The sequence below is a fragment of the Heliobacterium chlorum genome (assembly GCF_014502795.1).
GTDB classification, from domain to species: Bacteria; Bacillota; Desulfitobacteriia; order Heliobacteriales; family Heliobacteriaceae; genus Heliobacterium; species Heliobacterium chlorum.
Map to the genome: position 1 here is coordinate 1 of NZ_JACVHF010000005.1, position 57,671 is coordinate 57,671.

At 48.7% G+C, this 57,671-nt stretch carries 46 protein-coding genes and 1 rRNA gene (1 of these 47 running past the window's edge); 39 read left to right on the forward strand and 8 right to left on the reverse strand.

The annotated features are described in order from the left end of the window. A 23S ribosomal RNA gene (locus H1S01_RS07025) occupies window positions 1–208 on the forward strand; the annotation flags it as partial. Window positions 209–393: 185 nt separating this feature from the next. Here the strand turns inward: H1S01_RS07025 and H1S01_RS07030 are convergent. Beyond that, complete coding sequence (locus tag H1S01_RS07030) at window positions 394–3,027, reverse strand: S-layer homology domain-containing protein (protein ID WP_188039385.1); 2,634 nt, start codon at window positions 3,025–3,027, stop codon at window positions 394–396. Window positions 3,028–3,267: 240 nt separating this feature from the next. Here H1S01_RS07030 and H1S01_RS07035 point away from each other — a divergent pair, with 240 nt between their 5' ends. Further along, entirely contained in the window at window positions 3,268–3,540 is a 273-nt protein-coding gene (locus H1S01_RS07035) for a hypothetical protein (RefSeq protein ID WP_188039386.1), read from the forward strand. Between the two features lie 57 nt (window positions 3,541–3,597). Here the strand turns inward: H1S01_RS07035 and H1S01_RS07040 are convergent, their stop codons facing one another. Then, the gene (locus H1S01_RS07040) at window positions 3,598–3,804 is read right to left on the reverse strand and encodes a hypothetical protein (RefSeq protein WP_188039387.1); all 207 of its coding nucleotides are present in this window, start codon (window positions 3,802–3,804) and stop codon (window positions 3,598–3,600) included. A 216-nt stretch (window positions 3,805–4,020) separates the two neighbouring features. Here H1S01_RS07040 and H1S01_RS07045 point away from each other — a divergent pair, with 216 nt between their 5' ends. Continuing rightward, window positions 4,021–5,004 carry a DUF6612 family protein gene (locus tag H1S01_RS07045; protein WP_188039388.1) on the forward strand — a complete coding sequence of 328 codons (984 nt, stop codon included), beginning with the start codon at window positions 4,021–4,023 and terminating at the stop codon, window positions 5,002–5,004. A gap of 159 nt (window positions 5,005–5,163) precedes the next feature. Here H1S01_RS07045 and H1S01_RS07050 read toward each other — a convergent pair whose 3' ends face one another. After that, window positions 5,164–5,457 (reverse strand): hypothetical protein, encoded by a 294-nt coding sequence (locus H1S01_RS07050; protein WP_188039389.1) that lies wholly within the window; start codon window positions 5,455–5,457, stop codon window positions 5,164–5,166. 335 nt (window positions 5,458–5,792) lie between these two features. Here H1S01_RS07050 and uvrB point away from each other — a divergent pair, with 335 nt between their 5' ends. Then, entirely contained in the window at window positions 5,793–8,207 is a 2,415-nt protein-coding gene (uvrB, locus tag H1S01_RS07055; protein ID WP_188039390.1) for an excinuclease ABC subunit UvrB, read from the forward strand. Between the two features lie 137 nt (window positions 8,208–8,344). Here uvrB and H1S01_RS07060 read toward each other — a convergent pair whose 3' ends face one another. Beyond that, window positions 8,345–8,665 carry a YmaF family protein gene (locus H1S01_RS07060; RefSeq protein WP_188039391.1) on the reverse strand — a complete coding sequence of 107 codons (321 nt, stop codon included), beginning with the start codon at window positions 8,663–8,665 and terminating at the stop codon, window positions 8,345–8,347. A 267-nt stretch (window positions 8,666–8,932) separates the two neighbouring features. Here H1S01_RS07060 and uvrA point away from each other — a divergent pair, with 267 nt between their 5' ends. Then, on the forward strand, window positions 8,933–11,785 hold the full coding sequence (gene uvrA, locus H1S01_RS07065; RefSeq protein ID WP_188039392.1) for an excinuclease ABC subunit UvrA: 2,853 nt from the start codon (window positions 8,933–8,935) through the stop codon (window positions 11,783–11,785). A gap of 65 nt (window positions 11,786–11,850) precedes the next feature. Here the strand turns inward: uvrA and H1S01_RS07070 are convergent, their stop codons facing one another. From H1S01_RS07070 to H1S01_RS07085, 4 genes are all read right to left on the reverse strand, one after another. Beyond that, window positions 11,851–13,149, reverse strand: coding sequence for an FAD-dependent oxidoreductase (locus H1S01_RS07070; protein ID WP_188039393.1), 1,299 nt, complete (start codon window positions 13,147–13,149; stop codon window positions 11,851–11,853). Window positions 13,150–13,300: 151 nt separating this feature from the next. Then, window positions 13,301–13,582 (reverse strand): hypothetical protein, encoded by a 282-nt coding sequence (locus tag H1S01_RS07075; protein ID WP_188039394.1) that lies wholly within the window; start codon window positions 13,580–13,582, stop codon window positions 13,301–13,303. Between the two features lie 117 nt (window positions 13,583–13,699). Continuing rightward, window positions 13,700–14,122, reverse strand: a complete 423-nt coding sequence (locus tag H1S01_RS07080) for a divergent PAP2 family protein (protein WP_207732234.1) — start codon at window positions 14,120–14,122, stop codon at window positions 13,700–13,702. Window positions 14,123–14,260: 138 nt separating this feature from the next. Beyond that, window positions 14,261–15,601 carry a glucose-6-phosphate isomerase gene (locus H1S01_RS07085; RefSeq protein ID WP_188039395.1) on the reverse strand — a complete coding sequence of 447 codons (1,341 nt, stop codon included), beginning with the start codon at window positions 15,599–15,601 and terminating at the stop codon, window positions 14,261–14,263. Window positions 15,602–15,784: 183 nt separating this feature from the next. Between H1S01_RS07085 and uvrC the strand changes: the two genes are divergently transcribed. The 34 genes from uvrC to H1S01_RS07255 all read left to right on the forward strand — a co-directional run. Next, a complete protein-coding gene (uvrC, locus tag H1S01_RS07090; protein WP_188039527.1) occupies window positions 15,785–17,671 on the forward strand; it encodes an excinuclease ABC subunit UvrC in 1,887 nt (628 codons plus the stop codon). A gap of 30 nt (window positions 17,672–17,701) precedes the next feature. Then, the gene (locus H1S01_RS07095) at window positions 17,702–18,046 is read left to right on the forward strand and encodes a phage holin family protein (protein WP_155477405.1); all 345 of its coding nucleotides are present in this window, start codon (window positions 17,702–17,704) and stop codon (window positions 18,044–18,046) included. A 104-nt stretch (window positions 18,047–18,150) separates the two neighbouring features. After that, window positions 18,151–18,957 (forward strand): Cof-type HAD-IIB family hydrolase, encoded by an 807-nt coding sequence (locus H1S01_RS07100; protein WP_188039396.1) that lies wholly within the window; start codon window positions 18,151–18,153, stop codon window positions 18,955–18,957. A 219-nt stretch (window positions 18,958–19,176) separates the two neighbouring features. Continuing rightward, entirely contained in the window at window positions 19,177–20,670 is a 1,494-nt protein-coding gene (locus H1S01_RS07105; RefSeq protein ID WP_188039397.1) for an alpha-amylase family glycosyl hydrolase, read from the forward strand. After that, complete coding sequence (gene malQ / locus H1S01_RS07110) at window positions 20,667–22,157, forward strand: 4-alpha-glucanotransferase (protein ID WP_188039398.1); 1,491 nt, start codon at window positions 20,667–20,669, stop codon at window positions 22,155–22,157. The genes H1S01_RS07105 and malQ overlap by 4 nt, the downstream gene beginning before the upstream one ends. Before the next feature lie 113 nt (window positions 22,158–22,270). After that, window positions 22,271–23,176 carry an RNase adapter RapZ gene (gene rapZ, locus H1S01_RS07115; protein WP_188039399.1) on the forward strand — a complete coding sequence of 302 codons (906 nt, stop codon included), beginning with the start codon at window positions 22,271–22,273 and terminating at the stop codon, window positions 23,174–23,176. Then, complete coding sequence (locus tag H1S01_RS07120; protein WP_341479050.1) at window positions 23,173–24,561, forward strand: gluconeogenesis factor YvcK family protein; 1,389 nt, start codon at window positions 23,173–23,175, stop codon at window positions 24,559–24,561. Before rapZ ends, H1S01_RS07120 begins: the two co-directional genes overlap by 4 nt. Before the next feature lie 7 nt (window positions 24,562–24,568). Continuing rightward, the gene (whiA, locus tag H1S01_RS07125) at window positions 24,569–25,528 is read left to right on the forward strand and encodes a DNA-binding protein WhiA (protein WP_188039400.1); all 960 of its coding nucleotides are present in this window, start codon (window positions 24,569–24,571) and stop codon (window positions 25,526–25,528) included. 4 nt (window positions 25,529–25,532) lie between these two features. Further along, entirely contained in the window at window positions 25,533–26,057 is a 525-nt protein-coding gene (locus H1S01_RS07130; RefSeq protein ID WP_188039401.1) for an acyltransferase, read from the forward strand. A 26-nt stretch (window positions 26,058–26,083) separates the two neighbouring features. Continuing rightward, window positions 26,084–27,517, forward strand: coding sequence for an RNA polymerase factor sigma-54 (gene rpoN / locus H1S01_RS07135; RefSeq protein WP_188039402.1), 1,434 nt, complete (start codon window positions 26,084–26,086; stop codon window positions 27,515–27,517). 126 nt (window positions 27,518–27,643) lie between these two features. After that, window positions 27,644–28,651, forward strand: coding sequence for a type I glyceraldehyde-3-phosphate dehydrogenase (gene gap / locus H1S01_RS07140; RefSeq protein WP_188039403.1), 1,008 nt, complete (start codon window positions 27,644–27,646; stop codon window positions 28,649–28,651). 28 nt (window positions 28,652–28,679) lie between these two features. Then, the gene (locus H1S01_RS07145) at window positions 28,680–29,864 is read left to right on the forward strand and encodes a phosphoglycerate kinase (protein WP_188039404.1); all 1,185 of its coding nucleotides are present in this window, start codon (window positions 28,680–28,682) and stop codon (window positions 29,862–29,864) included. Window positions 29,865–30,067: 203 nt separating this feature from the next. Beyond that, on the forward strand, window positions 30,068–30,823 hold the full coding sequence (gene tpiA / locus H1S01_RS07150; protein ID WP_188039405.1) for a triose-phosphate isomerase: 756 nt from the start codon (window positions 30,068–30,070) through the stop codon (window positions 30,821–30,823). 37 nt (window positions 30,824–30,860) lie between these two features. Beyond that, complete coding sequence (gene gpmI / locus H1S01_RS07155) at window positions 30,861–32,387, forward strand: 2,3-bisphosphoglycerate-independent phosphoglycerate mutase (RefSeq protein ID WP_243237137.1); 1,527 nt, start codon at window positions 30,861–30,863, stop codon at window positions 32,385–32,387. A 154-nt stretch (window positions 32,388–32,541) separates the two neighbouring features. Further along, window positions 32,542–33,831, forward strand: coding sequence for a phosphopyruvate hydratase (eno, locus tag H1S01_RS07160; RefSeq protein WP_188039407.1), 1,290 nt, complete (start codon window positions 32,542–32,544; stop codon window positions 33,829–33,831). Between the two features lie 256 nt (window positions 33,832–34,087). Next, a complete protein-coding gene (secG, locus tag H1S01_RS07165; RefSeq protein WP_341479051.1) occupies window positions 34,088–34,321 on the forward strand; it encodes a preprotein translocase subunit SecG in 234 nt (77 codons plus the stop codon). Between the two features lie 78 nt (window positions 34,322–34,399). Continuing rightward, a complete protein-coding gene (locus tag H1S01_RS07170) occupies window positions 34,400–36,454 on the forward strand; it encodes a sodium-translocating pyrophosphatase (protein ID WP_188039408.1) in 2,055 nt (684 codons plus the stop codon). A 292-nt stretch (window positions 36,455–36,746) separates the two neighbouring features. Then, window positions 36,747–37,121: a Sec-independent protein translocase subunit TatA/TatB gene (locus H1S01_RS21905; protein WP_188039409.1), complete on the forward strand. Its 375-nt coding sequence runs from the start codon at window positions 36,747–36,749 to the stop codon at window positions 37,119–37,121. Between the two features lie 11 nt (window positions 37,122–37,132). Continuing rightward, the gene (locus H1S01_RS07180) at window positions 37,133–37,561 is read left to right on the forward strand and encodes a PaaI family thioesterase (protein WP_188039410.1); all 429 of its coding nucleotides are present in this window, start codon (window positions 37,133–37,135) and stop codon (window positions 37,559–37,561) included. Then, the gene (smpB, locus tag H1S01_RS07185) at window positions 37,558–38,025 is read left to right on the forward strand and encodes an SsrA-binding protein SmpB (protein WP_188039411.1); all 468 of its coding nucleotides are present in this window, start codon (window positions 37,558–37,560) and stop codon (window positions 38,023–38,025) included. The genes H1S01_RS07180 and smpB overlap by 4 nt, the downstream gene beginning before the upstream one ends. Window positions 38,026–38,825: 800 nt before the next feature. Beyond that, window positions 38,826–39,683, forward strand: coding sequence for a TnsA endonuclease N-terminal domain-containing protein (locus H1S01_RS07190; protein ID WP_188039412.1), 858 nt, complete (start codon window positions 38,826–38,828; stop codon window positions 39,681–39,683). Continuing rightward, window positions 39,670–41,856: a Mu transposase C-terminal domain-containing protein gene (locus H1S01_RS07195; protein WP_188039413.1), complete on the forward strand. Its 2,187-nt coding sequence runs from the start codon at window positions 39,670–39,672 to the stop codon at window positions 41,854–41,856. Before H1S01_RS07190 ends, H1S01_RS07195 begins: the two co-directional genes overlap by 14 nt. After that, window positions 41,840–43,513 (forward strand): ATP-binding protein, encoded by a 1,674-nt coding sequence (locus tag H1S01_RS07200; protein ID WP_243237129.1) that lies wholly within the window; start codon window positions 41,840–41,842, stop codon window positions 43,511–43,513. The genes H1S01_RS07195 and H1S01_RS07200 overlap by 17 nt, the downstream gene beginning before the upstream one ends. A gap of 12 nt (window positions 43,514–43,525) precedes the next feature. Further along, on the forward strand, window positions 43,526–45,418 hold the full coding sequence (locus H1S01_RS07205; protein WP_188039414.1) for a TnsD family Tn7-like transposition protein: 1,893 nt from the start codon (window positions 43,526–43,528) through the stop codon (window positions 45,416–45,418). Window positions 45,419–46,161: 743 nt separating this feature from the next. Further along, the gene (locus H1S01_RS07210) at window positions 46,162–47,088 is read left to right on the forward strand and encodes a hypothetical protein (protein WP_188039415.1); all 927 of its coding nucleotides are present in this window, start codon (window positions 46,162–46,164) and stop codon (window positions 47,086–47,088) included. A 698-nt stretch (window positions 47,089–47,786) separates the two neighbouring features. After that, on the forward strand, window positions 47,787–48,956 hold the full coding sequence (locus tag H1S01_RS07215) for an FkbM family methyltransferase (protein ID WP_188039416.1): 1,170 nt from the start codon (window positions 47,787–47,789) through the stop codon (window positions 48,954–48,956). Window positions 48,957–48,959: 3 nt separating this feature from the next. Beyond that, window positions 48,960–49,976 (forward strand): U32 family peptidase, encoded by a 1,017-nt coding sequence (locus tag H1S01_RS07220; RefSeq protein WP_188039417.1) that lies wholly within the window; start codon window positions 48,960–48,962, stop codon window positions 49,974–49,976. Window positions 49,977–50,072: 96 nt separating this feature from the next. Continuing rightward, window positions 50,073–50,261, forward strand: coding sequence for a hypothetical protein (locus H1S01_RS07225; RefSeq protein WP_188039418.1), 189 nt, complete (start codon window positions 50,073–50,075; stop codon window positions 50,259–50,261). Window positions 50,262–50,539: 278 nt separating this feature from the next. Next, window positions 50,540–51,640, forward strand: coding sequence for a radical SAM/SPASM domain-containing protein (locus tag H1S01_RS07230; RefSeq protein ID WP_188039419.1), 1,101 nt, complete (start codon window positions 50,540–50,542; stop codon window positions 51,638–51,640). Next, window positions 51,634–52,599: a radical SAM protein gene (locus H1S01_RS07235; protein WP_188039420.1), complete on the forward strand. Its 966-nt coding sequence runs from the start codon at window positions 51,634–51,636 to the stop codon at window positions 52,597–52,599. The genes H1S01_RS07230 and H1S01_RS07235 overlap by 7 nt, the downstream gene beginning before the upstream one ends. Window positions 52,600–52,653: 54 nt before the next feature. Continuing rightward, a complete protein-coding gene (locus H1S01_RS07240) occupies window positions 52,654–53,796 on the forward strand; it encodes a radical SAM protein (protein ID WP_188039421.1) in 1,143 nt (380 codons plus the stop codon). Next, on the forward strand, window positions 53,762–54,388 hold the full coding sequence (locus tag H1S01_RS07245; RefSeq protein WP_188039422.1) for a nucleoside/nucleotide kinase family protein: 627 nt from the start codon (window positions 53,762–53,764) through the stop codon (window positions 54,386–54,388). The genes H1S01_RS07240 and H1S01_RS07245 overlap by 35 nt, the downstream gene beginning before the upstream one ends. After that, entirely contained in the window at window positions 54,385–55,416 is a 1,032-nt protein-coding gene (locus H1S01_RS07250; RefSeq protein ID WP_188039423.1) for a radical SAM protein, read from the forward strand. Before H1S01_RS07245 ends, H1S01_RS07250 begins: the two co-directional genes overlap by 4 nt. Further along, window positions 55,397–57,671, forward strand: the 5' portion of a protein-coding gene (locus H1S01_RS07255; RefSeq protein ID WP_188039424.1) for an ATP-binding cassette domain-containing protein. Its footprint extends 1,037 nt past the window's final position; 2,275 of the gene's 3,312 nt are visible here — the first part of the coding sequence; its start codon is at window positions 55,397–55,399; its stop codon lies beyond the right edge, outside the window. The genes H1S01_RS07250 and H1S01_RS07255 overlap by 20 nt, the downstream gene beginning before the upstream one ends.

Genomic DNA, 57,671 nt, shown 5'->3' on the forward strand with positions numbered 1-57,671 from the left:
AGTTGTCGTGCCAACGGCAGCGCTGGGTAGCTATGTCGGGAGCGGATAAGCGCTGAAAGCATCTAAGCGCGAAACCGACCCAAAGATGAGACTTCCCACTACGATAAGTAGGTAAGACCCCAGGAAGATGACCTGGTCGATCGGCCCAAGATGTACACGCCGTGAGGCGTTTAGTCGACGGGTACGAATCGGTCGAGGACTTGACCTTAATTGCTTTACGATACTTCTGTTCAGTTTTGAAGGAATTAATGAGGTCTATCGAAATGAGATAGACCTCTTATGCTAAGAAAAAGCCTATTGCGAAAAAAAGCGGTAGGCTTTTTCTTATTCCTTAAAAAAGTAACCCCCTGACTTTTACTGTTGTCAGGGGGTTAAAGCTTAATCCTTAAGAGGCTATTTAGGCAATGTCACCTCAAGGGCCTTATAACTTGGCATATAGTAAATCGTAACATTTTGATTGTGGAGGATATCATCAAAGGACTTACGGACGCCGTTTTGCATCACATAACTCGAGCTATCGACCAAATAACCGACATTGGTTCCGATATAGATTTCTTTCGTAGAGCGGTTGATACCATCTACAGTACCGGTAACCTTCTTCGCCACATTGGCCCGGTATACTTTGTCGTCATCATCCATGATCGCTTGAATTCGGTCACCTACACTGATGGTATTGAGGCTGGATGAAGAAGTGTCGCCTTTTTGGGCTTTAAATCCACGAGCGATATTGTAAGTGCGGGATGTGCCATCATACTGATGGAGAGTCACCTGGTCACGACCAGTGTCCACACTCGTCACTTCACCGGAGACAGGGGTCTGGATAGTGACTTGATAAGCATCATCGCCCCAGTAAGATACGACCGCCCACTGGTGAAGGGAAACATCAGAGACTTTTGGTTTAGCTACACCAGGGAACACCAGCTTTGTATCACTGTCGATATAATAGGTCCTTTCATCCCCTTCCGAATCGGTAATTTCAATCCGGTCGCTAGAGGAGCTAAGGTCAGTAATTTCTCCCATGACTTGAGAGTGCACTTGAATTTCGGTGATGGTATCATCCGATGAAAGACGAACACGGACTTGATCGTCTACATCGACGTCGTTCAGGTCTTCCCTAGATTTATCGTAGATCGCTACGTCTACATCTCTAGATACACTATAAATTTTTTCCTTGCCGTACTTATCGAGGAGTGTTAAGAGATGACGGTCTGCGTCGACCCGTGTGACCGTACCTTCCAACTTGTCCTCAACCTTAATGTAGTTGATTTTCCCGTCCCGATCGAGTTCGAATTCAACACTCGCATCGACTTTCAAATCACTTAATTTGGGACTGGTTACGTCTTCAATATCGAGGACAACGGGATCTTTTATCTCATAGGACTTCAAATGATCTTGCTGATCTTTCAGAATCAGAATTCTTCGGGTAGTATCGACAGAAGCGATTTTTCCCCAGATGCCACTGTCTGTTCCGGAGCGATCAATCGTTAACTTTTGGACTGCGCCGCTCTCAACGCTGACAGTGACTGAATCAGAAGTGTTGATGTCGTCGATGATTGCCGAAGTACCGTTAGAAAAAGCTATCGTTGCCGAACTAGGTAATTCGTAGGCGTAAAGTTGACCATTATTACCTTTGATAGTGATGATGCGACTGTCTTTATCGAGCAGGGAAACGGTGCCTGAAACTGTGAGGTTGTCCTTTACTCCTTCAACAGTGATTTTAGAAATGACATAACTTCCGTCGACTTCGACGCTGATCAGGTCGCCTTTTTGCAGATCCGATAAAGCGGTGAATCGTTGACCTTTATACTCTACATAGGTGGTATCGGTAAAATAATAGGTGGAGTAGTGGTTGGAACCATCGGAAAGGATCAGGAACTTTTGTGGGAGATTGATATCGACGATAGTTCCTTTTAAGCTCTGCTGGCTCTCTTGTTCGAGAAGAACCTCTGCGGCTTTTCCATCGGCATTAAGACGAATTTGTACTTTACTTCCCAGTACGAGATTCGATGCGGAAACAGCTTGCCCTGAAAGAGAGAGAACCTTAAATCCAGAGGCAGCGGAGTAGGTAAGCGGTTTGCCCGTTTCGTCTTTGACGGTGATCAGACCTTGTTCGGCCAAATATGCAATGACTTCCCCTTTAACGACGTTGGCCGATTGTCCGCTTTCTTGGCTTACCTCCACATAGGTTACTTTATCGCCGTCTTTTATGTAGCGAATCCGATCTTGCGGATTGATATCGCTGACGGTGGCCACCCGGTCCTTCACAAAGATGAGCGCATTCGGGTCTAACGTCAGCGGGGTCAGTAAGTTGTTTTCGCCCAGGACGGATATCGTATTATCTTGGGTGCTGACAAAAGTTGCCTCAGAAAGCCTCGGCGGTAATTGGGACATTTTTTTCTCCACCCGATCGAGGAAGATGGCCATCTCGCCACGGGTCACTGTCCGGTTCGGTTCGAAAGCACCCGTATCGGTTCCTTTAATGAGTCCCAAGTCGGTTGCCACGGCGATGTGTCCTCGCGCCCATGCCGGAATTTGGTCGGCATCAGTAAAGGAAAGAGTCTCATTCATGCGGTTCTGGGCATCTTGTTCTTTGCCGAGCAGCCGGACTAACAGACGGGCGATCCAGGCGCGAGGAGCGCCTTTGTCCCAAGTAAACTGTTCGTTCACATCGATGAGGTTTTGTTGTGAGGCGGTAACTAGATAGCCTTTTCCCCAGCCGGGGACGTTACCGCCAAACTGTTTTTCCATGGGGGCTGTCAACAAAGAAGCCGACAAATTAGCCGTCGATTCCAAGCCAAAAAAACGTTGGGCCATGACGAGGGCTTCCAGGAATTTCACTGGATCTTTGGGGCCGAAATTCCCGTCTCCTCGTCCTTTGATGGTTCCCTGAGCCGACAGTTTCATTACAGGCTTATATTCGTACATCGTGCTATAGACATCAGTAAATGATTTCGGTGCGGCAAAAGCGGATAGTGGTGTGGCAACGATGGTCAAAGCCAGCACGCCGCTGACAACTTGTTTTCGCAAGGGATTGCCTCCTTCGTTGATGGTTTACTAAATAAATCCTATTCGACAAGCAAAAAACAAAATCCTGTGTTTAATATCGAATTCTGCGGTGCCTTTTCATTACTGAACATTATATTGACGAAAAAGAACGGTTTTTGGTTGCACGAAGGGATTCCATTTTGATGTTATGTACGCTTTATGACTAACCGGCATACAATAAATCGATCCAAATAATGGAATAACGAAGAAGGAGGGTCTGCAATGGTCATCCGTGACGTTTGCTACCGCAACGTATCTCCCCATTGTGGACGTCCGGCACGGATTCGCTTGCGGGACGGCACGTGGAAGACGGGTCGAATTCATCGGGTTACGCCCCAAGGGGTCGTCTTTTATTCCAATAACCCCGGCTTTGGCTTTTATCCTTTTTACGCGATCACCTTGTTGGCATTGACGTTGCCCTTTTTTGCCGGTTATGGATACGGTGGATTTGGTGGGTATGGGGGATACGGTTACCGTGGCGGTTTTCTCTGGTAAGCGGATTAATAGCATGCAAAAACCGGGTAGGCTCTATGGCTTACCCGGTTTTGCCTTTTAGACGAGGAAATCGTCTTTCCCATTTTTGTTCAATTCGTTTTGTAAGGCGAAATCGCCCCAGGATTGCATTTCACCGCCGCCGTTCACTTGAGTGATTTCCCCGGTCTCTTCCGTCGGCAACGATTGGGAGATTCCTTCCTGGCCGGGACGGCTGTAACGGGAAGGATGATGGGGTGTCGGAAAATTCTCTCTTCGGTTGGACATACTTTCACTCCTTTGTAGAGTGTAGTATGCTTCCAGTGAAAAGGCAGATGCAGATTTCCGAACGAAATATCATTTTTCAGGATGATCTTTTACTAAAAGTGAAACTATTTGCGAAGGGTCTGCGTCTATAAATATAGACCTGTACTTATGTAGGCGAGACAAAGAGTCTTTCGGGAGACTCGGGTGTATGCGTTCAAAAAAAGGAGAGGTTTTACGATGAAGAAGCGGGTACTCTCTGGTCTGTTAGGGTTGGGTTTGCTGATGGCGCCCATGGCGGCGATGGCCGATGAAGGAGAAAGTTTACCGGCACAGCAACCGGCCGTAGCGGTGCAGGAAAGTCAAGCAGACCAGGCAAAAGCGATGGAACTGCTCCGCAAAGCGACGGCTGAAACGGCGAAGCTGCAAGCCTATTCTTTTACTGGCACCATGGATGCGACTACCGTCGTACCTGAACTGCCGATCGGCATTACCATGAAGATAAACCTGAACGGTACCGTAAAAAAACCGGACCAAGTCTTGATGAGTATGGACATGGCGATGCCGTCTATGCCGGGATTACCGGCCCAGGCCGGGGCACCGAAAGGTATATCCATGCAGATGTATCTAAAGGGTAAAGAGCAATATATGAAGATGAACGTTCCTGGGGCTGCGGCACCTGGTTCCGATCAATGGATGAAGCAGGAGGTTCCCCTCCCCCAGTCGCTTCAGGATTTGATGGCACAAAGTCAAGATCCCGTGAAATCGGTGGAATGGCTCAATAAGATGGGGCTCACTCCTTCTGGTCTGCGAGTACAGATGGTCGACGGTAAAAAGTACTATGTGCTGGACATAAATCTAGATAACGCGAAGATGCAGGCCTTTATGAAAGAGTTTATGGCCGACACTTCTTTGCAAGGGCAGACTGCTGATGAGAAGGCCAACGAGAACTTGGCGGAGATGCTGAAGAACATTTCCGTTGATTTTCAATATGTATACTACATCAACGCTGACACCTATTTAACCGATATGACGGATTTGAAAGGCACAGAGACCATCCAGATGGAACCGAACAAGAAGATTACCGTCAACCTAGACGGTAAGATCCATATGGCCCCTGTACCAAAGGATTTCATCGACACATTGAAGTTCCCCGACGTCTCGAACGCTGTGGACATGAAAACGATGATGAATGATATAAAAACAGAGAAGACTAAAAAATAGGGGGACGAAAGGACCACCCCTCGATGGATGATTTAGATTTAGGATAGACGCAATGCAATGTTAAAAGGCAGGGGGACGTGTAGATCGTCTTACCTGCCTTTTTGCATCGCTAAGGTTATATCAAAAAACCGGGCAGAGCCAAAATGATTCGCCCTTGCTTTAGGTTTTCTTTTTCCAGGGTTTTAAGATAAAGAGGACGACGGCCAGCACAAAAGCGCCTGCCGAATAGAGGCCGATGTTCAGCTGTCCCGTCATTCCTTCTACGAGACGGCCGGCGATGAAGGCGATGATCGCGCCGAAACCGATCCCCAGATAGGTCGCGATAGGCTTGTCCACAAAACGTTGATCTTGCGGCAAGGCGGCAGTGGAGTCAGAGTCATGGACGAAGTCGGCGGCCTGCTTCTTTTTCATTTGCTTCTCTTTCGCACCGTGGCTCAGTTTGTGTTTTCTCAAGTGATTTCCTCCTTGGCCAAATTTTTAATCATGTTCCTAACCATGTAGTTCGGCCATTATGCAGATCTTGTTCACTTCATTTATAAATCTATTACAACATGTATTATATCATGCCGATTTTTCGGGCGACAGGGTCCAATACAATGGTGCGGTCATTCTTCGGGGGGAATAAGGGAGGGCTTGTTCATTTTATCTTGAAGAGACGAGAATGGAAGTTTACTGCTTGTGCCTGTTTTTTTATGGATGCCTTGCTGTTTGACCAATGTGTTATAATACTATTTGTACAGTATGTAAAGTGGCAGGCTCTAGCTCGCTTTATAAAAGGAGGTTGGCGCATGGAAGAAAGACGATTTACCTTAAAAACCGAATTTACCCCGAAAGGCGACCAGCCCCAAGCGATTTCCCGGTTGGTCGAGGGGATCCATAAAGGAATCAAGCACCAAACATTGCTCGGCGCCACCGGTACCGGAAAAACCTTTACCATGGCTGCTGTCATCGAAAAGGTCCAACGACCTACGCTGGTACTAGCCCACAACAAAACCTTGGCGGCCCAGCTCTGTGCAGAGTTTAAAGAGTTTTTTCCGGACAATGCTGTTGAATACTTTGTCAGCTACTATGACTATTATCAACCAGAGGCCTATGTTCCTCAGTCCGATACGTTTATTGAAAAAGACGCTTCCATCAACGATGAAATTGACAAACTGCGCCACGCCGCCACGGCAGCTCTGATCGAACGGCGCGACGTCATCATTGTTGCTTCTGTGTCATGTATTTACGGGTTAGGATCGCCGGAAGAATACTTAGACCAGATGATCTCTCTGCGACAGGGACAGAGTTACGACCGAGACGCGATTTTACGCCGCCTCGTCGATATCCAATACACCCGTAACAACATCAACTTCGCCCGGGGGACTTTCCGGGTCCGCGGCGACGTCGTCGAGGTCTACCCGGCTTCCTACTCGGAACGGGCTGTACGCCTGGAGTTCTTCGGTGATGAGTTGGAGCGGATCAGCGAGATCGATACGCTCACCGGTGTGATCTATGGCGAGCGTTATCATATCTCCATCTTTCCGAACACCCACTATGTGACCAACCGGGATAAGCTGGAACTGTCTATCGCGAACATCGAAGCGGAACTCGATCAGCGGCTCACCCACTTCAAAGAGCGGGACAAGTTGCTCGAAGCGCAGCGACTGGCTCAACGGACTCGCTACGACATTGAGATGCTGCGGGAGATGGGCTTTTGTACCGGCATCGAAAACTATTCCCGGCACTTGACCTTCCGCCAGCCCGGCGAACCGCCGTATACGTTGATGCACTTCTTTCCCAAAGACTTCTTGTTGATGGTGGACGAGTCGCACGTATCCATTCCCCAGGTGGGGGCTATGTACGAAGGGGACCGCTCCCGGAAATCAACGTTGATCGAACACGGTTTCCGCCTACCCTCGGCGGCAGACAACCGGCCGCTCAAGTTTAACGAGTTTGAGCAGATGTTGAACCAGGTCGTCTACGTCTCGGCCACGCCGGCCGATTATGAATTGAAGCGAAGCCAACAGGTGGTCGAGCAGATCATCCGGCCCACCGGTCTTATCGATCCGGTGATCGACGTACGTCCCGTCAAGGGACAGATCGATGACTTGCTTCATGAGATCCGTCAGCGTGTCCAAAAAGACCAGCGTATTCTCGTGACGACGCTGACCAAAAAGATGGCCGAAGATTTGACGGCTTATCTGCGGCAAGTCGGCGTCCGGGTGCGTTGGATGCACTCCGATGTAGATGCCATCGAACGGATGCAGATCATCCGGGACTTGCGCCTCGGCGAGTTTGACGTTCTCGTCGGCATCAACCTATTGCGAGAAGGCTTGGACCTGCCGGAAGTGGGGCTGGTGGCCATCCTGGATGCCGACAAGGAAGGGTTCCTCCGTTCCGACCGTTCGCTGATCCAGACGATTGGCCGGGCAGCCCGGAATGCCGAAGGCATGGTGATCATGTACGGCGATAGGATCACCAAGTCCATGAAAAAAGCGATCGACGAGACAAACCGTCGCCGGGAAATTCAGATCGCTCACAACCTGGAACATGGCATCACCCCGCAGACGGTCCGCAAAGCCGTGCGCAACGTCATCGAGATGACCATTTCCTCCGAGAAGAGTGGAGCAAATAGCGCCACACCGGGCGGTGGTGTCCTCGCTCGTGCTGCGTCTTATCTCAAACAGCGGCAAGGCAAAAAAGGCGGCAAAACGATCCAAGAGGCTGCCTATGCAGATACCCATTTGCCTCCAGATATGGGTGATGAAGCGATGTATGGTATCGCCGGTGGAGCAGGTGCTGAAGTGGTGGCTGAGACACCGTCCTTTGAGGAATACCTCGCAGGGGCTGGTACGCAGGACAACACTCCACAGTCCCCGACCGCTGATTCTTCCGTCGAAGGCATGTCTCCCGAAAATCTACAAGCTCTGATTCAAGATCTGGAGAATGAGATGAAGGAAGCAGCCAAAGCTCTCGAATTCGAACGGGCCGCCATGCTTCGCGATGTCATCATCGAATTGAAAGGAGCTCCGCCGCCCAAAGGGTCTGCAAAAGCGGGTAAAAGTGCGGGAAATGGTACAGGTGCCCCAGCGGACGGTGCAAAGGGCAGCCGGAAGGGAAGGGGTAAAGGTTCTTCCTCCTCGGCGATAACCGATCCCGGTTTGGAGATGCTCTTTACCACGACCCCGGCGAAACCGAAATCGCGCAAAAGAAAAGCGTAAGGAAAGAAGGCCTCACTTAAGCGTTTCTGAGAAGAAACGTTGCTAGTGAGGCCCTTTTCATCAAGGAGTCTAAATGCTTAGGTCGTAACAGGAGAAAGGGTAATTTGACCCAATAGAAAGCGGTAAGGCGATTAACTCTACTTTCCCCGGCCAGTATTGCCCTGATAGTCGTGACTGTGACCGTAGTCGCAAGTTGTCGTACCTTCCATACAGTGGGTATGAGATCCATCGGGAAGGTACACAGCAGGGCCTGTTGTTCCACAATAGTGGTGAACATGACCTTCGTCATAGGTAGTCATGCCGGCATAATCATGGACATGCCCTCGTTCACCGCCGGCGGCCGATGTTTTTCCCTCCATCAGATGGCAGTGGCCTTCACTTTTGTCCGTTTTGACGCAATAATCGTGGGTATGAGCGCCTCGGTCCCAATCATATAGCTTTTCAGGCTCGCAATGCATACTGGTTAATCTCCCCTTTTATTGTTTTGCTACAATTTATTCCAAAACGTAGCAGGGGTGCAATCGATTTACAAAAAATAACAGCTGAGCAGGGATGCACATGAGCTTGGGTTGATCCCGATGAATATGTTCCAGAAAGTGCTTACCATTCCTGTATCAGCAGATCCATCAACAAACAGCACTTTATATGTTATAATTTGTAGGATAATCGAGAACAGAGCGGGCCAAGGCCCGCTATTGTGATTTAAGGGGGACGCTGGACAAGCCATGCTCGAACAAATCCGGGTCCGCGGGGCCCGTGCTCATAACTTGAAAAATATCGATATCGATATTCCCAGAGACAAACTGGTCGTCGTCACCGGTCTATCCGGTTCAGGTAAATCGTCACTGGCTTTTGACACCATCTATGCCGAAGGGCAGCGCCGGTATGTAGAATCCCTGTCATCCTATGCCCGCCAATTTCTCGGCCAGATGGATAAGCCCGATGTAGATTATATCGAGGGGTTGTCTCCGGCCATATCGATCGACCAGAAGACGACCTCCAAAAACCCTCGCTCCACCGTAGGCACCGTCACAGAGATCTATGACTACTTGCGGCTTCTCTTTGCCCGGGTCGGCCGTCCTCACTGCCCCAAGTGTGGTCAACCGATCCAGCAGCAGACCGTCGAGCAGATGGTCGACCAGATTCTGACCTACCCCGAAGGGACCCGCCTGCAGATCCTCGCTCCGCTGGTGCGAGGCAAAAAAGGCGAACATGTCAAGGTGATTGAGGATATCCGCAAAAACGGCTATGTGCGCATGCGTGTCGACGGACAGGTCATGGACGCCACAGAAGAAGTGAAGCTGGAGAAAAATAAAAAGCATACCGTTGAGGTGGTCGTGGACCGCATCGTCGTCCGTCCTGACATCGCCCAGCGCTTGGCCGATTCCCTGGAGACGTCGCTGAACTTGTCCGAAGGGCTCGTCATCATCGATGTGATGGACAAAGAAGAAATCACCTTTTCTCAGAATTTCGCCTGCGCCGACTGTGGCATCTCCATCGGGGAGGTCGAACCGCGCATCTTTTCTTTCAATGCCCCCTATGGCGCTTGTCCCCATTGCACTGGCTTAGGTATGCAGATGGAGGTGGATCCGGACCTGGTCGTGCCTGATCCGTCGAAAAGCTTAGAAGAAGGTGCCCTCGTCCCTTGGGCACGGATGAATTCAGCCTATATCCCGCAGATGCTGCGGGCGTTGGCTGATGTGTACGGTTTTTCGACAGAGACACCCTTTCGGGAACTGCCTGAGGACACTCAGAAATTAATTCTCTATGGCGGCGGGAAGACGAAGATTCGCGTTGAATTCACTAACTTCGACGGTGCTAAGAAAAGCTTTGACACGACGTATGAAGGGGTCGTGTCGAACTTAGAGCGCCGCTACAAGGAGACCCAGTCTGATTGGTCTCGAGAAGAGATCGAAGAATATATGAGCCAAAAGCCTTGTCCCAAATGCAAAGGGGCACGGCTGAAACCGGAGAGTTTAGCGGTCCTGATCGGCGACAAGAACATCCATCATGTGACTGAGATGTCCATCGAACGGGCGCTGCATTTCTTCGAGCATCTCGAATTGAGTGAGCGAGAGCAGATCATCGCCCGGCAGATCCTCAAAGAGATCCGAGAGCGGCTCGGCTTCCTGGTGAATGTGGGCCTAAACTATCTGACGCTGGCTCGCTCGGCGGGAACATTATCGGGTGGGGAAGCGCAGCGCATCCGTTTGGCCACGCAGATCGGATCCGGCTTGATGGGGGTCCTCTACATCCTGGACGAGCCCTCCATCGGCTTGCACCAGCGTGATAACGAGCGCCTCTTGAGTACGTTGCAGCGGCTCCGCGATTTGGGCAACACGCTCATCGTGGTGGAACATGACGAAGACACCATGCTAGTGGCTGACCACATCATCGATATCGGGCCTGGTGCCGGTGCGCACGGCGGCCAAGTGGTGGCCCAAGGTAACTTGGCTGCCATCATGGAAGAACCCCGTTCGTTGACGGGACAGTATCTGTCAGGACGGAAATTCATCCCCTTACCGGAGCAGCGGCGAGAACCGAACGGCAAGTGGATCGAGGTGCTCGGTGCCCGGGAAAACAACTTGAAAGACATCAACGTGCGTTTTCCCCTAGGGGTCTTTACCTGCGTGACCGGCGTGTCGGGCTCGGGCAAGTCCACCCTGGTCAATGAAATCCTGCACAAGACGTTGGCAGCCGAGTTGAATGGCGCCCGGACGAAGCCAGGGGCGCATCAAGAGATCCGCGGGCTCGAACACCTGGAGAAAGTCATCGATATCGACCAATCGCCCATCGGGCGGACACCTCGATCCAACCCGGCTACCTATACAGGAGTCTTCGATGCCATCCGGGATCTCTTCTCACAAGTGCCCGAAGCGAAGATGCGCGGCTACCGGCCGGGACGCTTCTCTTTCAACGTTCGCGGCGGCCGTTGTGAAGCTTGTAAAGGCGATGGGATCATCAAGATTGAAATGCACTTCCTGCCTGACGTCTATGTACCCTGTGAGGTCTGCAAAGGAAAGCGGTACAACCGGGAGACGCTCGAAGTTCGTTATAAAGGAAAGAGCATCTCTGATGTCCTCGAAATGACCGTTGACGAAGGGCTGGAGTTTTTCAAAAATATACCGAAAATCGCCCGGAAACTGCAGACGATTCAAGATGTGGGCCTTGGATACGTCCGCCTTGGACAGCCGGCGACGACTCTCTCCGGCGGCGAAGCCCAGCGGGTGAAACTGGCTACAGAACTGTCACGCCGTTCCAACGGAAAGACCCTTTACATCCTCGACGAACCTACAACAGGCCTGCACGTGGCTGACATCCACCGGCTTCTCGGCGTGTTGCAGCGGCTCGTCGATGCCGGAGATACGGTCCTGGTCATTGAGCATAATTTGGACGTGATCAAGACGTCCGATTACATCATCGACTTAGGGCCGGAAGGCGGCGACAAGGGCGGAACGATCTTGGCTACGGGCACACCGGAAGAGATCTGTCATGTGCAAGCCTCCTATACGGGTCATTTCTTGCGGAAGATCTTAGAACGCAAGCCGGGGATGGCGATTACGGCGTTGGCGGAGTGAAAAGGCGTTTATAAATAAAACCCGTTTATTCCTGCTATCTTAGGAATAAACGGGTTTTATTTCGTTTAGGAATTATGCTTAGCAGGACTTATGGGACGTCTAAAGACCCCCTCTAAACCGCTATCGGTAACTCTCCGGACGATAGCATCCACATCGGTGCTGTACGACTGCCGTTCTACCATCCTCTGAAAATACACGGAACCAGAAAAGGTGTATTTATTCAGCCGCCCCTCCGGCGTACACATCTGCTCTCGGACATATCGAATGAGGTCACCGCATGCCAGGCACGAAGGCAGTTCCAATAACAACGACCCTGCCAAATAGCGCGCAGCGTTATGCCCGGCCAGAGAACCGGTGACGATGGCTTCCGTATGACCGACGAGCAAGCCTGCCTTCTCTCCGGCGCAAAAGAGGTTTTTCATCCCTTCCACCTGTAGGGCGTCGTTGCGTAGCGGATGGGATAAAAAGCGAATTGAATTGCCGATCCCACCGGCGTACGGTTCTTCAATCCGAGCATTTTCCAGCCCAGCGATTTGACGCAGTCGTTCCAATGGAAAAAAGGGAGCCATGAGCTTCGCCTGGCCTGTATCAAGAAGAATTACATTCTCCACGTATTCCGGCAGTGCATATTGTTGACAGGCTTTCCGGGAGAGGGTGTCCGCTTTTTGCAGCGAAGGCGGTACAGGAATTACAGCATAGCCTTTTTCATTCAACTCTCGTATCAGTTCTGTCGATAGAGAATGTTTATTAACAATAAAAGAACCGGACATGGAGCCGCACCGGCCACCCGGTCGTAAATCCGTGATTTCACTGACACCTGCGAGATCAGAGAGGCTGATCCGCCCGCCAAAACTGGGGCAGCGCAGTGCGCACATGGCACAACCGTTGCCAAACTTGCGGCAATGGCCCATCGGTCCCGCAGTTCCGGTGGCGTCCACAAACACATCGCCGGTAATCGTTTCTCCCTTTTCGACGATAACCTCCTGAATTTTTCCTGACTCCTGCTTTACTCCGGTGACCCGGGAGAGAAATCGGAGAGAAACACCGCTGTTCATCAATAATTTTCGAACAGCCGGTTCGATCGAATGAATGTCGTAGAGGGTGGCATGGTTATGGCCAGGAAAATATATGTTCCGGTGCCGGGCTGTTTGGTCGACCAGTTTAAACAAGTCTCCAGCACCTAAAGCAATCATTTCCTCGGTAGCAGTAAAACGGCCGTTGTTGCGCATGATACCGCCCACTAATCCAGTACCCAGAAGCAGATCCGTTCGCTCCAAGAGGATCACTTCTGTACCGGTATAAACGGCGGCTAAGGCCGCTGCCGCCCCGGCCCAGCCTCCACCGACGATGACAATTCTCCCCATATCTCAATCCCCCTTACCATCACCATATGTAAAATTATGGCGGGGCGATAGAGTTCGGAGTCGAAGACTCTATTTCCATTTTTCAGAGTTGTTTGCCCAAACTCGTCTACCTTATTGGCTTCAATGTTGCTGTCAATCTCAATATCTTCACTTATTTCTCATCGTCTCGGTTCATCATCATTTCCAGATCATTTTTTCTTAAAGGCGCTGAGTTAGCCACAGTCCCTTTTGGATACTTATTAGACATAAATTTGTTTTTGGCGATGGCATAACCAATGATGATCCCAGCCGTTAAAAAGATGAACAAAGAGAGGAAATAAAACTGCGTCGATGAAAGCTCGATATTGAGCCAAGCAATCCGAATTCGGTCGGCGAGGGGTTCCGTAAGGGCGCTTCGGATAGCTTCAAAGATGGAACTCAAACGATCAGGCATGACGATCACCCGCCTTAGTTTTATCCATTCTAATTATACGATCTTTTCCCAATGTTTTGGTAGAAAACAAAAGAGCCTACCGATTATTTCGGTGGGCTCTTTTGCTGGATTTTTTGGTCATGTGTTAGCCGCCCAAGCGACCAGAAAACCTAAGATGGCTCCCGCCGATACCTCTAGGGGGGAATGGCCGAGGCGCTCCTTCAGGGGCATTACATCACTGCGACGGAAACGAAAAATCTGCAACAATTGATTGAGCGTTTTCGCATGTTCTCCAGCGGAGCGGCGAACCCCCATCGCGTCAAAAATGACAACAGCACTAAAGACGGCCGACACGGCAAAAAGATCCGAAAAAATCCCATTACGAAAGGCAACCCCTGAAAGCAGGGAGACGACGAGGGAAGTATGGGAACTCGGCATTCCACCGGGTTCAAAGAAACGGGTCCAGAGAAATCGGCCGTTTTGAATCGACTCATTGATGAACTTGATCACCTGTGCGAGGAGAACAGCGAAAAGGGTGCTGTAGATAAGCGGTAGTGTCAACGGCATTTCCCCCGTAATTCGAACCATTGTAGCCACATGATGGTAAATCAGTATTCCTTTTACGTACAATCGTCCTGCAAGTTACAAAAGCAAGGAAATCTATCGAACCTTGATGGACATTCGAACTGCTCAGACTTACTAGGACAGCCGTTTCTCCAAAGCTTCCCTTTCGGCCTCATACCCCGGCTTACCGAGTAAGGCAAACATGTTACGCTTATATGATTCTACACCCGGCTGGTCAAAGGGATTGATGCCTAGCATGTAGCCGCTGAGGGCACAGGCCTTCTCAAAGAAATAGAAGAGATGACCAAGAGAGTAGGCGTCTTGTTTGGGTACCGTCAGAACGATATTGGGCACCTGTCCGTCTACGTGAGCGAGCAGCGTGCCGGAGAAGGCTTTTTGATTGACAAAGCCCATCTTTTTTTCGGCAAGAAAGTTCAAGCCGTCGCTGTTGGCGGGAACGGTGGGGATGGCTATCTCCAACCGAGGTTGGCGGAACTGCAGCACTGTCTCAAAGAGGATGCGCATCCCCTCTTGAATATACTGCCCCATGGAATGCAAGTCCGTGGAAAATTGCACCGACGCCGGGAACAGGCCTTTATGCTCTTTGCCTTCGCTTTCTCCGAAAAGCTGTTTCCACCATTCGGCTACATACTGAAGGGATGGTTCGTATCCTACCAGCAGTTCCACCATCTTTCCCTGCCGATAGAGGGCGTTTCGAGCAGCCGCGTAGCGATAGCAGGCGTTCTCAGCGAGGGCAGGCCTCTCATATTCGACCATAGCCTCCCGAGCGCCAGCCATCAGTGCTGAAATGTCGACGCCGGCAGCGGCGATCGGCAAAAGACCGACAGCCGTTAAGACGGAGTAACGCCCGCCGACGTCGTCGGGAACGACGAAGGTTTCGTACCCCTCTTGATCGGCAAGGCTCTTGAGGGCACCCTTGGCCCGGTCTGTCGTGGCATAGATGCGTTTTTTCGCTTCTTCGGCCCCGTACTTTTGCTCCATCCAGGTTTTAAACAGGCGGAAGGCGATAGCCGGCTCCGTCGTCGTTCCCGATTTGGAGATGACGTTGATCGAGACGTCCTTCCCTTCGAGGATCTCGAAGAGGTGGTGCAGATAGGTGGAGCTGATCTGATGGCCGGCAAAATAAATTTCACATCCTGGCCGACGGTTCCGGGGCAGTTGGTTGTGAAAGGAGTGAGAGAGCATATCGATGGCTGCCCGGGCGCCCAGATAGGAACCGCCGATGCCGATAATCACCAGCGCGTCGGAAGAGGAACGGATCCGTTCAGCCGCCGCTTCGATCCGGGCGAACTCGGCGCGATCATATCGCTCCGGTAGATGAAGCCAACCGGTATATTCGCTGCCGAGCCCAGAGCCTTGATGAAGCATCTCATGGGCCCGAAGTACTTCCGGTTCTAAAGATCCGATTGATGACTCAACGGTAGAATAGCTTAAATCTAACTCTAATCCTGTCATGGCAGAAACCCCCTTGTATTGCCATGGATATCCCAAGTCTTTGCCAATTTCGATGTGACTATGTATGCATCCTGCTTAGGGTTTGTAATTTATTATTTTTTTTGCATAAAAGGACCCAGCGCTTTCCTTCGCCCTCATCCCTTGTCTATGCTATTATGAGGGTGAGGTGAAAATGAATTGCATTTGACGCTGCAGGAAAAATTGAAAAATCTGCCCGACAAGCCCGGCGTCTACCTCATGAAAGACGAGACCGGCCGAGTCATCTATGTGGGGAAAGCGATCAATCTAAAAAACCGGGTTCGCTCCTATTTCCAGTCGGCCAAAAACTTGACCGCCAAAACACAAGCCCTGGTCGCTCGCATTCAGGATCTGGAGACCATCGTCACCGACTCGGAACTGGAAGCGCTCATTCTCGAATGCAACTTGATCAAAGAGCATAAACCGCGCTATAACATCATGCTGCGCGACGATAAAACTTATCCCTATCTAAAAGTGACCTTGCAAGAGACCTATCCCCGCCTGTTGATGACCCGCCGTTTGGAAAAGGACGGAGGAAAATACTTCGGCCCCTATACATCAGCTGGTGCGGTGCGGGAAACGTTGAACCTGCTGCGCTCCATCTTTCCCCTGCGGACATGTTCCCGCAAAGATTTTGATCAGCGCAAACGGCCCTGCTTGAACTATCACATTGGCCGCTGCCTGGCTCCCTGTTTCGGTAAGGTGTCCCGCGATGAATACATGCATATGCTGAAGAATATCATCGCCTTTTTGGAAGGGAAAGAAGATGATCTCTTGCGCCGGCTCCGTGAGGAGATGCACCAGGCAGCGGAAGATCTCGAATTCGAACGAGCCGCCGAACTGCGCAACCGCATCCAAGCTTTGGAACAGGTGATGGAAAAGCAGAAGGTCGTCTCGACAGACCTAGAGGACCAAGACGTAATCGCCATGGCCCGTGGGTTCAACCAGGTCTGTGTACAGATATTCTTTATCCGTGGCGGCAAGCTGATTGGGCGGGAGCATTTCATCCTGGAAGGGACCGACGAGATGGAGCGGTCCGAAGTGATCACGGCTTTTGTCAAACAGTATTACAGCCGTACCGAGTTCGTGCCCCGGGAGATTCTTCTGCAGGAACCTCTCGAATCGCAAGAGGAAGAAGAAGTGCTCAGCCGCTTTTTGAAGGAGAAACGCAAGGGCAAGGTGGAGATCCGCGTCCCCAAACGGGGAGACAAATTAAAACTTATCGAAATGGTGGCCAAAAACGCCTTGCTCACCTTGGAACAACTGCAAAACGAGCAACAGCGCAAAAAGTCCATGACCGAAGAGGCGGTCTTGGATCTGCAGCGTTACTTAGCCCTGGATGAACCGCCATGGCGCATCGAGTGCTTTGATATTTCCAACACCATGGGCAAGGAATCGGTCGCTTCCATGGTCGTCTTCGAAGGGGGCGCGCCGAAAAACGCTGAATACCGGCGCTTTCGCATCAAGACTGTCGATGGGCCTAACGATTTTGCCTCCATGCAGGAAGTGCTCAACCGCCGATTCAGCCGTGCCCGCGAAGAAGCCCAAGCGGTTGAAGAAGGTCAGCTCGATCCGATGAGCGCTAAATTCGCTGTGCTTCCGGACCTGATCATCGTCGACGGGGGCAAGGGACAGTTGAGTTCAGCCCGGGAAACACTTCGTAGGGTCGGCTATGACTATATTCCCACCTTCGGTCTGGCCAAAGAAAATGAATGGCTCTTTCACGAATCGAGTTCAGAGCCGATCATCCTCCCGCGAGGTTCACGCTCACTCTACCTGGTTCAGCGGATTCGTGATGAAGCCCACCGCTTCGCTATCACCTATCACCGCAAGCTGCGAGCGCAAGCCCAGACGGCGTCGGTCCTCGACGAGATTTCTGGCATCGGTCCCAAGCGGAAGACGGCGCTGCTGCGTCACTTCGGCTCTGTTAAAAAGATCGCCGAGGCGACGCTGGAGCAACTGGCGGCCGTAGACGGCATGAATGTCGAGATCGCCGAGCGGGTGCTCAACCATTTTCGTGCGAGGGAGAAGGAAACCAAGGTTGCCGAATAAGGATTACGGAAAGGAAGGGAGGCGGCGCCGATGAACTCATTAGTTCTTCGCTGGCTGCTTAACACGCTCGCCTTGGCACTGACAGCGTGGTTTATCCCGGGGATTCATATCACAGGGATCGCACCGGCTTTTTTTGCTGCGCTCGTGTTGGGCGTCGTCAACGCGATCATCCGGCCCATCGTCATCTTGTTCACCTTACCGCTTAACGTGCTGACGCTAGGGCTCTTTACTCTGGTGATCAACGGCCTCATGCTGCAAATGGTCAGCGGTCTCGTTCGGGGATTTGACGTCTCCGGGTTTTGGGCGGCCTTTTTCGGTTCTTTGGTGCTGTCCGTGATCAGCATGGTGCTCTCTTGGTTTGTCAGTGAGGACTGAGAACAGCGAAGGAGACGGTTTCGCTTCGAAGGCCAAAGGCTTTGTTACTGCCCACTGGGTAACTTAGTTTTTATAAGATAGCTGCTTTTTGGGGAGGATTTCTTTTGCCCAACATTCGACTCGTTGCCATCGATATGGATGATACCTTGCTTACACCGGATCTGCAGGTCGCTCCGGCCGTTCGGATCGCGATTGAAGAGGCTCAACGGCGAGGGGTGCTCGTGACGTTAGCTACAGGGCGTATGTTCCGAGCGGCCATCCCTTTTGCCCGCCAGTTAGGCATCGATCTGCCCTTAATCGTGTACCAAGGGGCTATGGTAAAAGAGGCTGGCAATGACGAACTACTCTACCATGTACCGGTCCCTCCAGAGCCGGCACGGGAGATCATCGAGTTGCTGAAGAACGAAAATCTGCATGTAAACTTGTATATCGATGACCACCTGCACATGGAAAAGATCGATCCAGAGGCCTTCGGCTACATAGGGCTCGCCAAGGTGCCCGTCACGTTGACGAAGGACCATGGGGCTCTGCTGGAAAAAGGATCTACGACCAAAATATTAGCCATCGGGGATCCCGACCATTTGACCACTGTCGAGGAGCAGGCCCGCCAAAAGTGGGGGGAAGAGCTCTACATCACCCGTTCGAAACCCTATTACTTAGAGTTCATGAACTGCAAGGCGGGGAAAGGAAGTGCTTTAGCTTTCTTAGCTGACCGGTTGCAAATCCCCCGGGAAGCGACGATGGCTATCGGTGACTCCTATAATGACCTGGACCTGCTGGAGTACGCCGGTATCGGCGTGGCCATGGGCAATGGTGTAGAGGAAGCCAAAGCGGTTGCCGACTGGGTGACGACCACCAATGAGGACGATGGGGTTGCTGTCGCGCTTCGTCGCTGGGTCTTCGGGGAATAACCGATATTCCGGCAGGAATCGGGGGGCTCTTCCGAATAATCGTATTCGCAATTGTTTTCTCAAATGAAGCGGGGGAACCCATTGAGGCTCTCCCGCTTTTTCTGTGCAAACCATTGGCAAAGGTGGGAAGGATAAGAATGCCACTTAAGAGAAATAGACCATATACAGAACCGTTCGTCGAGCCATCGCCATAAGATTTGAAGAAGTGGGAGTGATTCCGTGGGCGCTCCTCCGTGGTTTCGATCCGCTATCATTTATCAGATTTACCCTCGCGTATACGGAATGAAAAAAGGCAAGTTCGGCACTCTCCGCGAAATCCAAAGGGATCTGCCCCGTATTCAGTCCTTAGGGGTTAATACCTTGTACCTTCTGCCGATTCAACCGTCAGGGCAGATTCAACGTAAGGGGATCGCTGGCTCCCCCTATGCCATCGCCGATTATAAAGGGATCGCATCAGAATATACTGAGCAAGAAGGCCGGGAACCCGTATCTGAAGAGGAACGAGCCCAGTGGGGAAAAGAGCAGTTTCGAGATCTTGTCCGCGAAGCCCATAGCTTGGGGATGCGGGTGCTTTTAGATTTTGTCGGCAACCACTGCGCTCCAGATAATGTGCTCCTCGATCCGGAGAACCCTCCCGAAAAGGGAGGCTACCACCCGGAATGGTTTCTTTGGTCCGATGGTCCCTATCCGATTCCGTCGAATCAAGACTGGTCCGATACGGCAGAACTGAATTACGGGATTCCCATCCCCGGAAAACCGAACTTTGATCGGCTTCGCTATGACGACGATCGAATCCGGGAAGCTATGTGGCAATACATGATCTCTGTCCTGGAGTATTGGATTAAAGAGTTTGATATCGACGGGTACCGCTGTGATTTTGCCCACTGGGTTCCCCTGGAGTTTTGGCAAAGAGCCATCACCCAGGTCAAAGAGATTAAGCCGGAAGTCGTCTTTGTCGCGGAGGCATATGAACGGCTGAAGGAGTTGCTGGAGAGCGGATTTGACGGCGTTTACGCCTTTGAACTCTATAACCAATTAAAGAGTCTGCACCATGATATCCGGCACGGCGATCCCTATTTTGAAATCCGCTATATCGAAGATAAGATCAACTGGGAATGCAGCCATTACCCCAGGGGAACCAGCATGGTTCGCTATACGGAAAATCATGACGAAGTGCGCAGCGTCATCATGTACGGCGGGATCGAACGGTCAAAGCCCCCTTTTCTGCTCGCCTTGACATTGCCTGGTGTGCCGATGCTCTATGCGGGGCAAGAAAACGGTGCATACATCCGTCCGCCGCTATTCGAAGGAAACTTCGGCGAGAACGAATTCCGTCCGATCGATTTTCAAACCCACCCGGAACTGCTGGCATGGTATCGCCACGTTTTGGCCATACGCAGTGCTAAGGCATATCTGCAGGGAGAAGAGATTCGCTTCTTCCCGACGAGCAACCGAAAAGTGTCCGCCTTCCTCCGCAAGCAGGGCGATGCCATGGCCCTCGTCATGATCAACTTTAATGCGGAACCAGAAGCCGAGCCGGTCCAGTTCGAATTACCGCCAGAGGTCTATAACGGTGAGGAGGAAGGACACCTGGTCGACCTGTTGGATTCAGGGATTGTCATTTCGCTGACGTCGGGGAGGCGCCCTGCGCAGGTGACTCTGCAGTTGGCACCGCTTCAATCGGTCATTTTGGAAGTGAGGCGAAGCAATTGACAAAGGTCTTTTCCAGACGGGCAAGTGGAGTTCTCCTGCATCCCACATCCCTGCCGGGATCGAACGGCACCGGGAACTTGGGATTGGAAGCCTACCGGTTTGTGGATTTTTTGCACGCGGCCGGGCAACGCCTTTGGCAGGTCTTGCCTTTAGGACCGACTGGTTTTGGCAATTCTCCCTACTCGGGGCTCTCCGCCTTCGCCGGAAATCCCTTGCTGATCAGCCCCGAGAAGCTCTATCAAGAAGGGCTGCTGCGCAAGGATGAATTACCGGAGTTGTCCGAAAGTCTTCAAGACTCCGTCGACTTTGTCCGATCGAAGCGCGAGAGCGATCGGTTCTTGTGGTCGGCTTTTCGCCACTTTCGAGAGACGGACCGTTGGCGCGAGGATTATGAGCGCTTTTGTGGACACCATACGGCCTGGCTCGATGACTTCGCCTTATACATGGCCCTCAAAGAGGCCCATCATGAGCGGGCCTGGACAGACTGGGCCGATGAATACGCTCGCGGCGACAAAGGCGCCATTGGGGATTTTGTCTCTCGATTCGGCGAAGAGATCGAATTTCATAAGTTCGTGCAGTACGTCTTTTTTCACCAGTGGCAGGCTCTCAAAGCTTATGCCAATGAAAAAGGAATTCAGATCATCGGCGATTTGCCGATCTATGTGGCTATGGACAGCGCCGATACCTGGGGAAGGCGCGAACTGTTCCGCTTAGATCAACGGGGGTTGCCTCTCGAAGTGGGCGGAGTACCGCCCGATTATTTCAACGCCAAAGGACAGCTTTGGGGAAACCCCATTTACGATTGGGAGAGCATGGCGAAGACGGGCTATCGCTGGTGGATCGAGCGCATCCGCCACACCTTATCTATGGTCGATCTGATCCGTCTCGATCACTTCCGCGGATTTGAGGCCTATTATGCGGTCCCTTACGGAGACGAAACAGCCGAGAAGGGAATCTGGAAAAAAGGACCGGGCGCGGCGCTCTTTCGGGCGATCGATCAGGAACTGGGGTCACTGCCGTTGATCGTGGAAGACCTGGGTGTCATCACGCCGGAAGTGGTGCAATTGCGGGAACAGTTCGCCTATCCCGGCATCAAGGTATTGCAATTTGCCTTTGACTCCAATGAGGATAATGATTTTATTCCTTTCCGGTACCCGAACAACTGTGTCGTCTACACGGGTACTCATGATAATGACACGACCCGGGGCTGGTTTGATCAAGCCTCATTGAGTGACCGGGCTCATGCCTTGGAATACATGAATAGCGACGGACAGGATGTGGTATGGGATTTTATCCGCCTCGCCTTGTCCTCCGTCGCTGATGCCGCTGTTTTTCCGATGCAAGACATTCTTTCGTTAGACAGCAGCGCCCGCTTCAACTTTCCCGGCACGACCGACGGCAACTGGCTCTGGCGGTTTCAATGGCCAATGCTGCAAGAACGTCTCGTCGTCAAACTAGCCCGGCTGACGAAACTTTACGGAAGGTAGATGGGAAAAACAAAAGAGCAAGAGCCGTTGAATGTGATAAAATAAACTGGGGCCAGTGCGTAGATGTTCCGCCCCCGGATTTTATTACTGGAGATAGGACCTGTGAGGGATATATGGAAAAAAAAGTGGATAAACCGAAAATACAAATGGTCATCATCACGGGTCTTTCCGGAGCGGGGAAAACCCACGCCGTCCGTGCCTTAGAAGATTTGGGATTCTTTTGCGTAGACAATTTACCGCCTAATCTGCTGCCGAAATTTGGCGAATTGATCGTCCAGTCGAAAGGGAAAATCAACAAGGTGGCTTTGGTCATCGATATTCGCGGCGGAGAGTTTTTCGGCACCCTTAGCGACGGATTGCATAACCTAGGGGCACAGGGGATCGAATGTGAGATTCTCTTCTTGGAGGCTTCTGACGAAACGCTGATCCGGCGCTACAAAGAATCACGGCGCCGTCATCCCCTGTCCGATAGCTCTCGCATCTTCGACGGCATCAAGCTGGAACGGCAGATGCTCACGGACCTGCGGGGCCAGGCGAACAAAATCATCGATACGACAGACCTTTCGTCACAGCAACTGAAGGCCCAGGTGATCGAACTGTTCGGGAAAGACGAACAGAGCAAACGCATGCGCATCACCGTCATGTCCTTCGGTTACAAATATGGAACTCCTCGGGACGCAGACCTCTTGATGGATGTACGCTTTTTGCCCAATCCTTTCTACGATCCGAACTTGCGTCCTTTGACGGGCAATGACGAACCAGTTCAAGAGTTCGTCCTCTCGTCAGCGACGACACGGCTTTTTCTGCGCAAATACTACTCGCTGCTGCGGTTTCTCATACCTCACTACATCAAAGAGGGGAAGACCCATCTGGTCATCGGTATCGGATGCACCGGAGGAAAACACCGCTCCGTCACGTTGGCTAACCGCTTAGCGGCCGCGTTAGCCAAGCAGGAATACGCCGTCACTGTCAAGCACCGGGACATCGAGAAAGATCGGGGAGGGAACGAGCGGGCGTGAAATCGGTCATCATGTGGTTTTATCCCGGGCTGAAAGTCAAACGGTGGATGGCCTTGTCTTTCTTCGGCCTGCTCTTGGCCGGAGCCAGCATCTCCTTGGCTTTTGACGGTGAGTTTTTTGGCTACCTGGAGACCAGTCTGCGAAAGATTTCCCTTCCTCGTGAACCGATACCCCTGGGATTGATCAGTCTGCTCATTTTTACGGCAGGCTTGTTCATGCATATTTACGGTTTTATGGCGATGGTTCGCTCCATATCGCAAGTCTTGCGCCCGGAGATGGACAGCAAGCTCGTGGAAGTCCTCTACCGCCGCCGCTCGCTCGAGCGAGGCCCGAAGGTCGTCGTCATCGGTGGCGGCACCGGCTTGTCGGTCATGCTGCGAGGCTTGAAGGAGTATACGTCCAACCTCACTTCCATCGTCACCGTCTCTGATGACGGCGGAAGCTCGGGTCGGCTCCGGGACGATTTCGGCATCGTCGCCCCGGGCGATATTCGCAACTGTCTGGTAGCGTTAGCTGATACGGAATCAGACATGGACCAGGTGTTGAACTACCGCTTTCAACAGGGAGAAGGGCTGAAAGGCCACAACTTGGGCAATCTGCTCCTAGCGGGTGCCGCCGAATCGGCGGGAAGTTTCGAAAAAGCCGTTTCCTTGATGAGCCGGATCCTTGCCATCCGGGGCCGCGTATGGCCTTCGACGCTCTCGAACATCACCCTTTGCGCCGAATTGGCCGACGGTAGCCATGTGCGCGGGGAAACCGCCATCACCAGTGCTGAGGCCGCCATCAAGCGAGTCTATCTCGACCCCGTCGACTGTGTTCCCTTGGCGCAAACCTTACAAGCTATCGAGGAAGCTGATGCGATCATCCTAGGGCCGGGAAGCCTCTACACGAGCGTCATCCCCAATTTGCTCGTGCAGGATATCTGCCAGGCGCTTCATAAAACCCAGGCGCCCAAGATTTATGTGTGCAACGTCATGACCCAACCGGGAGAGACGGACGGCTACACGGCCTCGCGCCACGTAGCTGCCATTCACCGCCACTGCGGTCCCGGTCTCGTTGATGCGATCATCGTCAATACGGAAGCGGTCCCGAAAGTGCTGCTGCACAAGTACGAAGAAAAGGGACAAAAACCGGTCGTAATCGATGTCAAGTACTTAGAAAAACAGGGATGTAAAGTGATCCGGGCTAGGCTTATCAATAAGCAAAACCTTGTTCGCCACGATCCAATTCGTTTGGCCCAAGCGATCATGAGCCTGGTGATCCGGGAAAAGGAACGGCAAAGCGGTGTCGGTTTTATCGACCGCATGCTCTTTCGACGCAAACTGTCCCGGGCTTTTTTACCTCGTTCCTTGACGAATCGAGCCGAGAGCCGGCTGGGGGAGTGAACTCGCCGTGTCTTTTTCCGTGGAAACTAAAGAAGAACTGGCCCGGCTGATTCCTGGCCGAAGATGCTGCCAGTTGGCTGAGCTGGCCTCTCTTTTTCGAATGGACGGTTCGCTCCAGATCAGCCGGGAGATGGGCGTTTCCCTGACGATTACGACAGAAAGCGCCAGTTCGGCCCGGAAGATATTCCGGTTAATCAAATCGGTCTTCGGTCTGCAGACCCAGATTATGGTCCGCCGCAAACGGCGGTTACGAAAAAGCAACGTCTATGTCATATCGCTTCCGACGCGCATTGAGGGGCGCGACGTGCTTCAGGAACTGGGCATCACCGACGGGGAAGGAAGTTTTTCTTTCGAACCTCGGGCAGATTTACTCAAACGACAATGCTGCCGCCGGGCCTACCTGCGGGGGGCTTTTCTCGGTGGAGGTTCCGTCAACAGTCCCGAAGGAACGTATCACCTCGAGATCATCACGAACGACGAGACTCATGCGCAAATCCTTTCAGACCTTTTGCACAAGTTCGGCCTGGCTGCCAAGGTGAGCCAGCGCAAAGGCTGGCACATCGTCTATCTAAAAGAGAGCGAACAGATCGTCGAAATGTTGAATATTATCGGTGCCCACACGGCACTGCTAAACTTTGAGAACGTTCGCATCGTCAAAGGGATGCGCAACCAGGTGAACCGCCTCGTCAACTGTGAAACGGCCAACTTGAATAAGACGGTGAACGCTGCCCTTCGCCAGGTGGAGATGATTCAGTTTGTCATCCGCAACATGGGATTGGACAAACTAGCGCCGCAACTACGAGAGATTGCGGAACTGCGGCTGCAGTTTCCCGACGCGAGCTTGAAGGAATTGGGCCAGATGATCACCCCGCCTGTCGGCAAATCGGGCGTCAACCACCGCTTGCGCAAGCTTGAAAGCCTGGCCGAGGAACTGTCCCGAAACCAGTCCGGGACAGCAAGGGGGTAAGCTGATGGCCCGTAACACTCGATCCTATCCGGTGGAGGGAAAAAATTCCCTCCACTTTGTCTACCGGAACGTCCCATTTCTCCGGGTGATCAAAAATTTCATCGTCATCTGGCTGGCTCGGTACACCCCTCTGCTGGGATTGAAACACTGGATGTACCGCCGCTTGCTGGGGATGCAAATCGGCCCGAATACGTCGGTGGCGCTCATGGTGATGATGGACATCCTCCACCCCGATATGATCCGGATCGGCGAAGATTGTGTCATCGGTTATAACACGACCATCCTGGCCCACGAATATCTGCTTCGGGAATACCGGTTGGGAGAAGTACATATCGGCAATCGGGTGGTCATCGGCGCCAACTGTACTCTCTTGCCGGGAATCACCATCGGCGATCATGCCGTGGTAGCCGCCGGTGCTGTCGTTACAGCCGATGTTCCTCCGAACAGCTTTGTGGCCGGTGTGCCGGCCCGAGTCGTTCGGTCACCCTATTATCAGGAAGTTGACCTAGATTCCTTTTCGCTGCAATAGTCCTGCTAGAAAGGTAGGTTTGGTACATGCCTGTCGGACTCGGACAATACATGGAACAGACGCAGAAACTCATCATGACTCCCGACTTGCGCCAAGCCATCACGATTCTCCAACTCAACGCGATAGAGCTTTCCACCTATATCGAACAGGAAATGACGCAAAACCCATTGCTGGAACTATCAGAACAATCAGGAGATAAAGAAGAACGCATCGATACAGCGGAAGCGAATTTGGACACCTATGAACAAGGCGAGCAGGGACAAGGGGATGACGAAAAGGCTGCTCCCGATTGGCAGGAATTCCTGCAGCGGGACTTCGCTCCTGGCTTGGGGCTCGGAGGGACGAGCCCAGAAAAACACTATGATTATTTCCTAAACGAAGCGCCGACGCTGCAAGAACACCTAAGCGAGCAACTGCACATGGCCGACCTGGATGATGCGCAGAGGCGTATCGGCGAATATATCATCGGAAATATCGATGAACAGGGGTATTTTCGTCTGCCTCTGGACGAAGTGGCTGCGGCCCTGCGATATCCAGAAGGGGATGTGCAGGAAGTCCTCCAGTTGATTCAAAGCTTTGATCCGCCAGGTGTGGCGGCTCGAGACCTAGCGGAATGCTTGCGGATCCAACTGATCCAGAAAGAAATGCTGACGCCGCAACTGGATCGAATCGTAAAAGAACACTTATCCGATCTGGCTGCGGGACGGTTATCGCGAGTCGCCCAGAAACTCAAGCTACCGACAGGTCAGGTGCAAGACTTAGTAGATATCGTCAAGAGCCTCGATCCTAAGCCGGGCCGGAAATTCAGCCACGGGAAGGATGTTCGGTATGTTCTTCCCGATGTGGTCGTTGAAAAGATGGATGGGGAGTATGTGATCCTGGTCAATGACATCACAGCACCCCGACTGAAGGTGAATGGAACCTATCGGTCCCTGCTCCAACAAGAAACACCCCAGGACCCGGAGACACGCAAATATGTGGAACAGAAGCTGAATTCAGCCATCTGGCTGATCAAGGCCATCGAACAACGACGGTTGACCCTCCATAAAGTCGTTGACTGTATCGTCGAGCTGCAGCGGGATTTTCTCGAACGGGGACTACCTTTCCTCAAACCGCTCAATCTTAAAGATGTGGCTGACAGTGTGGGCGTTCATGAGTCGACGGTCAGTCGGGCCATCGCCGGGAAATATGTGCAAACTCCTCGCGGAGTTTTCGAATTGAAGTTTTTTTTCGGCAGCGGTGTAAAAAATAAACGGGGAGAAGCTAAAACATCGGCAGAAAGTATCAAGGGGCTCATTCGTAAAATGGTGGATGAGGAGGATGCCTATCAGCCTTACAGCGATCAGCAAATCGCCGACGCTTTAAGCGCCCGCGGCATTAAAATCTCCCGCCGGACCGTCGCCAAGTACCGCGACGAGATGGGGCTGTTGGCGACGCCGCAGCGCCGGCGTTACTCCTAAGAAAGCGAAAGCAGTTTTTTAACTTAACCCTTGACAAATGTAGGTCGCTTCTGGAAGGAATTAAGTGTCGAATGTGGAATAGACTAAGACGGTATTAAACCGCGATTTTTAAGGAGGATTCTATTCATGGCAGTCCGTATTGGTATCAATGGTTTTGGTCGTATTGGTCGCCTGGCAACACGGGTGGCGCTGGCAAACCCGGAAGTGGAAATCGTCGCCATCAATGACTTGACAGACGCGAAGACAAACGCTCACCTGTTCAAATACGACTCCGTTCATGGCACTTATCCCGGTCAGGTAACAGTGGGCGAAGACAACATTGAGATCGACGGTCGGCCGATCAAAGTATTTGCGCAAAAAGACCCCGCCGCCATTCCCTGGGGGGATGTGGGCGTTGACATCGTGATCGAGTCAACCGGGCTGTTTGTAGACGGTCAAAAAGCAGCGGCTCACTTCCAAGGGGGCGCAAAAAAAGTGATCATCTCGGCGCCCGCGAAAAACGAAGACATCACCATCGTTATGGGCGTCAATGAAAAGGAATATGATGGATCGAAACACAAGATCATCTCCAATGCCTCTTGTACCACTAACTGCCTAGCCCCTGTCGCCAAAGTATTGAATGACGAATTCGGGATCATCAAGGGCTTGATGACTACCGTTCACTCCTATACAAATGACCAAAAAATCTTAGACCAAACCCACAAAGACTTGCGCCGGGCTCGTGCCGCCGCCATGTCCATCGTTCCAACGTCGACTGGTGCTGCAAAAGCCATCGGCAAAGTCATCCCGGCCCTCGACGGTAAGCTGAACGGCTTTTCCATGCGCGTTCCCACGCCAAACGTCTCCGTCGTGGACTTGGTCGTCGACGTCAAGAAAAAGACGACCGCCAAAGAAGTTAACGATGCCCTGAAAGCGGCTGCTGAAGGTCCGCTACAGGGGATTCTCGGTTACAATGAACTCCCCCTCGTGTCCCGCGACTATAACGGTACCCATCTGTCCTCTGTCGTCGACGGTCTGTCCACCATGGTCTTAGATGGCGATATGGTGAAAATCATCGCCTGGTATGACAACGAATACGGCTATTCGGTTCGTTTGATCGACCTGGCTCTGTATGTAGCGTCGAAAGGACTATGAAGTTAGTCTTCGGTTTGGAGGTCCAGGAATGAACAAGAAAACGATCAAAAACATCGATGTCAAAGCGAAACGCGTCCTCGTGCGCGTTGATTTTAACGTTCCCGTGAACGATGCGGGCGTGATCACCGATGATACCCGTATTCGTGCTGCCCTTCCGACCATTCAATATCTGATCCAAGCGGGGGCCAAGGTGATCTTGGCCTCCCATTTTGGTCGCCCGAAGGGAAAAGTAAACGACAAGTACCGGTTGACGCCAATCGCTGGCCGTCTCTCTGAACTGCTCAACCGTTCCGTGAAAAAACTGGATGACTGTATCGGTACCGACGTGGAAGCTGCTGTCAAAGAGGCTCAACCAGGCGATGTCATCCTCTTAGAAAACGTCCGCTTCTATCCAGAAGAGGAGAAAAACGATCCCGAATTTTCCCGCAAGCTGGCCTCACTGGCCGATGTCTATGTGAATGATGCCTTTGGCACAGCTCACCGGGCACACGCTTCCACGGCAGGCGTAGCCGCATACCTGCCGGCAGTAGCCGGATTCTTGATGGACAAAGAGATTTCGATCATGGGCAAAGCACTCGCCCAGCCCGAACGTCCCTTTGTGGCCGTCATGGGCGGTGCCAAAGTGGCCGATAAAATCGCCGTCATCGAAAACCTCCTGAATAAGGTCGATACGCTGATTATCGGCGGCGGCATGGCCAACACCTTCTTCTATGCCATGAATCTCGAAGTCGGGAAATCGCTCTGTGAAAAAGACAAAGCCGATACAGCCCGGGAATTGCTGCAGAAAGCAGAAAAAGCCGGCGTAAAGATGATGCTGCCTGTTGACGTGGTCATTGCCGACACGTTGGCGGCGAACGTACCGACAGAAGTTGTACCGGTGAATGCCATCCCTGCCGATAAATCGGCTTTGGACATCGGGCCAGAGAGCGTCAAACAGTTCGCCCAAGCCCTGTCTGCTTCGAAAATGGTCCTATGGAACGGGCCTATGGGCGCCTTTGAAGTGGAGCCCTTCGACCGTGGCACCATGGGTGTGGCTCAAGCGATGGTCAATGTACAGGGCACGACGATCATCGGCGGCGGCGATTCGGTCGCTGCCGTGGAAAAAGCCGGCTTGGCCGAAAAGATGACCCACGTTTCCACCGGCGGAGGCGCTTCGCTTGAGTTTTTAGAAGGGCGTGAGTTGCCTGGGGTAGCGGCCCTTTTGGACGCTTAAGTGGGTCGGTTTCTAGCCGTTACCGGAGCACTGTGGTAAATCGGGGTGAAATGACACCGCTTCGCCCAAATCGCTCACTCTGTCATTTCACTCAGGTTTTGCTTCGTAGTGCGGCTATCCTGGTTGGGTAGTATGCGTAAAAGTTATACATGTTGTAAGTTATATACCTAAATAAATTCAGCAATAAGGTGGTGTATCACAACATGCGTACACCAGTCCTAGCCGGCAACTGGAAGATGTATATGACCCCTGAGGAAGGCCGCCAGATGGTTCAGGCGCTCATCCCGCTGGTAGCAGACTGCCAGGAACGGGAAATCGTCCTTTGCCCGCCCTATACCTCTTTAGCTGCCTTAGCGGAAGCCCTAAAAGGGACAAATATCGCCTCGGGAGCGCAGAACATGCATCCCGCCAAGGAAGGTGCCTATACGGGTGAAGTGGCCCCGGGAATGCTCAAAGCTCTCAATTGTAAATATGTGATCCTGGGACACTCGGAGCGGCGGCAGTACTTTGGGGAAACGGACGCTATGGTCGCTGAAAAGGTAAAAGCGGCTTTGGCTGCCAATCTGATTCCCATCGTCTGTGTCGGTGAAACCTTGGCCCAACGGGAGCAAGGTATCACGGAACCGGTGGTGGACATCCAAGTCCGTCTTGGTTTGGCCGGTCTTTCGCCGGAAGAACTGGCCGGCATCATTATCGCCTATGAACCGGTTTGGGCGATCGGGACCGGAAAGACAGCTTCTTCGGCCGATGCACAGAAAGTTTGCCGATTTATCCGTTCTGTCCTGTCGTCTTGGCATGGCGATGCGGCTAAAAAGGTGCGCATCCTTTACGGCGGCAGTGTAAAGCCTGACAACATCCGAGAACTGATGGAACAACCTGATATCGACGGGGCGCTTGTCGGTGGAGCGAGCCTAAAGGCAGACTCTTTTGCCCGCATCGTCCGTTTTGAAGAACAATAAGGAAGTGACCCTTTTGTCGAGTCCACAGACACCGGTCATGTTGATCGTCCTCGATGGTTGGGGACTCCGTGACGACATGGAAGGAAACGCCATTAAGCTCGCCAACCTGCCCAATTTTCATCGCCTGTGGGAGACATACCCCCACACTTCGATTCAAGCATCCGGGGAATATGTGGGCCTGCCGAAAGGACAGATCGGCAACTCAGAAGTGGGCCACCTCAATATCGGTGCTGGACGTGTCGTCTACCAAGAACTGACCCGCATCTCCAAAGCCGTTGAAACAGGAGAACTGAAAAAAAATCCGGTTTTGGCCGCAGCGATGGATCGGCTCCCGGGGACGGGCAAAGCCCTTCATCTCATGGGTCTGCTCTCCGACGGCGGTGTTCACAGCCATATCGACCACCTTTTCGCCTTGCTCGATATGGCCGTCGCACATGGTGTGGATAAGATCTTCGTCCATGCCTTCTTAGACGGGCGAGACGTGCCTCCGGCGAACGCCAAAGAATATGTAGAAGCACTCGATAAAAAGCTAGCTCAAATCGGGGTCGGACAACTGGCTACCATCAGTGGTCGCTATTACGCGATGGATCGGGACAAACGATGGGAACGAGTAAAACGAGCTTGGGACGCCATCGTTTATGGCGAAGGTGAAAAAGCTCCCCTCGGTTCAGCTGCTGTTGAAACGGCCTATCATGCCCGCTTGACTGACGAGTTTGTTCTCCCTACGGTCATCATCGACGAAAAAGGAGAACCTCGAGGAACCGTCGCCGACGGAGACTCGGTCATCTTCTTCAACTTCCGTGCCGACCGGGCCCGCCAGCTTTCCCATGTCTTCACAGATCAGAATTTTGACGGTTTTGACCGAGGCCCGAAACGGCCGCAGGTTCATTTTGTCTGCATGACCCAGTATGACATCACGCTCGATGTACCGGTCGCTTTCCCGCCGCAGAATCTGGAAAACACTTTCGGCGAGGTCGTCTCCCGGGCTGGGATGCGCCAATTGCGCATCGCCGAAACGGAAAAATACGCCCATGTCACCTTCTTTTTCAATGGTGGTGTAGAAGAGCCGAACGAAGGAGAAGACCGGGTTCTGGTACCTTCTCCGAAGGTTGCCACCTACAACCTCCAGCCAGAGATGAGCGCCAACGAGGTCACCGACCGGGTAGTCGAAAAGATTAACAGCAAAGAGTATCCGGTCATAGTGCTGAACTTGGCCAACCCGGACATGGTCGGCCATACGGGAATCTTACCGGCGGCTATTCAGGCCGTGGAAACGGTAGACGGCTGTTTGGGGCGAATCGTGCCGGCTGTGCTCGATCAGGGCGGCGTGGTAATCATCACGGCTGACCATGGCAACGTGGAGCAGATGATCGATCCTGACGACGGTGGGCCGCAAACGGCCCATACCACGAATCCAGTGCCAGTGATCTTAGTCAGCGACTTCCATAAAGACAAAAAACTGCGCTCTGGCGGTGCTTTGGAAGATATCGCTCCGACGATGCTCGAATTGCTCCGGTTGGAAAAACCGCGAGAAATGACGGGAAAATCGCTCATTACGGCGTAGGCATGTTGTCGTAAATCTGGGGTGCAATGACTCCGCTCGCTAAGGGCTCCGCGGCTGTTCGCTCGCTCCGTCATTCCACCCCAGATTTTAGCTGTCAAGTGCAATAGTCCTGCCCATGAGAGAAATTATCATTAATTGAATGGAGGCTTTTTGCGTGTCTGTAATTGCTGAAGTGTACGCCCGAGAAATTTTGGATTCCCGAGGAAACCCGACCGTAGAAGTAGAGGTCGTTCTGGAAGACGGAACTGTCGGCCGGGCCGCCGTTCCTTCGGGGGCTTCCACTGGAGCCTATGAGGCTGTGGAACTGCGGGACGGTGACAAAGAGCGCTACCTGGGCAAAGGGGTGCTCAACGCCGTCGACAACGTAAACACGGAAATCGCACCGGAAATCATCGGCTGGGATGTCACTCGCCAAATGGAGATCGACTCGGCCTTGATCGAGTTGGACGGTACGCCCAACAAAGGCCGTCTCGGCGCCAATGCGATTCTGGGTGTATCCATGGCCTGTGCCAAAGCGGCCGCTCAATATCAAGGACTGCCCCTGTTCCAATACCTCGGCGGCGTTTTCGCCCGGGAACTGCCTGTACCTATGATGAACATTCTCAACGGCGGAAAACATGCCGACAACAACGTGGACATCCAGGAATTTATGGTCATGCCTGTAGGCGCCCAGAGCTTTTCCGAAGGCTTGCGCATGGGTGTAGAAGTTTTCCACTCCTTGAAAAAAGTCTTACAGGGCAAAGGCCTCAATACGGCTGTCGGTGACGAGGGCGGTTTTGCGCCGAACCTGAAATCGAACGAAGAAGCGCTGAAAGTCATTTTAGAAGCGGTCCAAGCGGCCGGGTACAAAGCAGGAGAAGATATCCTGCTGGCTGTTGACGCAGCCGCCTCCGAAATGTACAAAGACGGCAAATACCATCTCGAAGGGGAAGGTAAAGTAATGACCTCCGCCGAGATGGTTGACTTCTGGGAAGATCTCGTCAACCGTTATCCGATCATCTCCATCGAAGACGGTCTCAACGAGGACGACTGGGAAGGCTGGAAACTGCTGACGGACCGTCTCGGCAAACGGGTACAGCTCGTTGGCGATGACCTCTTCGTGACCAACACAGAAAAGCTGTCTAAAGGCATAGAGACCGGTGTAGGCAACTCTATCTTGATCAAAGTGAACCAGATCGGCACCATCACAGAGACCTTGGCCGCGATTGAGATGGCTCGCCGCGCCGGATACACGGCGGTTATTTCTCACCGTTCCGGTGAAACGGAAGATGCCACGATCGCTGATTTGGCGGTGGCCGTCAATGCCGGTCAGATTAAAACGGGTGCGCCTTCCCGGACTGACCGCGTAGCCAAATACAACCAACTGCTCCGCATTGAAGAAGAATTAGATGAACAAGCCACCTATCGTGGGAAGAAGACGTTCTTTAACCTGGAACGGCGGTAGGATGTAGAAGACCCAGCCAAAAGGAAAGAGACCAATATTTGGTATGGACTTTGGTTGGATTGGGTATAATGATGGTGGCGGGATCCGGGTTTTCCGACCCGGGTCCTTTTCCTTTTTCTCTCAAAATAACAGACGAAATCTTCGACTCTTGTCGAAGATTTGGGATAAATCCCACGAACAAATCGTCTAGCTTGTGTTTCAAGGAGGGATGTGCTAAAATTCTTTTGTTAAATTGCCAGAATTTTGGTAAGGAGGTGTGTGTGTATTGCATACCGCTGCTGTCGTATTTCAAGTCGTAGCTAGTTTAGGACTAATTGCTTCGATTGTCATGCAGTCGGGTAAGAGTGCCGGTCTTTCTGGTTCTGTAGCCGGGGGGGCTGAAGCGATGTTCGGCAAGAAGAAGGGTTTGGACGAACTGCTCAACAAATTCACCATGGTTTTTGCCGCATTGTTTTTACTTAGTGCATTGGCCTTATCTATGTTGGGGTAATTCCTGGGGAAACAGGGAGTATACTGGGGAGATTCTGGGGTAATCTGTGATTCGGGAAACAAAGGAGCGTGACACTCCGTGTCTTATCCGCTGTACGCGGCAATTGCCGGGGTCATCGGTCTGCTCTTTGCCGGATATTTGGCAATGAGCGTCCTGAAAGAGGATCAAGGAACCCAACGTATGAAGGAACTCTCTCAAGCGATTTTTGAAGGCGCCATGGCCTTCCTTAACCGCCAGTACAGAACACTAATTCCATTTACCGTCATTATTTTTGGCGCCTTGCTCTATGGAAACTGGGGCAACCAGAAGCTTGCCTGGGGACAGGCCATCTCTTTTCTGGTGGGTGCGTCTTTCTCAGCCGTCGCCGGCTACGTAGGGATGACGATTGCCACCAAATCCAATGCCCGTACAACGGCAGCGGCCATGCGGGGCCTCGATCAAGCCCTTTCGGTAGCCTTCCGAGGCGGCGCAGTGATGGGCATGTCTGTGGCCGGTTTGGGCCTCTTGGGTGTATCGGTACTTTACATCGTCTATCAAGATGCCGTCATCATCAACTCTTTTGCCTTCGGGGCATCGGTCATCGCGCTTTTTGCCCGCGTTGGCGGCGGGATTTACACTAAGGCCGCCGATGTTGGTGCCGACCTCGTCGGTAAGGTAGAAGCCGGTATCCCCGAAGATGACCCGCGGAATCCGGCCGTTATCGCAGATAACGTGGGCGACAACGTAGGGGACACGGCCGGTATGGGTGCTGACCTATACGAGTCCTATGCGGCAACGACGATTGCGGCCATGCTGATCGGTGTGACCGTTTTTCCGGGACATCTGGAAGGGATCTATTATCCGCTGTTAATCGGTGCAGCTGGGCTCATTGCCGCGATCATTGCGTCTTTCTTTGTACGGACCACGGAAGACGGCAACCCGCAGATGGCATTGAACAAAGGTCTTTGGGGCACAAACGTCCTGACGGCGATTGCGACCTACTTCATCGCCCAGTCGCTTTTTGCGGACATTCCCGCATCCGATGCGTTTCCGTCGGGTGTTCCCTTAGGGTTGACGATTTCTGTCATATCTGGCTTGCTCGTCAACGTGGCCATCGGCTGGATTACAGAGTACTATACATCGTACAACTATAAGCCGGCTCAACATATCGCCTCGTCCTCTTTGACCGGTCCGGCCACGAACATCATCGCTGGTATCGGCGTAGGGTTGAAGTCGACGGCGCTGCCGATCATCGTCATCGTTATCGCCATCGCCGTTTCTTACAACTATGCCGGAATCTATGGGATCGCCATGGCGGCGATGGGCATGCTTTGCACTGCTGGTATGGTTGTTGCGATTGACTCCTTCGGTCCTGTCGCTGACAATGCCGGCGGTATCGCGGAGATGGCTGAGTTGGGACCGGAAGTACGGAAAAAGACGGACAAACTGGACGCTGTCGGCAACACGACGGCTGCGGTAGCGAAAGGCTTTGCCATCGGTTCGGCTGCCTTGACGGCACTGGCGCTGTTTACCGCTTTCGCGGAAGAAGTCGTCAAGTCGCCTGGTGTCAGCAGCGCTCTTCATGGCAGTCATTTTGTGCTGAACCTGCTCGAACCGAAGATCATCATCGGTCTCTTTATCGGCGGTACCGTGCCATTCCTCTTCTGTGCCTTTGCCATGGAAGCGGTCGGTAAAGCGGCCTTTGAGATGATCGGTGAAGTCCGGCGCCAGTTCCGCGAAATCCCCGGCTTGATGGAAGGGAAAGCGAAACCGGACTATGCCCGTTGCGTCGACATCTCCACCCGCGCTGCGATCAGGCAAATGATTGCGCCGGGATTGTTGGCTGTCATCACGCCGCTGATCGTCGGCTTTGGCTTTGGCGCTCAAGCTTTGGGCGGTATGCTTGCCGGGGTCACTGTAGCTGGTGTGCTCCTGGCGATCTTCATGGCTAACGCCGGTGGTGCCTGGGACAATGCGAAAAAATACATTGAGAGCGGTAAGCATGGCGGAAAACGGACCGAAGCCCATTCGGCCGCCGTTATCGGCGATACCGTGGGCGATCCCTTCAAGGATACGGCCGGTCCGTCCCTGAATGCGTTGATCAAGGTAACAGGGACCATCTCTCTGATTATTGCTCCTTTCCTCAATCTCTAATCGCTCACATCTTTTCCTTATCTGAACTTTGCGCTACTCATCAAAACAACACACATCTACTACGTTACTGCAATAAATGATGAACCGACACGTTTTTCCCATCTGAATTCCCAACTGATCACACTCCCAGCAAACAGAATTCCCAACAGAAAACAGCAGAAACACCGTGGGCAATAAAGGCTCCCGGTGTTTTCTCTTTCGTGGAACAGTTATGGTATAATAGACCTATCCAAGAAAAAACACATTTTTCCCTAAAGCCGCACGGCCTAACTGGCGAAAGGAGCTCTTATCTATGTTCAATATTGGCTTTCCCGAATTACTTTTGATTCTCGCACTAGCGCTGATCATCTTTGGGCCCGGCAAGCTTCCGGAAGTGGGTCGCGGACTGGGAAAAGCGCTCAATGAGTTTCGGCGTACCACTGAGGGGCTAAAGTCACAAATGAACGACGCATTGCAGCCTGTGCAGGATATCAAGTCGTCAGTGAATGAGGTCGCGGCACCGATAAAAGAGGTAAAACAAGCCGTTACGAATCCTTCCGGTTATGTCATGGACAAGGTGAAAGAAGCAGTCACCCAAGAACCTACCGGGGAAACAGTGTCTGACCCTGTTGACGTAAACGAAAACAAACCGAACGTAGATAAAGCGAAGGTGGATCAGATTCATTAGGGGGAAACCAGATGGCACCGAATCTTACTGACGATGGGATGTGTTTTTGCTGCGGCATTAACAACCCGATCGGGTTACACCTTTCCTTTCAGTGGGAAGGGGAAGAGTATGTTACCTATTTTACACCCCGACCCGAGCACCAGAGCTACGCCGGCATCACCCATGGGGGACTCGTGGCGACAGTTCTCGATGAAGTCATGGGCCGGTTGCTCATGGTTCGCCATATTCCAGCGGTGACTGCACGAATGGAACTACGGCTTCGGCAGGCCGTTCCTATCGGGGCAAAAGTTCGCTTTGCCGGGCGGATAGAAAAAGAAAGAGGCAAAGTGGTCGACATGTCGGCGACGGCCCAGTTGCCCGACGGCACTTTAGCTGTCGAAGCGACAGGCCGCTTCATGATCATCGAATCCGATGACAGTACGAAAGGAGGGGCGGGATGAGCGAAGGACAGAAGGTCCTCTGCGATAACCGGCGCGCCCGCCATGATTATCATATCGAGGAGTCTTACGAAGCGGGAATGGCCTTGACAGGGACGGAAATCAAATCCCTGCGCCAGGGCAAAGGCAACATCAAAGATGCTTTCGCCCGGGTAGAGAATGGGGAAGTTCTACTTTATAACATGCACATCAGCCCCTTCGAACAGGGAAACCGATACAACCACGAACCACGGCGTACCCGAAAACTGTTATTAAACAAGAGCGAGATCCGGAAACTCGCTGCTGCCGTACAGCAAAAAGGGCTGACCCTTGTCCCATTAAAGGTCTATCTCAAGCGGGGCTTAGCCAAATTGGAACTGGCCATCGCACGAGGGAAAAAGCTCTACGATAAACGGGAGGACATCGCGAAACGGGATGCTCAGCGGGAGATCTCTCGGGCCGTCCGGCAGAAAGAGAAGGGCGAATAAAATACCGTCGATAGGGCTTTTTTTGAACAAAGAACAGGACAACCGCTTGTTCCGTCGATAACGGGCAAGTGGTTTTTTTGTGACAAAAAACGACAAATTTCTTTGCAGGAATTAAAAGATTAACATGGAAAAGGTATTAGTTAAATATATATACAAAGAAAATTATGTAAATAGTTACAGAGCTTTGTATTCGAACCGAACTGGGGCGACTCTAATTCATCTCAACTTACCGCGACACAGAGATTCTGATGGGACATGGAATGGGACGAAGAAACCTAGATGATTCAGCATATAAAGAAATAACCGTACGTACATTGGTTTATGCAGAAAAGAAAGATCGTCTAATTACTTGTCACTAGCTGGAAATGGAGGAGGATACGAATCAATCTTTCTAGACTCCGCCTAATTTTTATTATCTCACTCGATGCATTGGTTTGGTTTGGTTCCATCGTATTTGCTTGTTTTCTCCGTTTTGAGATGACCATACCCTACGATGCATGGTCAAATCTATATGTATTTGCTCTCTGGGCCATTGCACTCATGACGTTGACATTTTACCGATTCGGCGTCTATTCGTTGGTATGGCGATATGTAAGTGTGTCTGATATCGGTACCATTTTCAAAGCGATTGTGATCACGGAGATCGGAATTCTGTTCATGGTGTAGTTTGAAAATCAAGTCGTATACTTCGAAATAAAGTCATATACTAAAAGATAAAGTCGTATACTCGGTTTAAAAGTCGTATACTAAACCACCCTGTCTTGGTATATTAAAGGTGATACCAGAAGGGTGGTTTCTTTATGTCGAAAGGTAGTTTAAATTGGGACGAAGGTAAGATTGAGCGATATTACAAACAAGGCCGTGGTCAAGGTGAAGGAAAGGAATACAAACCTTGGCTCACTGTCCAAGATGTGCCGTCGACGGGTCGTGTGACTCGAATTAAGGGTTGGAAAACAGAACGACTTCATCACTTATTATCGGATCTAGAGAAAAAGTTTTTCTATACATTACAGTGGGCTGACAATGTGGTCGATATTCAAGAGCAATATCCCTTAAATCGTGATAAGACGGTGGCTATTGCAGAGAGAAAAAAAATTTCGCATCCGGAAGACAGAGCAAATAAAACTCCCCTTGTACAGACAACAGACTTTTTTATTAAGATTACCAACCAAGGAAAGACGGAGTATCTAGCTCGCGCAGTTAAACCTTCTACCGAATTAGAGAAACCCAGAACCCTTAAAAAGCTAGAAATTGAACGAACCTATTGGCAAGAGCAAAACATAGATTGGGCAATCATCACGGAGCTCGATATCAATAATGTGTTGGCAAGTAATGTTGAGTGGATCCATCCGGCCTTTTGGCTCGATGGCGTCATTGAATTGGAAGCCGATGAAGAGAAGAGGTTACTTGCAAATTTAGTCCAATCTATCCTGAGACACAATGGGACTGTGCAATCGCTAGTGGGTCAATTAGATCAAGAATACCGTATGGAAAGTGGAACTTATTTGGCATTATTCAAGCATCTCCTAGCGCGTAAACAGATTCGGACAGACTTTGCCGAACAGAAGATAACGCCGCATTTGAATATTAAAGAGTTTTCCCTATCCTCTAGTCTTTCATTGGCTTCAAAGAAGGTGAAAAGACATGCTGTCCGTTAACTGTCTGATTCAATTTATCGGTGTTGATGGGACAACCGTAACGGAAAGGATACTTTGGATTGAACCGGAAAGTATAATTGCGTTTACTATCGAGATCTATACGGAAGACGCCTTACCGCGAGTTTGCGTTGTCAGTGAAATTCATAAGTCTTTAGAAAACGGTGATGCTAAGATCACCACAGATGATCCGTGGTTGCGATTCGTGGATGAGACGAAGTTATCTGCAAAAAGTATTCATTTGCGAGATAGGGCATGGGAGATCATTGAGTCTATTGTGACGGAAGCAAATGAGCCAGCCATCTATAAGCGTGAATCGAGAGGACCTCTCATTCAACAAATCATGGATGAATATAAGGTGACCAAGCGATACATCTACAAGTATCTACGAAAGTATTGGCAACGGGGAAAAAACAAGAATGCCCTTTTGCCGGATTACGAGAAATCTGGAGGTAAGGGAAAAACTCGGGTCCTTTCAGGTAAGAAATTGGGTCGGCCACGTAAACATGAGAGTCAGGGTAATGAAGGGATAAACGTTGACGACGCTGTAAAGCGTATCTTTCGTACCGCTGCCAAAAAGTATTTGCTAAATAAGAAAGAAAATTCGGTTAACACGGCTTATCAGATGATGCTGAAGGAGTTTTTTGCAGAAGACTATTATGTTGAAAATGGGGTAAAGAAAACAATACTTATCCCAGAAGAAGAGCTACCTACTTTGGGACAGTTTAGATATTGGTATGAAAAAGAATTTAATATTCAAGAGATGATTATCGCTCGAAAAGGGGTCAAAAATTATCTCAAAGATCATCGGTCATTAACGGGAAGATCGGATCAAGAGGTAATAGGACCTGGTTCCAAATATCAGATTGATGCGACTGTTGCTGATGTGTATTTAGTTTCGCGATATAACCGAAATTGGATTATCGGTAGACCGGTTATCTATGCGATTATTGATGTGTTTAGCCGAATGGTTGCAGGCCTTTATGTTGGGCTGGAAGGTCCATCATGGGCAGGAGCCATGATGGCATTGACAAATACGGCTTCTGATAAAACTAAATTTTGTAAAGAATATGATATAACGATTGATCATCATCTATGGCCTTGTTCTTTTTTACCGGAAGCGCTCCTGGCCGATCGTGGAGAACTGATTGGCAAGACCATCGAAACATTAAGTAATGCATTCAATATACGTATCGAAAACACGGCTCCATACAGAGCAGATTGGAAAGGTATCGTTGAACGTCATTTTCGAACCATCCACGCTCGAGTGAAACCGTTTTTACCCGGTTATGTACAGAAGGATTTTTTACAGCGTGGTGGTCGAGATTACCGACTTGACGCGAAACTAGATTTATATCAGTTTACTCAGATTATTATTCACTGTGCATTGCACCATAACAATAAACATAGTCTCCTAAACTATGACCGGGATGAAATGATGATTGGGGATGACGTCTTTCCAAATGCATTGGAACTATGGAATTGGGGTATTACAAATCGCACGGGAAAGTTACGCTCATTCCCAGAAGAATTAGTAAAGCTTAATCTTATGCCAACTACTGTAGCGACAGTTACGCATCGAGGCATCCGTTTTGAGAAAATGCATTATAGTTGTCAACGAGCTGTCAAAGAATGTTGGTTTGAAAGAGCCCGTGCCAAAGGTACCTGGAAAGCCCAAATTTCATACGATCCACGAAATATGAATTATATCTACCTCCGTGAAGAAAATGGTCGAGAATTCGAGAAATGCCATTTACTGGATAGTCAAGAGCGCTATAAAGATAAAACATTTGATGAAATTTTATACTTGTTAGAATACGAAAAGATTAATCTGAAAAAAATGAAGTCTCAGGAAGTTCAGGATAACATTGATTTGATGAGCCATATGGAAAAAATCGTTTCAGAAGCAGAAGAGATGACGTCTCGCACGAAGGAACCCTTTCAAAGCAAGGCAGCTAAGATTAAAGGAATACGACAGCATCGACAAGAAGAACGAGAACGTCAGCGAGAAATGGAAGCCTTTGAATTAGACAAAGATAGTTTAGAAGATAGCATTAAATCAGCAGAAATTGTGCCTATTAAAAATGATCGCTCAACAATAATAAGTTCACCTACAAGGTCTATTGACCTGCTAAAGAGAAAGCAAAAGGAAAGAATGCATGGAAATGAAGAATGAACGTTCCTATAACGTGGGTCTAGGTCGAGCAGTGAATGCAAATTATGTAGAGCAGATGATTCCAGACTACCAGGGGAATCCGCTTATTGAAGCACTACCGCCGATATTATCTGAAGAAGAGGCGGTAGAAGCACTCATTAGCTATCCTCAAATTGAGGCAGCAGAACGATATCTATCCCCACAGTACCGATACCACTGTGTGAATCGACTTCAGCGTTATTTTCAACCGATGGAGCATCACTTGATACTTGAGAGACAGGTAGCTTGCCTCATTCGCCAGGGTTATATCGGAAGGAATCCACGTTCTAAAGAGTATACGATAAGACTACAGCAGAACAACTCAAGAGATGTATACTCGGAACCATATAAAAATGCACCCAATGTTCGTTCGGGTGCATCTAGCTTTTCGTTGATTGGCGTCTCTGGAATTGGGAAGACGACGGCTTTAGAACGGATTCTCAGCCTTTACCCACAGATTATTGTTCATGAGACACCATTGAACTTATATCAATTAGTTTGGGTAAAACTGGATTGTCCATTTGATGGCTCCTTAAAGGGCTTATGTATTAACTTTTTTATGGAAGTAGATCGGTTGTTAGGCACAAATTATTACAAGAAGTTTGCCTCAAGCCGATTGTCTGTTGATACGATGCTAGCTAAGATGAGCCATGTGGCCAACCTTCACTGTGTTGGGGCACTGATCATTGATGAAATACAGCACCTGAGCTTAGCGAAAAGCGGGGGTGCAGACAAGATGCTAAATTTCTTCGTAACCTTAATCAATACTATCGGTATTCCAGTGATTCTTGTGGGGACGCCGAAGGCATTGTCTGTTCTCAGTCATGAATTTCGCCAAGCACGTCGAAGTAGTGGTTATGGGAATTCTGAGTGGAAACGAATGGAGAGAGATGATAATTGGGATTTACTGATTGAAGGAATGTGGCATTATCAGTGGACCCAAGAAGAAATACTACTTACAGAAGAACTGAAAGAAGCCCTATATGAAGAAAGTCAAGGAATTATTGATATCGCCATAAAGATTTATATGATGGCCCAGTGGCAGGCTATCAGTACAGGCAAAGAATATATCAATGCCGCAACGATTCACCAGGTAGCTAAGGAAAACCTTCAATTAGTGAAGCCGATGTTACAGGCGCTAAGAACGGGTAATATATTAGAGATATCAAATTTTGATGATATCCGCCCCATTAATCTGGAGGAGTATCATCAACGTTTTCAACCTTCTATCAACATAAAAGAAAAAATCCGTCAGTACAAACTAAAAGAGGCGGAACAGCGACAACGAAAGTCAGAAAGCATATTGGAGCAAGTCGCTCTGGCGCTTTTACAACTTCAAATCGATCCGAGTAGGGCACAAATAGCCGCTGAAAAAGCGATAGCTGTTAAAAAAGAGACGGAATCCGTAAGTGAAGTGATTCAACGAGCTGCACGATTGGCCCTCGATATGAGCGTCACAGAAAAAACGGTTGTGATGCCAAAAGCAAAAACTAAACCGAGGACAGAACAAAGAAATACAACTGAACCAATTCTATTAGTCGATATCGTGAATCAAGGGAAGAAAAAATATCAGTCGGCTTATGAAGCATTGAAAGAAAGCGGATGGATCAAGTCGGCCGTAGATAAGTTGATTGTTTAGGCAGGAGTAATTGTGCTGGTATCCTTTCCACACCCATATCCTGATGAATTATTGTACAGCGTTTTTGCGAGATACCATGTTCGCTCAGGGAATCTTGGTCCAAAAATGACAGTTCAAGAACTGTTTGACTCCGATAGCGCAATTGCAGTTGTGGATTTACCGAGTCATCTTGGTGCACTCATTGAGAATATGCCTCAAGGATTGCACTATACAGCTGACGATCTTGTGGATAATCATACCTTATACCCTTTTTACTCGGCTTTTTTGGAACCATTGACTGCAAAGAAAATTCGAGCGGATATGATAGACGCTGACGGCAAAGGTATTCATTATACTGGGGGAATTATGGCCAGCAATATTCCTGTTCCTAGCTACTTACGCTATTGTAAAGAATGTGCATTAAAGGAACAGGAGATGTATGGAGAACTCTTCTGGCATCGAGCACATCAATTGCCAGGTGTTCTAGTTTGCGCAATACATGGGTTGTCCTTGATAAATAGCACAGTTATAAAACAATCATTTAATCGTCATCAGTACATCACCGCATCGCTTGAAAACTGCATGCCTTCGATTGTTCCAAGTGATTTTACTCATTCACAAAGGGAACATTTACTAGGACTTGCAGTAGATGCGCAGTGGTTGCTCAATCAACGATATGAAGACTTAGAGTTAAACTGGCTACAAGAAAACTATTTGGCCCATTTAAGTGAGCGAGGATTGGTTACCCCAAAGGGACATGTGCGGCAAGAAGCACTTGCGAATGAGTTTATTCAATATTACGGGCGAGAACTTCTTTGTTTACTGGGGACTGATGTTTCGGTCACAAGTCAATGGGATTGGTTAAAGGGAATGACGCGAATGCCGAAAAAAGCAATCCACCCCATTCGGCACCTTTTGATGATGCGTTTTTTGACAGGTGAAGCCGAAACATTCCTTTCCTGTGAAAAAAGTTATGCTCCGTTTGGTCAAAAAAGTTGGCCTTGCTTGAATCCGGTGGCGAATCACCGGTTTCGGTCGACGATTGGAGAAGTTATCATTTCACGTTGCTCGAACACAGGTAAACCGATAGGGACCTTTCGGTGTTGTTGTGGATTCGTTTACTCCCGACGAGGACCTGATCAGACAAAAAAAGATCGTTTTCGCTTCGGAAGAATTAAAGCTTTTGGACAAGTTTGGGAAGAACGACTTCGTGCGCTAATAGAGGAAACAGATTTTGATCTGAAAGAAACGGCACGATACATGGGGGTAGACACTAAAACGGTGATTCATCAAGCGAGTAAGTTGGAATTAAAGGTAAGGTGGCTTCATGAATCAGCGAATGTTTCAAGAGAAAAAATTGATATCATTAAATCGCTTGAACCCTTACGGGAGAGGTATCGGGACACATGGCGAAAAATATATCAAGAGAATCCAAACCTAACAAAGACGGGAATGCGCCAGCATAGTCCGAAAACCTATGCATGGCTCTACAGAAATGATCGGTTATGGTTGAATGAAAATTCGCCGATCGTCAAAAAGAGTGGGTTGCCAATCGAACGTATTGACTGGACTGCGCGGGATACAGAGATTTTAGAAAAGGTTAAATCTGCGACAAAGGAATTACTCAACTCCTCTACTAAGCCACAGCGGATTACAAAAAGCCGGATTGGAAAGATAACTGGTACGTTAGCGTTACTGGAAAAACATCAGGAAAACTTGCCTCGCACCATGAGAGCACTTCAAGACGTAACAGAATCAATTGTTGAATTTCAAATTCGAAGAGTTCGTTGGGCGGTTAGTATCCTGCGATGTAAGAACAACAAAGTAGAAGAATGGAAAATCAAAAGGATTGCTGGATTAAAGACGAATGTGGATAAAGCAGTGTTAAATGAGATTAAACAATGGGTATGTAACAATAAAGATTAGATAGATAAGCTTTTGTTGGCAGAAGGGCAACTATGGCTCCTCTAAGACTAATCCGTGATCTTTTAGTAGAGAAGAATTCGAAAATTACGACATACTCATTCCCGCATCTTTGCTAAATTACCTGTTAGCATTAATCTGGCACATGTTGATCCCAGAATACTTCCATCCAATTTTTAAGCTTTTTACAATAGGGCACTAAATAATTCTAGAGACCGAAAAATTTTTTTGCTCTTTATGTCGAAGTAAGGGAATTGCTTTAAATTCATGCGTGGTCTTTTGTTCTTCTGTCTAACTTCGTCACCCCTTGAGTTGAGGCTCTCATAAAACCCAATTTTAATATAAATCAGGTGGTGTTCTATGTAATATAGTGCCAATATGATTGACAGCGGAAAAGCTACAAGGGATTAGCCAAAAGGCAGTCGTATTAGGGAGAAATAAGAGAATTTATTGACTTATAACATTTAAAATATTAGATTTTCGCTGCTGCCTGTCAATGAAAGGGATATCGCTAGAGAAAACAAATGTCTGAATCATTCAGACTATGCCCAATCGGTTATTCCACTATTTCTAAACAAAAGACGTCTCTTATCAAATATTCGAAGATGCACCAGAAATTCGCCTTCTGAAAGTTTTCTAGACAGAGAGTGATTATAATATTTAAGAATAAACCAATAATACGACTTGAAAATTGGCCGTTCCCAGCATCTCAGAGAATTGAATTGTTATGGGTAAACTCACCTCGATTGGACCCAAGTGAAGGTTGGACTGTTTCGGCCACATTTTTCCACAATGGATTACTTAAAAGTATAGATTATCCACTAAGTCACTTGCCCTTGTTAAGAATTGGTGGTCAATATATTGACGGTTGGCCTCAAGCCCAAAGTTACATATTAAAAATCTACTTTGATAAAAATGTTAATGGCGATTTCTGCTTAGGAAGAGAATTGCCAAATCAAATTCGAAAAGAACCTTTAAGCGAGCTAATTGACAAAGAGGTATTTTGGACTATTACATACCAAGATATAAAACTCTTTATACCTTGCTATGAGATTATACGAGCGTACATAGGGTTACATAGAATTTTATTAGACTATATGCTTCACCCCGGTGGTTTAAATATACTGGTTAGGAACGTTAAATACGAAGATGATCAAATGTTACTTGAATTAGATAGATTATCATTGAAAACAGGTACAACTGGATTGTATTCACATATAGCTTGGATATTATCTGAACCAATTAATGAGAATTTTTTCAACTCAGTATGCAATAAAATGTATAGGAGAGCTATATTTAAAAACCCACATAATTTTAAACAAGAATTAGAGGTAGGTATTCCTTTCGATATTAACCCTCCCCCAGTTAAGGAAACACTATGGACTATTGACGGTATATATTACGGTAATAACCTATTTATTACACGGATAATGAATATAATTGGTCTAAAGATACCATATGAAAATGTGTATGTAAAAATATCGGATAAAGACACGGATTTTATAAGAGTAAAAAAGCACGATATTCCGATTTTCACCAAAGCGTTTTACAACGCAAGTATAAGAGTGCTGTATTTATTTAAAGGTTGGACTGACGATAGTTATGTTTCAGACTACTATAGCTGGGTTCCCGAGATATCTGCGGCGAAAGGATCCGCTTCTACCGATAGTTAAGTCGGTTTCAAATAAAGTTTGGGTTAGTTGCTTTGAGCTACTAAAAGCTGAAGATATTTTTAGTCTTTGTCCACATACCAATTCGTGAATCTCTGACCGATCGGTTATAGATACTACTTGTACATTCTGTGCCTTTTACAGTTCGCTGTTCCTCTCTTATCTATAAAAAATCATCCCTTCAGAATTTCGGTTCCTTGCTATTTTGTGTGGGTTGGCAAATGTAGAAATGATACAATGGAAATATGAATAATACAGATTTATTTCAATTAGCCCTCCGCTTCACCCCACCGTGGTACGTCGTCGATACCCAGTTTAATGCTGAGTCTCAAGCATTACATATAACGATTGACTTTCAACCGGGTAGTGAATTCACTTGCGCGACTTGTGCTGAAGTTGACTGCTAAGTCCATGATACGAAGGAGCGATCTTGGAGACATCTGAATTTCTTTCAGCACAAACATTTATTCATGCGCGTGTACCTCGGATAAAATGCCACCGATGCAGTAAAGTTCATCAGGTCACTGTGCCTTGGAGTCGCCCGGGCGGTGGATTTATCTTATTGTTTGAGGCCTATGTGATGAAACTCGTGAAAGAAATGCCTGTAACTCAGTCGCTCGAATTGTTCCTTCAAGGCTCGAATGGGTTTTTCGGTGTGCGAAGGTTGAGTTTTTAATGATAACGAACGAGGTGATCCTTCTTTGAAAACATTTGAATACCCATTGGAAGAACTGAAAACCTTGCTTTCGGAAAGTTATGAGTCGGTTGTGCAAAGAGAAAGGTCAGCATTCGAACGGTTTTCTGAAGGCGAGTCCTCGATTGTTCTTTTTGGCACAGATGAACTTAGTAAAGCCACTCTCGCTGGTCTTCGTAAGGTTGGCATTGAACCGCTTGGATTTATCGATGATTATCCCAAACGCTGTGCAACGACGATCGATGGACTATCTGTGTTTTCTCCCCAAGAGGCCGTAAGATATTTCGGTCATCAACCGATATACCTTGTTACGAAGTGGGAGCATGGCGCCAATCGAGGCTTTTTATCCATCAAATCAGAACTTCGCAAGTTTGGGTGTGCGAAGATCGTGCCCTTTCCAATGCTCTATTGGAAATATCCCAATCTCTTTTTTCCTTTGCTCTTTTGGGACCTCCCTCATAAGCTCATCGATGAATCCGCTTTGATTCTCAAAGCCTTCGAACTCTGGGAAGATGAGTATTCAAAGCAGGCATTCGTAGCCCAACTACGCTGGCGCTTGTGGCTGGATTATGAATGTCTTCCCCAAAAAGAGGGAACAGCCTACTTTCCAGTACACCTGTTCTGCGCTATACCGAATGAGGTCTTCGTCGATTGCGGAGCCTATGATGGAGATACCTTGCGAACCTTTAAAGAGATGAATGAATCGTTTAAGAAATACATTGCCTTTGAGCCTGACCGTTACAATTACTCTCGGTTACAGAAGGTAATTGAAGAATTCAATGATGAACGAATCCATGCTTTCCCTTTTGCTGTTGCAGATGAAGGGAAAGCGGTTCCTTTTGTCAGCTTAGGATCGCCTAAGTCAAATATCAACCCTTTTGCGAAGGAACAGGTCAAGGCGATCACTTTAGATCAAATCTTTGAAGATGAGGTTTGTACATTTATTAAAATGGACGTTGAAGGATCTGAACTGAGCGCTTTGCAAGGTGCAAGTGACATCATCAAGCGGGATTTACCTATCTTAAGTGTATGTGTTTATCATAGAGATGATCATCTATGGAAAGTACCCTTGTATATTTCCAGCCTCACCGACCAGTACACCTTCTATCTTGGAGTTCATGAAAATGAAGGCTATGAATGGGTCTGTTATGCCATCCCAAAGAGTAGGAGAAGATGACGAATGAAGCGTCTGCCCTCACTGTACTCCATCCCTTTAAAATGGGACGTGTCCTTTGTCGATAAAATCCTTGAATATGAAACAGCGAAGCGCAGGATCTCATATTTTTATGGATGCTTAGATTTGGAAGGATTTACTCATGGAAGAAAGCAAAAAGGGGATCACCCAGGATTAAAAGAGGCCAAAAAAATAGTTGACCATATTCATCATCGCGACCGTAAGTTCAAATACCTGCTCAACGGACTGGAGCCAAGCTATGGGACGGTTGATGATGAAGAGCGAAAGAAGCAAATCAAAATTATTCATGATCAATTACAACCCGACGCTGTCGTCTGTTCGACAGAAAAAACGCTCACTCTTGTAAGAGAGCTGTATCCTGACTGGGAAATACATCTCTCCACCATTTCACGGGTGAAAAGTCTGGAAGAATTACAGCCCTATCTCGCATACCATCCGAAAATTGTAGTTGCTCAACATGATCTGCCCAAAGAACCTGTAGCGCTCATTCAGATCGTCCGTTTCTGTAAGCAGCAGGACATCGCTTTAGAAATTATGGTGACAGATGGTTGTATATATCAGTGTCCATGGATGAAAAACCACTATCAAACGCTCAGTGATGGATTAGACGATAGAACGTTCCATCAACGATGTGCAGAAGAACGAAGAAAGCATCCTGCCCAATGGCTAGCTAGTGCAAGCTTTATTCGACCTGCAGATATCTCTTTCTATGAAGACCTGGGGATTTCCAATTTCAAACTTACTGGTCGTGGTCAACGGCGAGATTATTTAGTAAGGGTTGCACAAGCCTACTTACAGGGGGTTTTTGAGGGCAATGTTGCTGAGTTGATGGATGTTGAAAACTCATCAGAAAAATCCACTTTGCCCGTTATAGATGAGCAAGCCTTTGATGGACTGATACAAGAGTTGTTTCAAGATAAATCCAAAAGGTGGATCCCATTAGTGAATCAATATTTTCTTCGCGCCGTCAAAGAGGGGACTGTAAAACCAACTGATGCGTAAGCTGAGATTGCATTGTTTAAAGTATTGAGGTTGACAATGGTTTTGTGGCGAAATAAAATGGTATTTGATGAAAATTATAGTAAGGGGATGGGTCAAATGAGTATGACCTCAATGATTGAGAAGGAAACATTAACCGTCGAGCCGAAGGCGACCTTTCCCGGTGTGAAAGAATCCGCAGTTGATAGAGACGCTGTTAAGGATTTCTTGAAGTTTATTGAGAAAAATAAGCATTCTTTACGTAATGGTATGGGAGCATTTCATACAGATAATCACTCCAACTGGTAGAACTAAGCACCCCTGTACTTAGAACAATAACTAAATAGCAAAGCAGCGACACCTTACGTAAGATATCCGGAATAGGGTTAGCGAAAATTAACGTAAAAACCTAATGGTGAGAGATAACAAATGGGAATTCTTGTTCGATCTCCAATCATTAGGTTTCTTATTTTTTGACGGAAAGAAACGTTTCTGAGAATGAAAACTGAGAAGCTATGGTGAACCACAACCGAGAAATCAGAAAGTTTGATCGGTTCATTGCTTTTTCGCTAATAGGAGTTTAACTGATGAAGCGCAATATTCCCCTTTACACTGAGGATGTAACACAAAAACTGATCGTCAAACTGCCTGGAACAGCTTGTAACATCTCCTGTGATTATTGCTTTGAAAAAGGAAAAAAGCTGGATTTTATTGAGGCCATGTCACCGCTCACCTTGGAGAACTCTTTGAACTGGATAGGACAACCCATTGAGATCATGCTGCACGGCGGAGAGCCATTGATGATCGGGAAAGAGCGATTTGATTCGCTATTAGACTTGATCAGTCGCCATAAGGAACAGATACGATCGGTTTTTCTTCAAACGAACGGAACTCTTTTGGACCATGAGTGGCTGGAATTACTTTTTAATCACTACAAGCATTTGAACATTGAAGTAGCCATTAGCCTAGATGGAACGGCGGAGATGAATAAACTCAGGGTCACTAAAGATGGCAAACCGACTTTTGAATCGATCATTCATGCCTTTAAGCTTCTTGAAGGTATAGGAAAAAAGGCAGGCTTGCTCAGTGTCATCTCGAAGCATGCCTTAGATTTTACAGAGTCCTATGTGGATATGTTGCTTAGTATCGACAATTTGCGATTTGTGAAAATCAACCCTCTGTTTGATGTTATTCCTGGTGGTTTAGATAGGAATAGCATCACACCTCAAGAGTTTACGGAGTTTCTGAAAGGAGTGTTCCTTTCATACATCAACAGAGGTGGGTACAGGAAGTTTCCAATTGAGCCTTTCCTGAGCTTAATCCAACAAATCGAAGGTGTAGGTTCTAAGTATTGCAATTATAATCAGAAAAAATGTCTGAACTTTACGACCCTTTATCCCGATGGAAAGATGTCCATCTGTGATTGCTTCTCTATCGCAGATTTTCCCATCAAGACGCAAGACGTTGACTCATTTCGGGTTGCCATTGAACTGCTGAGCTATTCGGAAAAAGTACAGGAATTGAAAAAAATGATGGAAGAATGCCAAAAATGCGATATCTGGTCACTTTGTCAGGGAGGTTGTCTCTCTCAGAGATGGTACTTCCAAAAATACGCACCTGAACTCCACGAAGACTATTGCCTGCATCGAAGAGAGTTATTTGGTTTTACAAAGGAGTTACTATGTTAACATTTGATCTTAAAGTGGGATACTCTTGCAACAACGATTGTAAGCATTGTGTCATAGCGGATAGTCGCGATAAGCTAATCAATTTAGGAAAGTCCATTGATTTAACGACAGCAGAATGCGTTGAACAAATTGAGCAAGCCGCTTCAAATGGTGCGAAAAACATCGTTCTAACAGGCGGCGAAGTGACCATAAGAAATGATCTCCTATCTCTTCTGAACAAAAGCAAAGATCTAGGTTTGGGAATTCGAATGCAGACCAACGGAAGGTTGCTATCGAACCTATCTTTGATTGAATCCGTGAAGGCGATTCAAGATATTCACTTCATCGTTGCCTTACATGGCCCCGATGCAACCACCCATGATTCCATCACGCAAAGAGCAGGAAGTTTCGAAGAGACAGTCCAAGGGATTACTTCAATGACAGGCATAGAGAAAAAAGTGATTGGGAAGATGGTCATTTCCAAAATGAATAAAAATCAACTTACCGAAGTATTAATCCTGCTCAATGATCTTGGGGTGAAACATGTCTGTCTGGCGTTTCCTCATGGGCAAGGTGGGGCAAGAGTGAACTTTGATGAATTAATCCCTCGATACAGCGATATAGCGGATGAGTTAAAGAAAGCCATCCAAAAAGCAGAGGAACTGAAGATGTCTATTGAATTTGAAGCAATCCCTTTCTGTATCATCCCAAACTATCCCTATCTTGTTGGTGAACTTCAATACTTAGGGGAAGGTGGAACTTTTTTCGCTCAGGTGCACGAAGAAATATTAGAATGGAACTGTGTCCGCTTAGCGATAAAGAAGAAAACAGAAAAATGCGAAGCCTGTTTTTACGCTCCCCTCTGTGAAGGTCCTTGGGAAGAGTACATTGATCGGTTTGGTGATGCTGACTTGTCTCCAGTGGTCGCCGCTGCTGAAGAGAAGGAGAAGCTCCAATATTTATTGGCCCAAATTAAGTAGCTTTCCTTTTGTCGTAATCGACACCGCAACTTTTGAAAAGGACAGGATAAATCAATGAACGTAGATCAACTGCGCAACATATTCCCCAAATACGCGATCTATGTAAATGTGCCTTTCTGCCGGCGCCCTTGTTCCTTTTGTCATTATAAAGCGAATCTAACCTTTGGTTGTTCTTCCGTTGAGTCAACTTACGTTGAGAAATTGACAAAGCAAATCCATGAATTGTTGCCCTTTGTAGATTCGAAGAATACTGTAGAAAGCCTATATTTCGGTGGGGGCACACCATCTTTACTTCGACCAGACCAACTGGAGGAGATTTTTGAAGCCTTAGATCACTACATAGAAGAGACTAATGAAGTATCCATGGAAGTGCACCCCAGCGGATGGAATAAGAAGTATTTAGATCTTAACCGATTTACGCGTTATTCATTTGGTGTTCAGACATTCAACCAGCGACGTTCGATGGAATGGCGAAGAGAGGCCACCTCTTTTGAAGAAATAGGGGACATCTTGTCTATGATTCGAGCACATACACCGGAAGCCCAGATCAATCTTGATCTGCTCTTTGAGCAGACATTGGATCTACAAGACGTTATTTGTGCAGCAAAGTTACAACCGGATAGCATCACCATCTATCCGAAGACAGGGCCCAAAAAAGCTGGAGATATTCTCAAGATCAAGCAGTCCATCGAAGCGGCGAATGCTAACTTGGAACACTACTCCCCTTTAAATAAGGGAAGCTTTATCTTCATCAAAAAAGGCTCATCTTGTTCAAGGTATGCCAATCATGAATACGAAGAAGTAGGAGATATCATCGGCTTCGGCCATAACAGTGTAACCTTCCTTGGTGACACTGCCTACCTTTGTTCCTACGATAGGGATGGTTACGCATATCGACGTAAATTTTCAAACCGATATTTACGTATCCTACTTCAAGGAATTGTCACGTCTGTCACCTATGATCGTGTTAAAGAAATCGCTCCAGAAATATTGGACTTTTTAAGTCCTCACGAGGATGGCCACACCTGCTATCTTCCAACAGAAAAGATAAGGAGTTTTTATGAATACATCCAAGATCGATACCCAGCCGACATTGTCCGGACCTTTTCACAAACCGTCCTCTATGGCGACGACAACCCAGCCCTCCTTAAAGAAGCCGAAAATGCTCCCCTATTTCATTCTGATCGAGGGAATTGATGGTAGTGGCAAAGATACCCTTGCTAACTATCTGAAGGAGGCCATCTACGAGCACTTTCGTTACGACCCTAGTTCAACCCTCTCCATCGTAGGTCAACCTTCTTATCGTTTTGATGAAAGCGGGGAAGTGAGAAAGTTTATCGAAGAGGGAATCGTATCCCTTCCTTATGCAGAAATGGTTGAAAAGTTAAGTGCAAATCGCAGATTGCATGAGCAGTATCTGAGTAAATACAAAGGCATCATCCTTTGCATCCGTGGACTTCTAACGGACTTAGCGACGCTCGCTAATCGTTTTGGTAGAGAGCACAAAGGAAACTTAGGGCAAAAGATACAGATTGATGAACTCATCATCCTAGATACATCTCCCGAGGTTGCCCGGCAACGGATAGTTGAACGAGCGATTCCGACGACCTGGCGGGAAAGCCTTGAGCATCTGAATTTTTTCCGTGACTACTACATCCACCATTCTGACCATCTGAAGGTTACGAAGAAGAGAGTGCTTCAAAACTTGACGCACCAAGAAATGCGCGATACCGCCCATGAAATCACTGAGCAGCTTTCGATGAAAGCCAACCTGGAGGAAGAAGAGTGACTTCTCTCCATAGTTGCAGCCAAAGCGGTGTTCCCCAATATCACACTGTGATCCTGAAGACGGTAGGTAGTGCCTGCAACATGCGCTGTGCCTACTGCTATGAACATGACCTACGGGCTGAGGCGTCCCCATTTCTTCAACCTAATGATTTTAAGGAATTCTTGAATCAAATTTCTCACTCCAGTGAAGTGAACTTTCTTTTTCATGGTGGAGAACCCCTTTTATACCCTAAACCGTGGATGAAAGAGATGCTCCATATGATCAAGGAAGCCTTACCGGGAAAGCATATGATTCAATTTCAAACGAATGGAACCTTGATCGATGAAGAATGGCTTGAGATCTTTAAAGAAGTAGAAGCTTATGTGGCTGTCTCCATTTCTCTCGATCCTCTAAGCGATATATCCCTTCGGCACTTACCTGGTGAGGATTATCGGAAGATCGTGCTCAAGCGGATCGCCGATGTTTTGCGTGAATTAGGCACAGTTGGCGTTGTATCTGTAGCACATCAAGCGAATCTTTCTGCCTATACCCTCTTTATCGAAGAACTGATTTCCATCGGTGTGCCTTATTTGACAATTAATAAAATCCGCCGAAATCACCAAGCGAAGGTCCAGGCCAACCGATATCTGCTCAGTGAGACGGACTATGTATCCTTTATCAAAGAGACCATGACGGATTGGCTCAATCGTAGATTGTATGAGAAAATTCAGATCCAACCGTTCATCTCTCTCTTATCTACAGATGTGAATCAGATCTGCCAGTACTTACCTTTAGAAGGGAAATGTCAATCCTTTATCACCTTATATCCAGACAAGCAAATCTCTAATTGCAATCACTTGCATCAAGACCGGCAAAATATATATCAAAAAAATCGTAACAAACTCACAGAGGATTGCATCTATTGTTCGATTTACGAATGGTGTGGTGGCGGTTGCCTCGCAGAAGAAAAGGAAGATGATTTCTGCCAGGCCAGGGGTCATCTTCATCAATTTATCAAAGGAGTGTTCAATGAAGGTTCAGGGACTTAATTACCACAATATCGAGGATCTCAGTCTGCAGCTTCCTCATGATGCTTCCTTGGGGATTGCAGGGCTTTCCGGTTCAGGAAAAAGTTCTTTTTGCACTGTACTATCGGCAGAATCACAAAGACGTATCGTCACGCTCTTGCCCAAAAGTGAGTATCAATTCCTCTTTGGTGAACTGAGTATTACGAATCACGGGGCCCTTGAAATTCTGGAAATTCCTTTTATCATGTTCTTGAGAAATTTGACGGCCAATCTAAATCCTCGATCGACAGTAGGCACTCATACGGGAATCTTTGGGGCCATCCGTCGTTCTTTTGCCCAAAAAACAGGTGAATCATCGGAATTCTTCTCCTTCAATCTTCCTCTCAACTGGTGTCCCAAATGTAAAGGCCGTGGAACCTTCAGAGGGGTGACTTGCCAGAATTGCGTAGGCAGTCGATATTCAAGCAAAATCCTTGACTATACGATAGAGACAGGCTTTGGAAAGAAAAACATATGCTCAATCCATGACTTGCCCATTGAACAAATCAGCCAGATCGCCGATGACTTAGAACTTGGTCAAAAAGAAAGAACGATTATTCGAAACATGATGGCTATGAAGATTGGATACTTATCGTCAAGTCGCGTTGTGGGGACCCTTTCGGGAGGAGAATTTTCTCGTCTTGTTTTGTCTGAGTTTATTGCCCATAGTTCATCTTCCGTCATTGCCATCGATGAATTATCGCTCGGGTTAGACGAGAATTCCCTGCAAGAGGTGCTGGCCAATATAAGAGAGTTAGGTTCAACCAATCAGCTATGGTTTATCGACCATTCTCGTACGGTGCTCAATACCACTGAACGCAAGTTGTTCTTTGGTCCAGGGAGTGGCTCTGAAGGTGGTCAAATCGTCGATAAAGAAACAAATCCGATTGAACCTCATATCCCAGCCAAACCAGAAGAAGCGGCCCATCAGTGGATAACACTAGAAGGCTTGTTTTGTCGAAACGTCCAAATCCCTCGGACAAAGCTTCCGTTAAATCGTTTGGTCGTCGTTACCGGAGAATCGGGATGCGGTAAGACGACGTTGATGAGAGATTGCATAGTCACCAATCCTAAGGTGGCTAATGATCATGGGCGAATCGTCTTTATTGGGCAAGCGAAATATCAATCCGTAACTTCCCGTTCTACCATTGCTACCTTTCTTGGTGTTAATGACATGTTGCGCAGTTTGCCTGGTGGGAAAAGCAGTCGCTGCAGTTACTGTGGCGGAAGTGGTTTACAAGAGGAACTTCTGGAATGCGCCTTTTGTAAGGGTACAGGTTATGATCCGGACTTCTATCATAAAAAAGTGAATCAATCTTTGACTGTGAAGGAGTTGCTTTCCCATCCGATCGGTGAAATCATCGATAAACTCCCTGTAGATCACGCGGTGACTCAAAGACTGATCTTCCTCTGTCGGCTAGGATCAGGCTACTTAACGTTAAGTCGTCCCATACGAACGCTTTCAACAGGTGAATTCCAATGCATCCATCTCTCAGATGAATCTTATGGCACCGATCAGGATAAACCGCAGATCCTCATATTTGATGAGCCTTCAAGAGGGCTTTCCCAAAATCTGCTCAATAATTTGGTGAAGGCGCTTCGTGAACAGATTGAAAAACGTGGAAGTACAGTCTGGATGGTCGAACATAACCCTTACATGTTAAGCAATGCCGATTATGTCATTGACTTTGGGGAGCGCTCATTGGAACCGATTCGACAGCTTGAAGTGCTCACCTATCACGATTGGGCAGAAAAGAAAAAGAGTGAGAAGGTGGCATCGAATCCAATCGCTGTCCAATCTTCGCTCAAAGAGAGAAGCGGCTTGTCAGTCTTGTCCGATGAGGGTGATCGAAGTGCTTTCTTTACGGACGGCAAAGAGCGGTTTTATGGTGGTCTGTTAAAAAAGTTTTCTTCCACAGCCGGTTGGATCTATGGAGATATTCCAACTAGAGATCTGGAACCTACGATCGCCATTGACTTTGAAAATGATCACCTTTTTAGTCATCATACCTACGTCTTTGAAATCGCAGATGTGGCAAACAGGATCGTCGGGAATTCAGGCTTCTCCCATGAAGAATTGCAGTTTTTCGACTACAGCAACAAAGAGATGTTATGTAAGTACTGCAAAGGGACTGGTGAAATCACTGCCTTTGAAAAAGAAGCAGTGATCTTAAATGAGGGGAAATCAATATGGGATGGTTTACTTTCTGTTGAAACGATGGATCACTTAAAGAACT

Bases quoted from the DNA above. Each gene is read 5' to 3' on its own strand.
- H1S01_RS07070 (WP_188039393.1), bottom strand. From the start codon at position 13,149: ATGGGGAGAATTGTCATCGTCGGTGGAGGCTGGGCCGGGGCGGCAGCG.
- H1S01_RS07180 (WP_188039410.1), top strand. From the start codon at position 37,133: ATGGCACCGAATCTTACTGACGATGGGATGTGTTTTTGCTGCGGCATT.
- tpiA (WP_188039405.1), top strand. From the start codon at position 30,068: ATGCGTACACCAGTCCTAGCCGGCAACTGGAAGATGTATATGACCCCT.
- H1S01_RS07195 (WP_188039413.1), top strand. From the start codon at position 39,670: ATGCTGTCCGTTAACTGTCTGATTCAATTTATCGGTGTTGATGGGACA.
- H1S01_RS07130 (WP_188039401.1), top strand. From the start codon at position 25,533: ATGGCCCGTAACACTCGATCCTATCCGGTGGAGGGAAAAAATTCCCTC.
- H1S01_RS07075 (WP_188039394.1), bottom strand. From the start codon at position 13,582: ATGCCTGATCGTTTGAGTTCCATCTTTGAAGCTATCCGAAGCGCCCTT.
- gpmI (WP_243237137.1), top strand. From the start codon at position 30,861: ATGTTGATCGTCCTCGATGGTTGGGGACTCCGTGACGACATGGAAGGA.
- H1S01_RS07085 (WP_188039395.1), bottom strand. From the start codon at position 15,601: ATGACAGGATTAGAGTTAGATTTAAGCTATTCTACCGTTGAGTCATCA.
- H1S01_RS07060 (WP_188039391.1), bottom strand. From the start codon at position 8,665: ATGCATTGCGAGCCTGAAAAGCTATATGATTGGGACCGAGGCGCTCAT.
- H1S01_RS07040 (WP_188039387.1), bottom strand. From the start codon at position 3,804: ATGTCCAACCGAAGAGAGAATTTTCCGACACCCCATCATCCTTCCCGT.
- uvrB (WP_188039390.1), top strand. From the start codon at position 5,793: ATGGAAGAAAGACGATTTACCTTAAAAACCGAATTTACCCCGAAAGGC.
- H1S01_RS07045 (WP_188039388.1), top strand. From the start codon at position 4,021: ATGAAGAAGCGGGTACTCTCTGGTCTGTTAGGGTTGGGTTTGCTGATG.
- H1S01_RS07200 (WP_243237129.1), top strand. From the start codon at position 41,840: ATGGAAATGAAGAATGAACGTTCCTATAACGTGGGTCTAGGTCGAGCA.
- H1S01_RS07245 (WP_188039422.1), top strand. From the start codon at position 53,762: ATGCTCCCCTATTTCATTCTGATCGAGGGAATTGATGGTAGTGGCAAA.
- smpB (WP_188039411.1), top strand. From the start codon at position 37,558: ATGAGCGAAGGACAGAAGGTCCTCTGCGATAACCGGCGCGCCCGCCAT.
- rapZ (WP_188039399.1), top strand. From the start codon at position 22,271: ATGGAAAAAAAAGTGGATAAACCGAAAATACAAATGGTCATCATCACG.
- H1S01_RS07145 (WP_188039404.1), top strand. From the start codon at position 28,680: ATGAACAAGAAAACGATCAAAAACATCGATGTCAAAGCGAAACGCGTC.
- H1S01_RS07230 (WP_188039419.1), top strand. From the start codon at position 50,540: ATGAAGCGCAATATTCCCCTTTACACTGAGGATGTAACACAAAAACTG.
- H1S01_RS21905 (WP_188039409.1), top strand. From the start codon at position 36,747: ATGTTCAATATTGGCTTTCCCGAATTACTTTTGATTCTCGCACTAGCG.
- rpoN (WP_188039402.1), top strand. From the start codon at position 26,084: ATGCCTGTCGGACTCGGACAATACATGGAACAGACGCAGAAACTCATC.
- H1S01_RS07095 (WP_155477405.1), top strand. From the start codon at position 17,702: ATGAACTCATTAGTTCTTCGCTGGCTGCTTAACACGCTCGCCTTGGCA.
- H1S01_RS07190 (WP_188039412.1), top strand. From the start codon at position 38,826: ATGTCGAAAGGTAGTTTAAATTGGGACGAAGGTAAGATTGAGCGATAT.
- uvrA (WP_188039392.1), top strand. From the start codon at position 8,933: ATGCTCGAACAAATCCGGGTCCGCGGGGCCCGTGCTCATAACTTGAAA.
- H1S01_RS07240 (WP_188039421.1), top strand. From the start codon at position 52,654: ATGAACGTAGATCAACTGCGCAACATATTCCCCAAATACGCGATCTAT.
- H1S01_RS07225 (WP_188039418.1), top strand. From the start codon at position 50,073: ATGAGTATGACCTCAATGATTGAGAAGGAAACATTAACCGTCGAGCCG.
- H1S01_RS07035 (WP_188039386.1), top strand. From the start codon at position 3,268: ATGGTCATCCGTGACGTTTGCTACCGCAACGTATCTCCCCATTGTGGA.
- H1S01_RS07220 (WP_188039417.1), top strand. From the start codon at position 48,960: ATGAAGCGTCTGCCCTCACTGTACTCCATCCCTTTAAAATGGGACGTG.
- gap (WP_188039403.1), top strand. From the start codon at position 27,644: ATGGCAGTCCGTATTGGTATCAATGGTTTTGGTCGTATTGGTCGCCTG.
- H1S01_RS07235 (WP_188039420.1), top strand. From the start codon at position 51,634: ATGTTAACATTTGATCTTAAAGTGGGATACTCTTGCAACAACGATTGT.